The sequence below is a fragment of the Acinetobacter haemolyticus genome, assembly GCF_900406815.1.
GTDB classification, from domain to species: domain Bacteria; phylum Pseudomonadota; class Gammaproteobacteria; order Pseudomonadales; family Moraxellaceae; genus Acinetobacter; species Acinetobacter haemolyticus_A.
Genome location: NZ_OVCN01000004.1, coordinates 115,344 through 172,428 on the forward strand (window position 1 = coordinate 115,344; position 57,085 = coordinate 172,428).

60 protein-coding genes (2 of these 60 only partly in view) are annotated in these 57,085 nt (G+C 41.4%); 33 read left to right on the plus strand and 27 right to left on the minus strand.

Annotation, left to right across the window (positions count from 1 at the left end; genetic code table 11):
• Nucleotides 1-141 carry the end of a methionine aminotransferase gene (locus DK207_RS04050; protein WP_109440080.1) on the plus strand. The gene continues 1,014 nt to the left of window position 1, outside the view, so the window shows 141 of its 1,155 coding nt (coding positions 1,015-1,155); its start codon lies off the left edge, out of view; the stop codon is at nucleotides 139-141.
• A 97-nt stretch (nucleotides 142-238) separates the two neighbouring features.
• On the plus strand, nucleotides 239-1,606 hold the full coding sequence (locus DK207_RS04055; RefSeq protein ID WP_109440081.1) for an MATE family efflux transporter: 1,368 nt from the start codon (nucleotides 239-241) through the stop codon (nucleotides 1,604-1,606).
• A gap of 47 nt (nucleotides 1,607-1,653) precedes the next feature.
• Here DK207_RS04055 and DK207_RS04060 read toward each other — a convergent pair whose 3' ends face one another.
• Complete coding sequence (locus DK207_RS04060; RefSeq protein ID WP_109440082.1) at nucleotides 1,654-2,481, minus strand: SDR family NAD(P)-dependent oxidoreductase; 828 nt, start codon at nucleotides 2,479-2,481, stop codon at nucleotides 1,654-1,656.
• Nucleotides 2,482-2,736: 255 nt separating this feature from the next.
• On the opposite strand from DK207_RS04060, the gene DK207_RS04065 reads away from it, so the two are divergent.
• The 3 genes from DK207_RS04065 to phoR all read left to right on the plus strand — a co-directional run bounded on the left by DK207_RS04065 (nucleotide 2,737) and on the right by phoR (nucleotide 5,739).
• The gene (locus DK207_RS04065; protein ID WP_109440083.1) at nucleotides 2,737-3,414 is read left to right on the plus strand and encodes a TetR/AcrR family transcriptional regulator; all 678 of its coding nucleotides are present in this window, start codon (nucleotides 2,737-2,739) and stop codon (nucleotides 3,412-3,414) included.
• A 250-nt stretch (nucleotides 3,415-3,664) separates the two neighbouring features.
• A complete protein-coding gene (phoB, locus tag DK207_RS04070; RefSeq protein WP_109440084.1) occupies nucleotides 3,665-4,375 on the plus strand; it encodes a phosphate regulon transcriptional regulator PhoB in 711 nt (236 codons plus the stop codon).
• A gap of 8 nt (nucleotides 4,376-4,383) precedes the next feature.
• The gene (gene phoR, locus DK207_RS04075) at nucleotides 4,384-5,739 is read left to right on the plus strand and encodes a phosphate regulon sensor histidine kinase PhoR (RefSeq protein ID WP_100833047.1); all 1,356 of its coding nucleotides are present in this window, start codon (nucleotides 4,384-4,386) and stop codon (nucleotides 5,737-5,739) included.
• 61 nt (nucleotides 5,740-5,800) lie between these two features.
• On the opposite strand, the gene DK207_RS04080 is transcribed toward phoR, so the two are convergent.
• Nucleotides 5,801-6,253, minus strand: a complete 453-nt coding sequence (locus tag DK207_RS04080; protein ID WP_109440085.1) for a PACE efflux transporter — start codon at nucleotides 6,251-6,253, stop codon at nucleotides 5,801-5,803.
• A 94-nt stretch (nucleotides 6,254-6,347) separates the two neighbouring features.
• On the opposite strand from DK207_RS04080, the gene DK207_RS04085 reads away from it, so the two are divergent.
• Together DK207_RS04085 and DK207_RS04090 are read left to right on the plus strand one after the other, a co-directional pair.
• The gene (locus DK207_RS04085; RefSeq protein WP_109440086.1) at nucleotides 6,348-7,238 is read left to right on the plus strand and encodes a LysR family transcriptional regulator; all 891 of its coding nucleotides are present in this window, start codon (nucleotides 6,348-6,350) and stop codon (nucleotides 7,236-7,238) included.
• A 517-nt stretch (nucleotides 7,239-7,755) separates the two neighbouring features.
• Nucleotides 7,756-7,965, plus strand: a complete 210-nt coding sequence (locus tag DK207_RS04090) for a cold-shock protein (protein ID WP_004641656.1) — start codon at nucleotides 7,756-7,758, stop codon at nucleotides 7,963-7,965.
• A gap of 363 nt (nucleotides 7,966-8,328) precedes the next feature.
• Here the strand turns inward: DK207_RS04090 and DK207_RS04095 are convergent, their stop codons facing one another.
• The 3 genes from DK207_RS04095 to DK207_RS04105 are packed head-to-tail and all read right to left on the minus strand — an operon-like array spanning nucleotide 8,329 to nucleotide 9,945.
• The gene (locus tag DK207_RS04095) at nucleotides 8,329-8,712 is read right to left on the minus strand and encodes a hypothetical protein (protein ID WP_109440087.1); all 384 of its coding nucleotides are present in this window, start codon (nucleotides 8,710-8,712) and stop codon (nucleotides 8,329-8,331) included.
• A 52-nt stretch (nucleotides 8,713-8,764) separates the two neighbouring features.
• Nucleotides 8,765-9,013: a hypothetical protein gene (locus DK207_RS04100; RefSeq protein ID WP_109440088.1), complete on the minus strand. Its 249-nt coding sequence runs from the start codon at nucleotides 9,011-9,013 to the stop codon at nucleotides 8,765-8,767.
• A 17-nt stretch (nucleotides 9,014-9,030) separates the two neighbouring features.
• Nucleotides 9,031-9,945 (minus strand): hypothetical protein, encoded by a 915-nt coding sequence (locus DK207_RS04105; protein ID WP_109440089.1) that lies wholly within the window; start codon nucleotides 9,943-9,945, stop codon nucleotides 9,031-9,033.
• Nucleotides 9,946-10,098: 153 nt separating this feature from the next.
• Between DK207_RS04105 and DK207_RS04110 the strand changes: the two genes are divergently transcribed.
• Both DK207_RS04110 and DK207_RS04115 read left to right on the plus strand, forming a co-directional pair.
• Entirely contained in the window at nucleotides 10,099-10,434 is a 336-nt protein-coding gene (locus tag DK207_RS04110; RefSeq protein ID WP_076755222.1) for a helix-turn-helix domain-containing protein, read from the plus strand.
• A complete protein-coding gene (locus DK207_RS04115; protein ID WP_109440090.1) occupies nucleotides 10,427-11,287 on the plus strand; it encodes an ImmA/IrrE family metallo-endopeptidase in 861 nt (286 codons plus the stop codon). The genes DK207_RS04110 and DK207_RS04115 overlap by 8 nt, the downstream gene beginning before the upstream one ends.
• Nucleotides 11,288-11,577: 290 nt before the next feature.
• Here DK207_RS04115 and asd read toward each other — a convergent pair whose 3' ends face one another.
• The 3 genes from asd to pncB all read right to left on the minus strand — a co-directional run bounded on the left by asd (nucleotide 11,578) and on the right by pncB (nucleotide 14,582).
• Nucleotides 11,578-12,429 carry an archaetidylserine decarboxylase gene (gene asd, locus DK207_RS04120; RefSeq protein WP_109440091.1) on the minus strand — a complete coding sequence of 284 codons (852 nt, stop codon included), beginning with the start codon at nucleotides 12,427-12,429 and terminating at the stop codon, nucleotides 11,578-11,580.
• Nucleotides 12,426-13,274, minus strand: a complete 849-nt coding sequence (locus DK207_RS04125; RefSeq protein WP_109440092.1) for a sulfurtransferase — start codon at nucleotides 13,272-13,274, stop codon at nucleotides 12,426-12,428. Before DK207_RS04125 ends, asd begins: the two co-directional genes overlap by 4 nt.
• Before the next feature lie 102 nt (nucleotides 13,275-13,376).
• Nucleotides 13,377-14,582: a nicotinate phosphoribosyltransferase gene (pncB, locus tag DK207_RS04130; protein WP_109440093.1), complete on the minus strand. Its 1,206-nt coding sequence runs from the start codon at nucleotides 14,580-14,582 to the stop codon at nucleotides 13,377-13,379.
• Nucleotides 14,583-14,734: 152 nt separating this feature from the next.
• Between pncB and dtd the strand changes: the two genes are divergently transcribed.
• A complete protein-coding gene (gene dtd / locus DK207_RS04135; RefSeq protein ID WP_109440094.1) occupies nucleotides 14,735-15,175 on the plus strand; it encodes a D-aminoacyl-tRNA deacylase in 441 nt (146 codons plus the stop codon).
• Nucleotides 15,176-15,219: 44 nt separating this feature from the next.
• On the opposite strand, the gene DK207_RS04140 is transcribed toward dtd, so the two are convergent.
• From DK207_RS04140 to serB, 3 genes are all read right to left on the minus strand, one after another.
• Nucleotides 15,220-15,699 carry an SCP-2 sterol transfer family protein gene (locus tag DK207_RS04140; protein ID WP_109440095.1) on the minus strand — a complete coding sequence of 160 codons (480 nt, stop codon included), beginning with the start codon at nucleotides 15,697-15,699 and terminating at the stop codon, nucleotides 15,220-15,222.
• A 142-nt stretch (nucleotides 15,700-15,841) separates the two neighbouring features.
• Nucleotides 15,842-16,177, minus strand: a complete 336-nt coding sequence (gene aciT / locus DK207_RS04145; protein ID WP_004637201.1) for a ciprofloxacin tolerance protein AciT — start codon at nucleotides 16,175-16,177, stop codon at nucleotides 15,842-15,844.
• Nucleotides 16,178-16,587: 410 nt separating this feature from the next.
• On the minus strand, nucleotides 16,588-17,808 hold the full coding sequence (gene serB, locus DK207_RS04150) for a phosphoserine phosphatase SerB (RefSeq protein ID WP_109440140.1): 1,221 nt from the start codon (nucleotides 17,806-17,808) through the stop codon (nucleotides 16,588-16,590).
• Between the two features lie 86 nt (nucleotides 17,809-17,894).
• Between serB and DK207_RS04155 the strand changes: the two genes are divergently transcribed.
• The 8 genes from DK207_RS04155 (at nucleotide 17,895) to glmS (ending at nucleotide 26,149) form a co-directional block, all read left to right on the plus strand.
• The gene (locus DK207_RS04155) at nucleotides 17,895-19,169 is read left to right on the plus strand and encodes a hypothetical protein (protein ID WP_109440096.1); all 1,275 of its coding nucleotides are present in this window, start codon (nucleotides 17,895-17,897) and stop codon (nucleotides 19,167-19,169) included.
• A gap of 254 nt (nucleotides 19,170-19,423) precedes the next feature.
• Complete coding sequence (gene ribBA / locus DK207_RS04160) at nucleotides 19,424-20,545, plus strand: bifunctional 3,4-dihydroxy-2-butanone-4-phosphate synthase/GTP cyclohydrolase II (protein WP_109440097.1); 1,122 nt, start codon at nucleotides 19,424-19,426, stop codon at nucleotides 20,543-20,545.
• Nucleotides 20,546-20,556: 11 nt separating this feature from the next.
• Complete coding sequence (gene ribE, locus DK207_RS04165) at nucleotides 20,557-21,027, plus strand: 6,7-dimethyl-8-ribityllumazine synthase (RefSeq protein ID WP_004637206.1); 471 nt, start codon at nucleotides 20,557-20,559, stop codon at nucleotides 21,025-21,027.
• A 3-nt stretch (nucleotides 21,028-21,030) separates the two neighbouring features.
• Entirely contained in the window at nucleotides 21,031-21,480 is a 450-nt protein-coding gene (nusB, locus tag DK207_RS04170; protein WP_004679125.1) for a transcription antitermination factor NusB, read from the plus strand.
• 14 nt (nucleotides 21,481-21,494) lie between these two features.
• Nucleotides 21,495-22,412 carry a thiamine-phosphate kinase gene (gene thiL, locus DK207_RS04175; RefSeq protein ID WP_109440098.1) on the plus strand — a complete coding sequence of 306 codons (918 nt, stop codon included), beginning with the start codon at nucleotides 21,495-21,497 and terminating at the stop codon, nucleotides 22,410-22,412.
• The gene (locus DK207_RS04180) at nucleotides 22,390-22,911 is read left to right on the plus strand and encodes a phosphatidylglycerophosphatase A (RefSeq protein ID WP_109440099.1); all 522 of its coding nucleotides are present in this window, start codon (nucleotides 22,390-22,392) and stop codon (nucleotides 22,909-22,911) included. Before thiL ends, DK207_RS04180 begins: the two co-directional genes overlap by 23 nt.
• Nucleotides 22,912-22,933: 22 nt before the next feature.
• Nucleotides 22,934-24,298, plus strand: a complete 1,365-nt coding sequence (glmU, locus tag DK207_RS04185) for a bifunctional UDP-N-acetylglucosamine diphosphorylase/glucosamine-1-phosphate N-acetyltransferase GlmU (protein WP_109440100.1) — start codon at nucleotides 22,934-22,936, stop codon at nucleotides 24,296-24,298.
• Between the two features lie 12 nt (nucleotides 24,299-24,310).
• A complete protein-coding gene (gene glmS, locus DK207_RS04190; protein ID WP_109440101.1) occupies nucleotides 24,311-26,149 on the plus strand; it encodes a glutamine--fructose-6-phosphate transaminase (isomerizing) in 1,839 nt (612 codons plus the stop codon).
• Between the two features lie 58 nt (nucleotides 26,150-26,207).
• Here glmS and DK207_RS04195 read toward each other — a convergent pair whose 3' ends face one another.
• From DK207_RS04195 to pncA, 3 genes are all read right to left on the minus strand, one after another.
• Nucleotides 26,208-26,846 (minus strand): YitT family protein, encoded by a 639-nt coding sequence (locus tag DK207_RS04195; protein ID WP_109440102.1) that lies wholly within the window; start codon nucleotides 26,844-26,846, stop codon nucleotides 26,208-26,210.
• Nucleotides 26,847-27,067: 221 nt separating this feature from the next.
• Complete coding sequence (locus tag DK207_RS04200; protein ID WP_109440103.1) at nucleotides 27,068-27,532, minus strand: Lrp/AsnC family transcriptional regulator; 465 nt, start codon at nucleotides 27,530-27,532, stop codon at nucleotides 27,068-27,070.
• An 88-nt stretch (nucleotides 27,533-27,620) separates the two neighbouring features.
• Nucleotides 27,621-28,280 (minus strand): bifunctional nicotinamidase/pyrazinamidase, encoded by a 660-nt coding sequence (pncA, locus tag DK207_RS04205; RefSeq protein WP_109440104.1) that lies wholly within the window; start codon nucleotides 28,278-28,280, stop codon nucleotides 27,621-27,623.
• 272 nt (nucleotides 28,281-28,552) lie between these two features.
• On the opposite strand from pncA, the gene dapA reads away from it, so the two are divergent.
• From dapA to purC, 3 genes are read left to right on the plus strand one after another with little or no spacing between them, the layout of a single operon-like run.
• Nucleotides 28,553-29,446 carry a 4-hydroxy-tetrahydrodipicolinate synthase gene (gene dapA, locus DK207_RS04210; RefSeq protein ID WP_109440105.1) on the plus strand — a complete coding sequence of 298 codons (894 nt, stop codon included), beginning with the start codon at nucleotides 28,553-28,555 and terminating at the stop codon, nucleotides 29,444-29,446.
• A gap of 15 nt (nucleotides 29,447-29,461) precedes the next feature.
• On the plus strand, nucleotides 29,462-30,064 hold the full coding sequence (locus DK207_RS04215; RefSeq protein WP_109440141.1) for a lipoprotein-34 precursor (NlpB): 603 nt from the start codon (nucleotides 29,462-29,464) through the stop codon (nucleotides 30,062-30,064).
• Between the two features lie 35 nt (nucleotides 30,065-30,099).
• The gene (gene purC, locus DK207_RS04220; RefSeq protein WP_004637244.1) at nucleotides 30,100-30,819 is read left to right on the plus strand and encodes a phosphoribosylaminoimidazolesuccinocarboxamide synthase; all 720 of its coding nucleotides are present in this window, start codon (nucleotides 30,100-30,102) and stop codon (nucleotides 30,817-30,819) included.
• 78 nt (nucleotides 30,820-30,897) lie between these two features.
• On the opposite strand, the gene yddG is transcribed toward purC, so the two are convergent.
• The 5 genes from yddG to DK207_RS04245 all read right to left on the minus strand — a co-directional run bounded on the left by yddG (nucleotide 30,898) and on the right by DK207_RS04245 (nucleotide 36,083).
• Entirely contained in the window at nucleotides 30,898-31,785 is an 888-nt protein-coding gene (yddG, locus tag DK207_RS04225; RefSeq protein WP_109440106.1) for an aromatic amino acid DMT transporter YddG, read from the minus strand.
• Entirely contained in the window at nucleotides 31,785-33,059 is a 1,275-nt protein-coding gene (locus DK207_RS04230; protein WP_162540203.1) for a replication-associated recombination protein A, read from the minus strand. The genes yddG and DK207_RS04230 overlap by 1 nt, the downstream gene beginning before the upstream one ends.
• Before the next feature lie 83 nt (nucleotides 33,060-33,142).
• Entirely contained in the window at nucleotides 33,143-34,330 is a 1,188-nt protein-coding gene (gene ampC, locus DK207_RS04235; protein WP_109440108.1) for a class C beta-lactamase, read from the minus strand.
• 25 nt (nucleotides 34,331-34,355) lie between these two features.
• Entirely contained in the window at nucleotides 34,356-35,516 is a 1,161-nt protein-coding gene (locus DK207_RS04240) for a PQQ-dependent sugar dehydrogenase (RefSeq protein ID WP_109440109.1), read from the minus strand.
• Between the two features lie 114 nt (nucleotides 35,517-35,630).
• Entirely contained in the window at nucleotides 35,631-36,083 is a 453-nt protein-coding gene (locus tag DK207_RS04245; RefSeq protein WP_109440142.1) for a YcgN family cysteine cluster protein, read from the minus strand.
• Between the two features lie 187 nt (nucleotides 36,084-36,270).
• Between DK207_RS04245 and DK207_RS04250 the strand changes: the two genes are divergently transcribed.
• From DK207_RS04250 to ahr, 7 genes are all read left to right on the plus strand, one after another.
• Nucleotides 36,271-36,429, plus strand: a complete 159-nt coding sequence (locus tag DK207_RS04250) for a DUF1328 domain-containing protein (protein ID WP_109440110.1) — start codon at nucleotides 36,271-36,273, stop codon at nucleotides 36,427-36,429.
• A 161-nt stretch (nucleotides 36,430-36,590) separates the two neighbouring features.
• Nucleotides 36,591-37,328 carry a dienelactone hydrolase family protein gene (locus DK207_RS04255; protein WP_109440111.1) on the plus strand — a complete coding sequence of 246 codons (738 nt, stop codon included), beginning with the start codon at nucleotides 36,591-36,593 and terminating at the stop codon, nucleotides 37,326-37,328.
• A 217-nt stretch (nucleotides 37,329-37,545) separates the two neighbouring features.
• The gene (gene mutY / locus DK207_RS04260; RefSeq protein WP_109440112.1) at nucleotides 37,546-38,580 is read left to right on the plus strand and encodes an A/G-specific adenine glycosylase; all 1,035 of its coding nucleotides are present in this window, start codon (nucleotides 37,546-37,548) and stop codon (nucleotides 38,578-38,580) included.
• A 75-nt stretch (nucleotides 38,581-38,655) separates the two neighbouring features.
• A complete protein-coding gene (locus DK207_RS04265) occupies nucleotides 38,656-39,192 on the plus strand; it encodes a M23 family metallopeptidase (RefSeq protein WP_109440113.1) in 537 nt (178 codons plus the stop codon).
• Nucleotides 39,193-39,201: 9 nt separating this feature from the next.
• Entirely contained in the window at nucleotides 39,202-39,447 is a 246-nt protein-coding gene (locus DK207_RS04270; protein ID WP_109440114.1) for a hypothetical protein, read from the plus strand.
• Between the two features lie 36 nt (nucleotides 39,448-39,483).
• On the plus strand, nucleotides 39,484-40,038 hold the full coding sequence (locus DK207_RS04275; RefSeq protein WP_109440115.1) for a DNA-3-methyladenine glycosylase I: 555 nt from the start codon (nucleotides 39,484-39,486) through the stop codon (nucleotides 40,036-40,038).
• A gap of 27 nt (nucleotides 40,039-40,065) precedes the next feature.
• The gene (gene ahr, locus DK207_RS04280) at nucleotides 40,066-41,091 is read left to right on the plus strand and encodes an NADPH-dependent aldehyde reductase Ahr (protein ID WP_109440116.1); all 1,026 of its coding nucleotides are present in this window, start codon (nucleotides 40,066-40,068) and stop codon (nucleotides 41,089-41,091) included.
• On the opposite strand, the gene DK207_RS04285 is transcribed toward ahr, so the two are convergent.
• Nucleotides 41,088-42,515 (minus strand): PLP-dependent aminotransferase family protein, encoded by a 1,428-nt coding sequence (locus DK207_RS04285; protein WP_109440117.1) that lies wholly within the window; start codon nucleotides 42,513-42,515, stop codon nucleotides 41,088-41,090. The two genes, ahr and DK207_RS04285, sit on opposite strands and share 4 nt — an antisense overlap.
• A gap of 89 nt (nucleotides 42,516-42,604) precedes the next feature.
• On the opposite strand from DK207_RS04285, the gene DK207_RS04290 reads away from it, so the two are divergent.
• Entirely contained in the window at nucleotides 42,605-43,015 is a 411-nt protein-coding gene (locus DK207_RS04290) for a hypothetical protein (RefSeq protein ID WP_109440143.1), read from the plus strand.
• Here DK207_RS04290 and DK207_RS04295 read toward each other — a convergent pair.
• Nucleotides 42,963-43,865 carry a LysR family transcriptional regulator gene (locus tag DK207_RS04295; protein ID WP_109440118.1) on the minus strand — a complete coding sequence of 301 codons (903 nt, stop codon included), beginning with the start codon at nucleotides 43,863-43,865 and terminating at the stop codon, nucleotides 42,963-42,965. The genes DK207_RS04290 and DK207_RS04295 overlap by 53 nt on opposite strands.
• A gap of 129 nt (nucleotides 43,866-43,994) precedes the next feature.
• Between DK207_RS04295 and dkgB the strand changes: the two genes are divergently transcribed.
• On the plus strand, nucleotides 43,995-44,801 hold the full coding sequence (gene dkgB / locus DK207_RS04300) for a 2,5-didehydrogluconate reductase DkgB (protein WP_109440119.1): 807 nt from the start codon (nucleotides 43,995-43,997) through the stop codon (nucleotides 44,799-44,801).
• 1 nt (nucleotide 44,802) lies between these two features.
• Entirely contained in the window at nucleotides 44,803-45,990 is a 1,188-nt protein-coding gene (locus DK207_RS04305; protein WP_109440120.1) for an MFS transporter, read from the plus strand.
• 41 nt (nucleotides 45,991-46,031) lie between these two features.
• Here DK207_RS04305 and DK207_RS04310 read toward each other — a convergent pair whose 3' ends face one another.
• The 6 genes from DK207_RS04310 to DK207_RS04335 form a co-directional block, all read right to left on the minus strand.
• Entirely contained in the window at nucleotides 46,032-46,679 is a 648-nt protein-coding gene (locus DK207_RS04310) for an START domain-containing protein (RefSeq protein WP_109440121.1), read from the minus strand.
• A gap of 86 nt (nucleotides 46,680-46,765) precedes the next feature.
• A complete protein-coding gene (gene dapB / locus DK207_RS04315) occupies nucleotides 46,766-47,587 on the minus strand; it encodes a 4-hydroxy-tetrahydrodipicolinate reductase (RefSeq protein WP_017396296.1) in 822 nt (273 codons plus the stop codon).
• Between the two features lie 113 nt (nucleotides 47,588-47,700).
• A complete protein-coding gene (gene dnaJ / locus DK207_RS04320) occupies nucleotides 47,701-48,816 on the minus strand; it encodes a molecular chaperone DnaJ (RefSeq protein WP_109440122.1) in 1,116 nt (371 codons plus the stop codon).
• Nucleotides 48,817-48,962: 146 nt separating this feature from the next.
• A complete protein-coding gene (locus DK207_RS04325; protein WP_109440123.1) occupies nucleotides 48,963-49,340 on the minus strand; it encodes a hypothetical protein in 378 nt (125 codons plus the stop codon).
• Between the two features lie 132 nt (nucleotides 49,341-49,472).
• Nucleotides 49,473-52,601 (minus strand): efflux RND transporter permease subunit, encoded by a 3,129-nt coding sequence (locus DK207_RS04330; RefSeq protein WP_109440124.1) that lies wholly within the window; start codon nucleotides 52,599-52,601, stop codon nucleotides 49,473-49,475.
• 2 nt (nucleotides 52,602-52,603) lie between these two features.
• Nucleotides 52,604-53,704 (minus strand): efflux RND transporter periplasmic adaptor subunit, encoded by a 1,101-nt coding sequence (locus DK207_RS04335; protein ID WP_008942076.1) that lies wholly within the window; start codon nucleotides 53,702-53,704, stop codon nucleotides 52,604-52,606.
• Between the two features lie 162 nt (nucleotides 53,705-53,866).
• Here DK207_RS04335 and DK207_RS04340 point away from each other — a divergent pair, with 162 nt between their 5' ends.
• Both DK207_RS04340 and ppc read left to right on the plus strand, forming a co-directional pair.
• Nucleotides 53,867-54,490, plus strand: coding sequence for a TetR/AcrR family transcriptional regulator (locus tag DK207_RS04340; RefSeq protein ID WP_109440125.1), 624 nt, complete (start codon nucleotides 53,867-53,869; stop codon nucleotides 54,488-54,490).
• 84 nt (nucleotides 54,491-54,574) lie between these two features.
• On the plus strand, nucleotides 54,575-57,085 hold the 5' portion of the coding sequence (ppc, locus tag DK207_RS04345; protein WP_109440126.1) for a phosphoenolpyruvate carboxylase. Its footprint extends 171 nt past the window's final position; only the first 2,511 of its 2,682 coding nucleotides appear in the window; it begins with the start codon at nucleotides 54,575-54,577; the stop codon falls past the right edge of the window.

Below are 57,085 nucleotides of genomic sequence, written 5' to 3' on the forward strand. Positions count from 1 at the left end.
GCAGAGCAACATAAAATTGTTGCTATTCCGATTTCAGTATTTTATCGACAGCCGCCTGAATCACAGCGACTAATTCGTTTTTGTTTTGCCAAGAAAGATGAAACCCTCCAACAGGCAGGTCATATTCTAATGCAGTGTTAATCAACAAAAATCAACTGAATCCCCATAACTTGAGACTGGCTTATGCTATGTTGAAAACAAGCGGCTCCTTTTAGGGGCGAAGTACCAAGGAATTTGAATGACCCCACACCAGCCTTTGGTGATGCAACCCAATCTATGGAAAACCTTTTTTGTATTTCTGGTTCCACTGATTGCAACCAATATTTTGCAAAACTTGTCGGGAACGATTAATACCATCTTTGTAGGTCAAATGATGGGGGTAGATGCTGTTGCCGCAGTTTCGGTGTATTTTCCTGTCCTATTCTTTTTGCTGGCTTTTATTATTGGACTTTCTGCGGGAACCACGGTTTTAATCGGACAGGCATGGGGTGCACAAAATCTAGAAAAGGTGCGTAGCGTTATTGGCTCTACCCTGTTTATGACCTTGATTGGCGGCACTATTATTGCAGTTCTCGGGTTATTCTTTGCCGAACATATTCTAATCTTACTGGGTACCGATCCCAAAGTGATGCATCTGTCTTTGCCTTATGTGCAATGGATGATGGCAGGTAGTCCATTACTTTTTGTGTATATTATTTATACTTCTATCTTACGCGGCGTCGGTGATAGTGTAACGCCACTCATTGCGTTGGGATTAACCAGTTTAATCGGTTTAGCCGTCACCCCCGTATTGTTGAAAGGTTATTTTGGTTTTCCTGCCTTGGGTATTGTTGCACCTGCGATCGCCAGTATTATCGGTTATTTGGCGGTGCTGATTTTTTTAGGTTTTTATCTGAATTATAAAAAACACCCCCTACAAATAGACCGTCAACTCTTACGGCATCTGCGTCATGATGCGGAGTTAAGTAAAATTATCCTGAAGTTGGGTATCCCGACAGGCATTCAAATGGTCACCACATCATTGGCGGGTCTGGTCATTATTGGCTTAGTCAATCGTTATGGCGCAAATGCGACCGCAGCCTATGGTGCAGTCAACCAAGTCTTGAACTATATCCAATTTCCCGCTCTTTCTATCGCAATTGCAGCCTCTATTTTCGCAGCGCAAGCGATTGGTGCAGGAAAAGCAGAATTGCTTAGCCGCGTGACTCGTACTGCATTAAGCATGAACTTCCTGTTTACAGGCAGCTTAATTGCTTTGGGCTATCTATTTTCCAAGTATTTAATGGCACTGTTTATTACCGATCCTGAAGTGGTCGTTTTAGGTCAACAGCTATTATTTATCGTGTTATGGTCATTGCTGTTTTTTGGCGCAAGTGCGATTTTTGCTTCAATTATGCGTGCTAGCGGAACGGTTACTGTACCGATGTTGATTAATATCTTCACCATCCTTCTGATCGAGATTCCTTGTGCTTATTGGTTTACCACACTATGGGGACTAACAGGAATTTGGATGGCCTATGCTCTGGCTTTTGTCTGCCTATGTGTATTCCAAGCCACGTATTATCAGTTCGTTTGGAAGAAAGGGAAAATCAAAGTTTTGATTTAAAAAAAAGCCATTCGATTTAGAATGGCTTTCTTGAAGTAACGTAGCGATTACAGCATTTTGGTGGCAAAAGCCGCTATACGTTGATAGCCTGTTGGGAATAAGCGCTGGAATGAATCGACGATACGAGCATCTGTTCCAATTAATAAACGGCGTTTATCCTTCAACACCGCTTTAAGAATTTGACGAGCCGCATCTTCAGGTGGAGTACGCAAGAATTTATCAAACTGCTTAATCGATTTATTTGGATCCATACCCAAACTCTTTAAGCTGTCATTCATTTTTGCTGCTTTGGCAATATTCGTACGGATCCCACCTGGATGTACGCAAAGTGAACTTACGCCACTTTTCTCAATATCCAACTCTTGGCGAAGCGATTCAGTAAATCCACGCACCGCAAATTTGGTCGCATTATATGCAGACTGGGTTGGTTGTGACGTTAAGCCAAAAATACTAGAGATGTTGATGATGTGACCATCTTTGGTTTGTTTAATAAATGGCAGGAATTCTTTAGTGCCGTATACCACGCCCCAAAAGTTAATTCCAACGATCCATTCTAGATCTTCGTAGCTTGCGCCCTCTACTGTTGAGCCTAATGCAACACCCGCATTATTGAAGATCATATTGACTGAGCCATGATCTTGTACCGTATCTTGTGCCCACTGTTTCACCGCATCACGGTCAGAAACATCAAGAACTTTGGTGGTTACAGTAACAGGGTATTGTTTGACCAACTCAACAGTCTGTTCCAAGCCAGTCTTATTGATATCACTCAATGATAAATGGCAACCTTGTTGAGCCAACAAAAGTGCCAGTTGTTGTCCAATACCAGAGCCAGCACCTGTGATCGCTGCGACTTTATTTTTAAAGTTTTTCATTGCCTATCCTTTGTATTGCGAATGATATGCACATATTCGCTCAGATCATGTGCCGTTTAACGTGTAATCAATATAATTTTGACAATACAGGTTGTCAATATAGTACACTATGCTTTTAAGACAAATGGCAAGAACAAACATATTGCTTGTCATAAATGCTCTATCTACATTTAAAGACATATTATTTTTAAACAGTTTGCAGTCTAAGGGCTGCTCGACATACGATATATAAACTTTTTAGGGAACGGTTTTTCGATGACAACTGAGAAGCAAGCCAAGGCAAAGAAAAAAAATAGCGAAACTAAAGAACGTCAATTCAAAGGTCTTTCTTTAACTGAACGCAAAGAAGCTCGTCGGGAAAAACTGATTGAAGCGGGTATTGCAACCTACGGAACACAAGGTTTTTTTTCTGTGACCGTCAAAGACGTTTGTAACGAAGCCAAACTTACTGAACGCTATTTTTATGAGTCTTTTAAAAAAAGCGAAGAACTCTTTCAAACCGTTTTTTTACGTATGATCAGTAAAATGCAAAGCTGTTTGACCCAAGCTGTACTCATGGCTGCACCTGAACCAAAAAATATGGTCACAGCAGGTTTATCCGCGCTACTGAATACCATAAAAGATGATCCACGGATGGCACGGATTATTTATATCGATGCAATGCTCGTCCAAGACCTACACAATCAAGCGACGATCCAAGAAACCCTGACGCAATTTGACCGGATTATTCAAGGCTTTGTAATGATTACTATGCCCAATGTACCGCAAACCACAGAAGAAGTGTCACTAATGGCGACAGGTTTAAATGGCTATGTGACCCATATTATTATCCGTTGGGTATCAGAAGGCTTTAAACAGCCTTTAGAAGACGTCCTAAATGCCTGTTGTACCGTATTTTTATCATTTATTGAATACACGGCACAAAAAAATTAAAATCGTTTTACAGTTTTGTGACAAATGTAACAGCTACAAGACAATGATATTAAACAGATGAATTTATTTGTTTTAATTTCAGGCAAACTGTCATCAATTAGTCACTCCTCTGCCCCATAATTGTCACAATTTATTGCTAAATTCGACTTTATTTACTCTTTTGCAATGATATTGTCATAATTAATCTTTGTAATAAGCCTGTCATAACAACAAAACGGTTAACCGTTACAGATTTTGAGGGTATTGCGCTGTGAAAGATGACTATATTTTAATTGTCGATGATGAGCTACCGATTCGCGAAATGATCCATACCTCTTTGGATATGGCAGGCTTCCAATGTTTACAAGCTGAGGATGCTAAGCAAGCGCACCAGATTATCGTTGATCAGCGTCCTGCTCTTATTTTGCTGGATTGGATGCTACCGGGTGGAGTGAGCGGTGTAGATTTGTGCCGACGCTTGAAACGAGATGACAACTTGGCAGAGATTCCAGTGATCATGCTTACCGCTCGAGGTGAAGAAGATCATAAAGTTCAAGGTCTCGATGCTGGTGCTGACGACTACATGACTAAACCTTTTTCGACCCGCGAACTGGTTTCACGTATCAAAGCAGTTTTACGTCGTGCCAATGCGCTGAGCGGTGAAAAAGTGATTGATGCCAATGGCTTAATGCTAGATCCTGTGAGCCAGCGTGTGAGCTTTGGTGATAGCATTCTCGATATGGGCCCAACTGAATATCGTTTACTCGCTTTCTTTATGACACATCCAGAACGTGCTTATACACGTGCCCAATTACTTGACCAAGTATGGGGTGGAAACGTGTATATTGAAGACCGTACCATTGATGTGCATATTCGTCGTTTACGCAAAGTGTTAGAACCTTTTGGTGTGGATCGCTTTGTTCAAACAGTACGTGGCACAGGTTATCGTTTCTCTACACGAGCTGATTTAGCAGCAGGTTAAACCCCTTTATGTATGAACCATATCCCGTCCCTGAGCTGGCACGCGAACATCAACGTTTTCAATACAGCAGCTTATGGACGTTTGCAAAACAAGATTTAAGACTATTATTGTTTTTCTTATTGATTGCGAGCTTAATCGGATTTGGAGTTGGGTACTTTTGGAGCTGTATTTTCGTCGCTTTTGTGGTGTTTTTTATCCTACAGCTTCGCTCACTTTATCTCGTCAATGAATGGATCTCTAACCGCCCTTACGATATGCCACCCAACCTCAATGGGATTTGGGGCGCATTATTGTTCAACGTTTATCGCGCTCAACGCCAAGAACGTATTGTGCAAGCTGAAATGGTGGGTTTAATTGATCGTGCTCAATCATCATTGGTGGCGTTGGCAGAAGCGGTTGTTTTGATTGACGATCAACATCAGCTCGAATGGTGGAATCCTGCTGCAGAAAAATTATTGGGCATCAATCCAATGGACCGCGGGCGTAACTTATTGTCGATCTTGCGCCAACCGAATTTTATTGAATATTTTAATCATAGCGATCAAGCACCTGATGGTATTCGTCTACAAGCACAAATGGATGAAGAGCGTTATGTACAAGTCAAAATTACCCGCTTTGGTGGTGAAAGTCGTCTATTAGTGGCACATGACATCACCCGTATGCATAACCTTGAACAAATGCGTAAAGACTTTGTGGACAATATTTCGCATGAGTTACGTACCCCGCTGACCGTACTCAGTGGCTATATCGAAACCTTTACTGATCAGGACGATATCACCCCGCGCTGGAAACGTGCTTTTACTCAAATGCAGTCACAAACCAAACGTATGAATGCATTGGTTAATGATTTATTGCTCTTGTCCAATCTCGAAAATAATAAAAAAGTAGCGAAAAATCAGATTATTGAGATGGCAAATTTGATGAATCAATTGTTCGATGATGCCCGTGCCTACAATCTCGATTATGGTCATACCCTCAACTTAGACATTGATAGTCACTGTGACCTGATCGGCTCAGACATGGAAATTGCCAGCGCTTTCAGCAACCTCATTACCAATGCAATTAAGTACACACCTAAAGGTGGCATCATTACCATTGGATGGCATAAAGACGGTGATCAGGCCTACTTTACCGTTCAAGATAATGGTATTGGTATAAATCCTAAACATTTACCTCGCTTAACTGAACGTTTTTATCGGGTGGATAGTGCGCGTAGCCGTCAAACAGGGGGAACAGGTTTAGGACTTGCGATTGTGAAACATGTATTAATGCAACACGGGGCACATCTTGAAATCAGCTCCAAAGAAAATGAAGGCTCAACCTTTACAGCTGTTTTTCCAAAAGAACGTCTCTATATTGGATAAATGTACAGTTGAATAAATACTGACAGCCGATCCTGAAAGATCGGCTGTTTTTTTGGTTGAATTAATTATTTACCACTGAATTCAACTGCTTTGCTTCAAGTAAATGACTGGGTAAACCAAAAATATGATCAAAGAAATAGTTATACACAAAGGTATAACACGGGATAAGGACCATCAAACTAAAATCCAATAAGAATGCTTTGAGCAAACTAATCTGCATCCACCACGCAATCAATGGAATCAAGATTGTCACTAAAACAATTTGGAATCCAATCGCATGAGCGACCCTTCTTTTCACAGTACGGGTTTTAGAAGTTTGTCGTTTTTCCCACATTTCAAAAACATAGTTGTAGAAAAAATTTACGGTCACCGCAATGACTGCTATTACAACCGATAATGGTCCTGTATGGCTCATACTTGTGCCTGAAAGTACCGCCAAAATCATCGCACAGATCAAAAAGCTAAACACTTCATAGAAAAAAACATAAGTTACTCTTCTTTTCGTTCCTTGCATGATCACACCCTAAAACTAACAATGACTGGATTTTACGCCTTACATCTGATAAAAAAAGTCAATCGTTATCAGATTTACTGACAAGGAAATCGCTATGAAACTAAGCAGTGAGCAGCTTGAATTGATTCTAGAAATCATTGATCGCGGCAGTTTTTCTGCGGCGGCTCGTGCTTTAAATCGAGTTCCTTCCGCAGTAAGCATGGCGATTGCCAATCTAGAAGCTGAATTGAACTTAAAATTATTTGAACGCAGCAAAAATCATCTAGCGCCAACGGAGATTGCGCTTTCAATTGAACCCCATGCAAGACTGATTGTGACAAAGCTACGTCAGCTCGAAATGCATCTTTCTGAACTTTCAACAGGATTAGAAACTCGCATTTGTATTGGTGTCGCAGCCGATATCAATCAAAAAATCATCTTAAAGGGCATTGAACAATTAATTCAGCACTATCCTCTTTTAAATATTGAAATGGTTTGCGCACCACAGCAAGAATTAAAAGCACGCCTACAGAACAATGAAATTGATTTATATATTGCTTATAGCTCATCAAATATCGATATCAATCAACGCTTTCGACTATTAGGTGTTGAACAATTTGTCGCAGCCATTTGCCCTGAGCAAGCACAGCAACTCAAGGCACAGCATAAAAATGAGCTCACCATGTTGTCTGAATTTAGACAAATTATTGTGGCTAGTAAAAATTATCCTCTACCCGATCCTCGTATTTTGGTTTCTGACTCGTATTGGTACACCGACAATCTATCGATGGCAATACATATGGTAGAACAAGGCATGGGATGGGGAAATTTTCCGCTTTCTGTCGTGTCGGAGCATTTTGCTAAGCACAGTTTAGTGCGTTTGGAGTTTAGTGACACCACCAATGGATTGGATATGCCCATCCATGCCATTTGGTCGAGCTATAAACCTTTAAGTAAAACTATCCAATTGCTGATCGAACTGTGGGGTAAGGAAATTTTTGAATAGACATAAAAAAAGCCCGACATCCTGTCGGGCTTTTTTCGTATTTCGCACTTTAGGTATAACTCCTGTCGTACCTCACGTCCTGATGTTCAAACTTATTATTTTTGTTTTATGTTTTGGAACTTCCTGTTCCTGATGAGTTCATATTAGGTAATTTAAAGCAATATGAATATGGGACATTGACCTTAATCAACGTAAGAAATCGCTTACATTGTTCCTATGTGGGGCCAGTTATTAGATGGGTTAAATTCATATAAAAACTGATATAGAGTTTGATAATGAATCCTCAAAATATAAGAAAAATAAATATTACATATAAAAAACTTGAATATTATTCAATCGTATGTATAATTAAATTAACTAGAAAAAGTATAGTTTAGTAAATCTTCTTTAAGTATCGCAGTTTTAGTCATAATCCTCCGTTTTTTTTAGATCTTAAGCTCAATTCTTTATCCTTTTTCAAAGTTATACATAGCCTCATTAAGGGGCTGAAAATTATTAAAATTTAGTAGGATATATTATGTCTAATACAGTCACTGGTACAGTAAAGTGGTTTAACGAAACTAAAGGTTTTGGTTTCATTCAACAACAATCAGGTCCTGACGTGTTTGCTCACTTCAGCGAAATCGCAAATTCTGGTTTTAAAACGTTATATGAAGGCCAACAAGTTTCATTCAGCGTTGCTCAAGGTCAAAAAGGCCCAAATGCTGTGAACATTGTTCCTTTATAATCGCTGAATAAGCATGAAAAAAGCCCGACATCCTGTCGGGCTTTTTCGTATTTCGCACTTTAGGTATAACTCCTGTCGTACCTCACGTCCTGATGCTCAAACTTATTATTTTTGTTTTGTGTTTTGGAACTTCCTGTTCCTGATGAGTTCATATTAGGTGATTTCAATTGAGCTGGATATGGGTCATTGGCTGGAATTGATGTAGGAAATAGCGTACAGGGCTAGTTTTATGCTTAGCAACAAATTTACTCAAACCTTTGTGGATATAGCTTTGTAAATGCCTTCGAATACTAGACTAATGTTAAAACATAAAAAGTCTTAAATTTGTGAGTAGATTCTCGCATTAAATAACATGGTTTCTTTTTATGATAAAAACTGTTTAACATAAATCCAAAAGAATTCAGGAATTCCAAAAAATAAAAAACCTGAAATAATGAGTAAATAAATTTTTTTAATTTTTAGATGTACTAAAATCCAAAAAACCTGAACCATATTTAGAATATTAAGTAATAAACCAAATATCAAAAAAATAATACCCCAGAAAATACCACCATTAGGAATAATACTTGTTGAAATTTCAGGATGTTTTAAGAGATAAAATCCAGAAACCATTACAGCAGAACCTATACCATAGTTTCGAACATGATCAAAAATAAATTTAAGATCTATTTCTTTACTATCAATTTCTAATAGTCGTCTAACAAAAAACTCTACTGGTTTATGTGTAGCAAGCTTATTATTCGTCATATATTCTCTCATATTGTCATTCTTAGATAGCAGAACTTTACTCTATGTTAAATTATCTTTCTTTATTTGACTGGGAAAGAATAGAGGCTGCTAATGTCTTAGTAGTGTCGCTATATTTATCACTTTTCAAAACTTGTGATGCTTTAGACTCCATATCTGCACCAGTTTGTTTACATGAATGTGATTGAGATAAAGCCGACCCCGCTAATTCCTTCTGGATAGATGAAGATGATGGATTACGTAGAATTTTTGATGCTAAAGAGCTGACTTTATCTGAAGTCTGTTTTGAATTTTTAGACATAATTAATCTCCTATGATTTAAGTCTGATCATCTTGTTTACGAATTTTTTTGTAGCGATAGCTAGCGACTTTTTCGCGATACTCTTTGAGAGATTCCGGATAGTCTTTTATGAATCCTCCCATTCTCTTTTTACCACCTTTATATTGATCATTTTCTCGCATTTTCTTGAGATCCGCTTTATAGCCACCAGATTTTGTCGCCCGAATAAAAGAAGCACCCGCTCTTATCCCTTCTTCTACAAAAAATGGTGTAGCAATATTTGTGAAAAAGTAAGATGTACCATAAGGTGATAATCTAGCCAAAGTGTTGAGAGGCAATAAAACTATCTGCCCTTTTTCCTTTTCTTCTCCAATTGGTGCATGAGGTAATTCAAAATAATCAGATTTCCACTTATTTTCTAAGTGACAGAAATAGTTTATTTTTTTATTAGATTTTTCCATGTTAATGTTTAGTTCTTTACATTTTTCTTGGGTAAATTCAATAAAATGCTTCATTCCTAAATTAATAGTTATATCTGAGATGGTATCCAACCCTAGTCCATCAACAACTAATATTAACTCTTCTAAATCTTCAATAGCACCAGACATAACTGCTTCTGATGACATTAGTGCTTCAACTAGCTTCGATGCTTTAATTTCCCCTGCGCCACGTCCTTTATAACTTTTTTTAGTCCAACCGATACCAGTACCTTTAGGTTCTGGAAAGTGACTACATAAGTCCATTGCTAGAGTCTCATTACCCTCTTTTAATGCAGTTAGCAGCGTTTCCATGAAAGCTTTAATACATTTATGGGCATTCATACAATGAACATTATTTGTCATTGCTACACTATATGGATCTAAGAAAATCTTTGTGTCTTTCTCTAAATTTAAGTTAAGGAAATCGATTGAATGCGTTCGATCAATTTTGAAGTGTTCAAGAAAGGTAGTCATTTAGGGGAGCTCCACTGCTGTTAAAACATAATATAATTTCCGGAATACCGAACTTTAGATCATTATTTAACTAATTTTCTAAATAGTCAACCGTTTTTTTATGCTACTCCGAACTTTTTTCTAGTAGAATATATAAAAAAGGAGATATCTCAAATGGCAAACTTACTTGGCGACAAAATTAGACTTCTTCGAAAAGAGAAAAAGCTTACATTAGAGGCTTTAGCTGCAAGTGCGGGCTTAAGTAAAAGCTATTTATGGGAATTAGAGAATAGAGAGTCTCAAAAGCCATCTGCGGAAAAACTATCATCATTAGCTCAAGCATTGGGTACTGATGTAGAGTTTTTTTTAGAATCAGATGAAAGAACACCTACTGAGAAAAATATAGATAATGCTTTTTTTCGTGAATATAAGAATTTGAATTCTCATGAAAAAGAGCAAATTCGCAGTATAATGGCTGTAATTAAATCATCTGGTAATAATAATGGATGAAAAACCACATCCACCTAAAATCGCTGCACGATTACTAAATATTCTTGATGTTTTCTGTAAGACAGAATGTCGGGAAAAGTTCCCGATAGATGTTGATATGCTTTCATATGAAGCAGCCAATATCTTTCAGTGGGATGATCCAATTAATGATATTTTGGAGCTAAATGTTGGAAAATTTGAAGGTGCATTATTAAAAAAAGAAGAATCTAATCAATGGGTAATGTTGTATAACCCATCTATAGAGTCGGCAGGAAGAATCTTGTTCACTAAAGCTCATGAACTGGGACATTATGTTTTACATAGATCTTTACAAGATGAATTTCAATGTGGAAATGAGGATCTTCAATCTTATAACAATGACTCTATAGAAGCAGAAGCAAATAGATTTTCATCATACCTTTTGATGCCAATAGATGATTTTAGACAGCAAATTAATATGGTTGATCTAATGCAATCCTTATCTTTTTGTGCGCAAAGGTATGGTGTTTCTTTGACTGCTGCTATTCTGAAATGGCTTGAATTTACAGAAGAAAGTGCAGTTTTTATTTATTCTAGAGATGGTTTTATGAATTGGGCATCATCTAGTAAAGTTGCAGCAAGAAATGGGGCTTACTTTAGAACCAAGTCAATGGTCATTCCTATACCCGAGAATTCTTTAGCCGGAAATAGTTTTATTACAGAAGAAAAGTCTGGCGAAAAATTGAGAGCTAGTATTTGGTTTGAGCATGCCCACAAAGATGCACATCTTACGGAATATAAGATTTTTTCAGAAAAATATGATCATGTATTAACTCTGCTCGTATTACCTAGAAACTTAGAAGTAAGGCCTCCTAAAAATTTAGATGAGATATAAGAATTTAGAAAATAAAAAAGCTCTAATGTTTAGATATTAGAGCTTTTTAACTTGTACATTTCCATCAATTCTTAAATTTACCCTCTTAGACCATTAAATCATTTAAAGTTTTTTTGGTACCCTATTATATAGCTCAAACCTTTTGTTTTAGACACTGTTTTGCAGCTAAAAATTTTATGAAAAGATACTCGATATAAGTAGCCCACTCAAATTTAAGTTTCCTTAAAACCAACATATATAAAAAAACCTTTAAAAAATCTTAAAGGACTTTTTTTAAACGTATCTCTGAATCAAACCGAATGGCCTAACCGTTCACCCATCACCACAGTCGAGTTCGCTTTAAACTGCTCTTCCCAGACCATTTTATCTTTTTCAAATAAAACCACAGCAGTTGAGCCTAGATAGAAACGACCTAACTCTGCACCTTTATCTAACTGCATTTGATGATGTTGCAATTCAACACGGCCAGTCGGTTTTACCTTACCTGTCGCAACTGTTTCAATACCTGCAACAATCATTGCACCAACCAACACCACTGCCATACGACCAAGCTCAGTGTCAAACAAACACACCATACGTTCATTACGCGCGAATAAACCCGGAACATTTTCAGCCGTGGTTTGGTTGACTGAGAACAACTCACCCGGAATATATAAAGTTTCGGTCAATGTACCTGCCAATGGCATATGCACACGATGATAATCTTTAGGTGACAAATAAACAGTTGCAAACTGCCCATCAATAAATGGTTTTGCTAACTGTGGGTCACCAATCAATTTCTCTACAGAAAAACTTTGGCCTTTGGCTTGAAAAATATCGCCCGCTTCAATTTTACCTAGCTGAGAAATCGCGCCATCCGCAGGACAAACAATACTATCAGCACGTTCATCTACACCACGTACACCATGTTTCAAAGCACGCGTGAAAAACTCATTAAATGATTTATAGTGGTTCGGATTCGCTTGTTCAGCAATACTCATATCAATGCCATATTTTGCTTTAAATGCCTGAATAACAGCAGTTTTCACCAAAACATTTTCACTTGCGGCAACTTTGCCGACCACACGGCTAAGTTGATGTTGTGGTACTAAATTTTGTGCTTTGATAAAAAGTTGTTTTTTTAAATCTGCTGTGAAACTCAAGATGGTGACTCCCCTGTAGTAATAGGACTATCGAGGCGATTGCCCCATTCACTCCACGCACCATCGTAGGCTCTCACTTGCCAATCAAGCAATCTTGCTAAAATATAAGCTAAACCTGAACGATGATGTGACTGACAATACACCACCACAGGCTGTTGTAAATTAAAGCCTAATTGCTCTAAACGTTGTTGAGTGCGTTCAAGCGGGTGTAATTTTAGATGATTTTCACGATTAAGGGCAGTACTCCATTCAAAATGCAGTGCATTTGGGATGTGACCGCCGCGTCGCGCAGCTAGACGTAGTCCAGTATATTCGTCACTACTGCGACAATCCCACAATTGAACATTGCCTCGCTCGACTTGCGTCAATAATTCTTGATATTCAATTCGGTACTGCTGTACTGCATTCAGATCAACGTGAACCAATTCCTGAACAGGGCTAATGCGCTCAACTTCAGCACTTGTGGGAAGACTAGCGCCTAACCAAGCATGAATGCCTCCATTGATCAGACTTGTTCGTGTAAAACCCAGACAATGTAAATTCCAGATTAAACGCCCAGCCCAAGCACCACCTTCATCGTCATAGACCACGACATGATGCTGAGGAGAAATATTTAATTTTTCAATTAGAATATTTAAAGCCTCAATATCAGGTAAAACCCCATTGGCTTGTTCTTGCTGGGCAACAAGATACTTCGGTTGTAGATGAATGGCATGCGGAATATGTAATTGTTCATAAACCGAGGCACGGCTTAAATCAACGACCCGAATTAGCTCATGCCCTAAATAAGGAACTAGCTGTTCAGGCTCTATCAGTAAACCAAGTTTAAAATCAATATCAGTCATTGTTATGCGCTTGTGTCATCACATCATGTTTGATTTTAACATAGCTCACTTTTTATCTTTGCCTGATTTTTTGCATTCATTTAGCAGAAAAGAAGATATAAGCTAACTCTCTTCCTCAATCTCAAACACCTGACGCAAATACGCCAAGAAGGTATCATTATCGGTCATGGTCTTACCTGGACTATCCGAAATCTTCGCCACTGACTGACGATTACACTCGACCAACTTCAACACAATATTCAGCGGTGTTTGTCCCATATCATTGGTCAAATTGGTGCCAATCCCGAAACTCACCTGAAAACGATCTTTGAAATAATGATGTAAATGCCACGCTTTCTCTAAATTCAGCCCATCGCTAAAAGTCAACATCTTGGTTTTGCTATCGATTTTTAACTTACGATAATGTGCATAGGCCTTATCGCCCCATTCATAGGGATCACCGCTATCATGCCGTAAACCATCGAACAGTTTGGCAAAATACAGGTCGAAATCCCGTAAAAATGCATCCATACCGACGACATCAGTCAGTGCAATCCCTAAGTCACCTCGGTATTCTTGTACCCATGCTTCTAAGGCTGCCTTTTGGAAATTTCGCAATCGTACATCAAGCGCTTGAAAAGCCTGTAAAAACTCGTGTGCCATCGTCCCAATTGGGCTAATGCCCAGTTCTTTGGCTAACAATACATTACTGGTACCGCGGAATACTTTCGGCGCGGCTGCATGGAAAGCCTGAACCACATGTTTTTGCCATTCAAAACTATAACGGCGACGTGTACCAAAGTCTGAAACCAAAAACGGTGGTTCATGGTCTTGTTGTTCTTGAGCATATTGTTGCAGTTGAACCAGTTTCTGCTGGAGTCGACGTTCACCCTCCTCCAACACAGCATCCGTACGGATACGGCTGAAGTACAACTCATTGACGATGGCTAAGACAAAAATCTCAAACATCATCGCCTGCACCATCGGTCCTTCAATACGGATATCCAATCGTCCTGCATCATCGATACTTGCTTGAATAAAACGGCGTTTAAGCTGGAAGAGTTCTAAATAATCCACAAAGTCGCTTTTGATAAACCGCAATGAACGTAAGTATTGCAGTTCATCTTCTTTAAACTTTAAGTCACATAGTAGATCAAGCTGATGGTTTAACTCAGGCAAAATCTCCGATAATGGATAAAGGGTGTCGTCTAAATTTCGACAACGGAATAAATAAACGCTATGAGTTTGTGGGAACTGATGGAGCACCACCTGTAACATGGTGAATTTATACAGGTCGGTGTCCAGTAATGATCGAATAATGGCAGACATAGATGATGGTTTTAACCAATTCTTTTGCATAATAGCTTTTGTTATACAACTAAATGTGTCTTATTGAATAGTAGACTTTTGCTGCACGGCTCAATTTTGACTCATGTCTCTGTTAAACTTGGCACTTCTCATTTCATCTATTATTCAAAGTTATGCGTGCATTAATTCAACGAGTCCTCGAAGCCAAGGTGGTGGTCGACGGTCAAACAACAGGTGAGATTGAAAAAGGTTTATTGGTTTTTTTGGGCTTAGGCAAAGAAGATAGCTTGGAAACAGGCCGCAAGTTAATTGATAAGATTTTGAAATACCGTGTTTTTGACGATGAAAATGGGAAAATGGGCTGGAATGTGAGCCAAGCCAAAGGAGGAATCTTATTGGTTTCCCAATTTACCCTAATGGCTCAAACGCAAAAAGGCTTACGACCTGACTTTGGACCTGCAATGCCTCCTCATGATGCCAAAGCTCTCTATGAACAATTGGTTGAGTATGCTCAACAACAATTTGAAAATATTCAAACAGGTATCTTCGCGGCAGATATGAAAGTCCATTTAATTAATGATGGTCCTGTGACCTTTCAGCTTGAAATCGAATAAATAGCGCAAAAAAAACTCCCATTCAGGGAGTTTTTTAAATCAGTTTATTTGCCTGTTTTTTCTTTAATAAATGCGCGTGCTTGACGAATTTTTTCTTTCACTGGTTTCGGTACTTTTGGTGGAATCAATTTAGCAGCTTGGTTAAACCAAACTAACAGGCTAAAGTCACCTTCCATTTTGATACTGCCATCTTGCATTCCAGTCATAAAAGCTGTTGGATCACCTTTTAATAAAGTTTTTACACCCTGCTCGCTAGATGCAAACTGTAAAATAAAATCTGCTTGTTCTGGATTACCTGCAATTGTTTCAATCTTGCCATGATTAACAAGAATTTGGCGCGCCATACCTAAATCCGTACCAATTTGAATACGGAATTCACGGTCATGAACCAACTCAATAAACTTAGGGCTAGTACGTGCCAATTGTTTCATACGTAACGCCAAACCCGCCACCAACAAATCAAGCGGATCTGTGCTCACATCAACGATAGGTAACTTAACCACTGGTAAAGAAGAAAGCTTCATGACATTTATGCCTATAGTATTATGATGAAAATTAAGACAACAGTATCCTAGCACAATTGTATATAGGACAGCCAAAGCTTTGTCACAGAATGCAACAAAGGCATGCTGAGCATGCCTTTGTTGCGATTCGAATTATTATAAATTATCGGCTAGAACATTGTTGCTGATCATCCTTATATACAGGTGTATGTTCAATATACTGACGATTTGCCAGCTGTTTTTGTGCTTGTTTGTCTTCACGTAAAAGAATAAATGTAACCGTTACCATCGCAAGGCTTAAAGCAGTCAGATAGCTATAGGCGACTGATATATCGAAGATCGTTTGTACTCCAAAACGTACGACTTCTAACAGTCCCCAGCAGAGCATACCCGCCAACATAAAACCTAACCAACGACGATAAGGAGAAAAGAAAACAGCAATAACTGCGACAGCGATTAAGCCAAATCCAACCCACATGGTGAAATTCGCTGCTTCCATAGAAACCTCCGTCTTTAAAGGGATGGTCTGTGTCTTGCGCAGACCTCTTCATAATTGTTCTGTAAATCTCAAACAGTACTACGTATTGCATTTGCGTCTTTATGCATTATGGAGGGTTTTTTTTAGAAAAAAAGAGCTTGAAATTAGCCCTACGACACAAGCTGTCGCAATATGTTTTTGTCATTACATTTTTTAAAATTACAAAAGTCCTGAATCTCTATATAGCATCAATTGCAGCGTGTCATTACAAAAAACTATCGTTATTTTTTAGCTTAAAAAAACTTTTTTTCGAATTTTTTTATCGTTGTTTTTCTATACATTTAGACATAATTATGACCAAATCTTGACGCTGCTAAAACAAACAATGCCGCTTTAAAAAAAGCGGCATGATTGAAGCATAAAATCGTTAATTAGGCGCGATTCAAATCTTTATCATGCATTCCTAATAGATACAATACACCATCTAAACCAACACTTGAGATTGCTTGATTGGCATTTTGACGTACTAAAGGTTTGGCGCGAAATGCGACCCCTAATCCTGCTATCGACAGCATTGGCAAATCATTCGCACCATCGCCTACTGCCATTGCCTGCTCTAGCGAGATCCCCATTCTTTCGGCCAATTGGCGTAACAATTCAGCTTTACGCGCACCATCAACAATCGCGCCATGAACCTCCCCTGTCACTACCCCATTTTCAACATCCAAGTAATTGGCATGTACTTCGTCGATTCCAAGTTTGTCTTGTAAATATTCAGCAAAATACTGAAACCCACCTGATAAAATTGCAGTTCTATAACCCAGAGCTTTTAAGGTCGAAATCAAACGCTCTGCCCCTTCAGTCACGGTTAAACGTTCTGCGATTTTCGGTAAAACTGAAGCATCTAAACCTTTTAACAGTGCTACACGCGCACGGAAGCTTTGTTGAAAATCAAGTTCACCTTGCATCGCGCGTTCTGTGATTTCAGCAACTTGCTCTCCCACCCCTGCCTCTAATGCGAGCTCATCAATGACTTCTTGCTCGATCAAGGTTGAATCCATATCAAAACAGACTAAACGGCGGTTACGACGGTAGGCATTATCTTCTTGTACAGCAACATCAATATTTAACTCACCTGACAAGCTTAAACACGCCGCTCTCATCGCTTGTGCATCTAGCATTTGCCCGCTTAAACCGAATTGCACACAGGCACGACGTGGGGATGGACTTTCCTCATCTAATCCCAAACGACCTGATAGACGTGTCACAGTCTCAATATTAAAGCCTTGACTCGACACAATTCGGGTGACAGCTTGCAAGTGTTCTGCAGTCAATTCAGGTGCAAGCGCAGTCACGATATAACGTGTACGTCCACCCTCACTCACCCATTGATCATATTCTGCGTTGGAGATTGGTTTAAATCGCACAGTGAGACCAATATCATGTGCTAAAATCAAAATCTCTTTCATTGCCAATGCTGTTGCAGTCTCGTTATCTGATGCCACAACGATCCCAAGGGTCAGTTGATTATGGATAACAGCCTGACCAACATCGAGTATTTGCAAAGAATGTACGGAGAGTACCTGCATTAATCGAGTAAACTGATTCGGTTGATCTGGTCCTAGAAAGGATATAAGAATGATTTCTCGCATGAATTGACTCGTGTTTGAGCGACAACTATTTTGTGTAAGAATCATAACATAACCGAACCTAAATCTATTTACCTTGGAAGTTTAACTTGAATGCGCCTCGCCAAGGGCTATTTGCTAGCCTACTGATCGTAAGTTTTGCATTGCATACCTTTTTATTGGTGATTGCAACGACCCATCAACTCAATGAAAATCGCGCCAGCCAAGGACAGTTGATGACCAGTCAGTTGGTGACCGACAGTCTTGCTGAATTAGAACCTGCCAATACGGTTTCATTGGCCTTGGTTGCCAATCGTTATGCAACCAATCCAAGTGTTGCCTCGATTCGGATTTTAGATGCAAATAAACAAGTACTTGCAACCAGTGGTATGGCAAAAACACGTCAAGGCGAAGTGTTTGTACGTGATGCGCTGCAAAATGAAAAGAAAGTCGGAACCGTTGAAATTACGTTGATTCAGCCCAGTATCGGTGAAATCTTACGGACGCAATGGTTAGCCATTTTTGCTTCTTTATTCCTTCACTTCCTGATTTGGTTAGCATATCGGGTGATCGCACGTCCAACCCGTAGTGAATATTTGACACGCATTAACCAAGAAAATCATTTGAAACATGAGATTCAACGCTTAACTCAAGCGCTTGCTTTAGAAAAGCAAAATACTGTTACTTTGGTTGCACAAGCACAACAACCGGCAAAAGCACAAAACAAATCTCGCGTTGAGAAAAAACCAAGTGAAGCTGCTCAACTCGAGGATCACAGCTTGGCTTTAAACATCCAGTTTTATGATCCAAAACAGCTATTGAATAGCGTCAATCAATCTGTTTCTGTGCCATATTTTAAACTATGCCAATTGTTCCTCGATAAAAGTATTGATCTTTCAACCAAGCATTATCAAATTGATGCCTCACAGATTCATGTGGTACAAGAATTTTGTGCGGAGGGTGCAACCTTATCGACAACCTCCGAACAACCTGAAGCACTTGAATGTTTGATGATGGTCGGTGCCGTGTTCCAATTATTGTCAGATGTCTTATACAAACGTTATCGCGAAGACAAACGTTTTGCGCTGCAAACACGTGGAGCTGTTGCGAGCGCTGTCGATGCGATGCAATTGGATGCTGTTGAGGCTGCAAAGCGTTTAACACAACATATCCATGCCAAAGAAGCCGCCTTGCATTTGAACCATGAGCAACTCAAAACCATTCAAAATCATTATGAATTGGTGGCGATGCCAAATCCAAGTAATATCATGACCCGTCATGCCTTTATGATTAATGGCATGAATGAAGAATGTGCAACCCTAGCGCAAACTTTACGGACTGAGATTCTGATGGGTAAAAAAGCCAAAGCGGCAACCGGGTCTTAATCCGTTAGGTATTTAATTGATTAAACCATACTCGTCGCCCATGCATCACAAGCTGCTGCATGGGTTTTTTATGTGCTGCGATTAGGTATGAACCTCTTGTATTTGCAGTCGCTGTGGAATATGAAATCCATTGCTCCCAAGGCTGTCGTTTGAATTGATAAAGAAGCACAGGCGAAATTTTTTAAAATGCGTTAAACTATGCCAGATTTATCGAATACTAGTGCCTGAAAAGGCAACATCAAAGGTGAAAGCGAATGCCGCTGAGTCGTGTTGAAGAGCTTGTCGCAGATATTCGTGCAGGCAAAATGGTCATCCTGATGGATGATGAAGATCGTGAAAATGAAGGTGATTTAGTTATCGCTGCTACTCATGTACGTCCTGAAGATATTAACTTCATGATTACTCATGCACGTGGTTTGGTCTGCCTAACCCTCAGCCGTGAACGCTGCAAACAACTCAATCTTCCTTTAATGGTTGATCAAAACGGTGCACAACACGCCACCAATTTCACGCTCTCTATTGAAGCAGCAGAAGGCATTAGCACGGGTATTTCTGCGGCTGAACGTGCGCATACTATTCATGCAGCGGTTGCAGCACATGCCAAACCAAGTGATATCGTCCAGCCTGGGCATATTTTCCCATTGATGGCACAACCAGGTGGTGTATTACATCGTGCAGGACATACCGAAGCAGGCTGTGATCTTGCGCGCCTTGCAGGTCTAGAACCAGCCTCTGTCATCTGTGAAATTATCAATGATGACGGTACCATGGCACGTCGTGCGGATTTGGAAATTTTCGCTGAAAAACATGGTTTAAAGATTGGAACCATTGCAGATCTTATTCATTATCGCATGACCAACGAACAAACCGTAGAACGTTTATCTCAAGAGACCATTGAGACAGAATACGGTACATTCGAATTATATAAATATCGCGAAATTGGTGACCCTGACATTCATTTGGCATTGGTCAAGGGTGAACCAAAAGAAGGCGTGACCACCGTGCGTGTACATGGCTTCAATCCTGTACGTGACTTGTTAAAACTCAAAAAAGCAGATGGTTCATCCGCATGGAATCTTGATCTTGCCATGAAGACCATTGCAGCAAGTGAACGTGGCGTACTGGTTTGGATTGGTCAAGACCATTTAGAAGATGTGGGTCATGCGATCCATCATCTCAATCAACCAAAACCATTGAAATCAAATGCGGCTTTATCGCAGCAATATCAAACCATTGGTGTAGGTGCACAAATTTTACGTGATCTAGGTGTGGAAAAAATGAAACTGCTCAGCTCACCGCTGCGTTTCAATGCCTTATCAGGATTTAATTTAGAGGTAGTGGAATATATCACTGCCGATCAAATCACAGCAAAATAATCGAGGTTGCTATGGCAATTCGCCGAATTGAAGGTTTATTACATCTCGCAAGCGAAGGTCGTTATGCGATCTTAGTGGGTCGTTTCAACAGCTTCGTAGTTGAACATTTACTTGAAGGTGCAATCGACACCCTAAAACGTCATGGTGTTGCAGAAGATGCAATTACCGTGATTCATGCACCAGGCGCATGGGAACTTCCTATCGTTGCGAAAAAACTTGCTGCATCGAATAAATTTGATGCCATCATCGCTTTAGGCGCAGTGATTCGTGGTAGTACACCACATTTTGATTTTGTTGCAGGCGAATGTGCGAAAGGTTTGGGTGTGGTTGCACTTGAAAGCACAATGCCTGTCATCAATGGTGTCTTAACAACCGACAGTATTGAACAAGCAATCGAACGCTCTGGTACGAAAGCAGGAAACAAAGGTAGCGAAGCTGCATTGACTGCAATCGAAATGGTTAACTTATTAAAGGCAATTTAAAGCATGTCGCAAACACTTCAGGCCGCTTATGCAGCGAAACGCAAAGCACGTCGTTTTGCTGTACAAGGGATTTATGAATGGCAAATGAGTCAAAATCCTGTTCATGAAATTGAAGCACGTACCCGTGTAGAAAATGCCATGCACAAAGTTGACCTTAACTATTACCATGAATTGCTCACTCAAGTGGTTGCTCAACATGAAGCTTTAGATGAGTTACTCATTCCTGTACTTGACCGTGAGTTATCTGCACTGGATGGTGTAGAGCTTGCAACGTTACGACTAGGTGCATATGAATTAAGAGATCACCTCGAAGTTCCGTACCGAGTAGTACTTGATGAAGCAATTGAGCTAGCAAAACACTTTGGTGGTGCAGACAGTCATAAATATATCAATGGTGTATTAGACCGTCTTTCATCAAAGCTTCGTGAAGCTGAAAAACAACAAGCAAAATAATAGGCTTGTGTACTATGGCTGAGTTTTCAATTATTGACCAATACTTTAAACGCCCATCAAACGCTGATGTGAGTTTAGGAATTGGTGATGACTCAGCCATTGTTACCCCTCCTCCCGCACAACAACTGGTGATCTGTACAGACACATTAGTTGCTGGCCGACATTTCCCTTTAGATACTTCTGCCCATGCAATTGGCTGGAAAAGTGTTGCAGTCAATTTATCCGACCTCGCAGCCATGGGTGCAAAACCCCATAGTATTTTACTGGCGTTGAGCCTACCTGAAGTTGATCAGGATTGGTTAGCAGGTTTCAGTCAGGGATTGTTTGAATGCTGCGATCAGTTCGGTGTCTCTTTAATTGGTGGTGATACCACCCAAAGCACACAACTCACGATTAGTGTCACTGCGCTTGGTTGGATTGAACAAGGTCAAGCCGTTACACGGGCTGGTGCACAAGTGGGTGATTATATTTGTGTCAGTGGACAAGTGGGAGATGCTGCATTTGGATTACAGCATTTAGGGCATCCCTTACAGCAACGTTTAGACTATCCAACGCCGCGTTGTCTATTAGGGCAGCAACTCAAGGGATTGGCATCAAGTATGATTGATGTTTCAGATGGGCTTGCGCAAGATTTGGGACATATTTTAAAAGCATCGAATAAAGGTGCCATATTACAGCTGGACCAACTTCCAATAGATGAATCACTAAAATCGCTTGAAATGCAAAAAACTTGGCATTATGCGCTGGCAGGCGGTGATGATTACGAATTATGCTTTACAATATCACCGCAAAACTATGAAAAACTATTGCGACAATCTTTAGATGTTCCGCTTACAATAATCGGCGAAATTACCCAACAAACTGGATTGTTATTTAAGTACATGGGTGAAACTTACCCATTACATGTTCATGGATACCAACACTTTGCATAAACCACCCATACACTTTAATCAAATGACTTGGTTTGATCGTTTCATCGTTTTCTGCGGTGTCGGTTTTGGTTCTGGTTTAGCGCCTAAAGCACCCGGTACTTTTGGTTCTGCATTTGCTTTACTTTTTATTCCAATTTGGCTGCAACTGGGCTTCGGCGCAACTATTGTAGCTGTAATTCTTATGTCTTTGATTGGTATTTATATTTGTGGACATACCGCAAAAGTAATCAACGTGCACGATGACGGAAGAATTGTCTGGGATGAATTTGCGGGGCAATCTATCGCGCTTTTACCCTTGTTATATGTACAGCAAATGAATGGGTTATGGATCCTTGTTGGTTTTATATTATTCCGTATCTTTGATGTCTGGAAACCCTTTCCAATCAGTTGGGCCGATCAGAAAGTTTCTGGTGGTTTAGGGATCATGCTCGACGATATTATCGCTGGGCTATGGGCAGCACTTTGTATTTGGATGATTCATTTTTATTTTTTAACTTAAACAATTGATACTAGAGTTAGGCATGTCAACAACAGTTATTATTCTTGCTGCAGGGAAAGGAACGCGAATGCGTTCACAACGACCAAAAGTATTACAACCTCTCGCTGGTCGTCCCTTACTCGGCCATGTGATTCAAACTGCTAAAAAACTCAATGCACAAAATATTATTACCATTTATGGGCATGGCGGAGAGCTAGTTAAACAAAGTTTTGCTGAAGAACACATTGAATGGGTTGAACAAGCCGAACAACTGGGCACAGGTCATGCGGTTCAGATGACACTGCCTGTATTACCACAAGAGGGTATTTCTTTAATTCTGTATGGTGACGTGCCTTTAGTTCGCCAAAGTACCCTTGAACAACTGCTTGAAGTATCAACTGAATCTGGGATTGGCATGATCACACTCGATGTGGACAATCCTACAGGCTATGGTCGTATTGTGCGCCAAGCTGGCAAGATTCAGGCGATCGTTGAACATAAAGATGCCAACGAAGAGCAACGCCAAATCCATGAAATCAATACAGGTATTTACTGTGTAAGTAACACCAAATTACATGAATGGTTACCGAAACTTTCAAATAACAATGTGCAAGGTGAATATTACCTGACTGATATTGTGGCAATGGCAGTTGCTGACGGTCTAGAAATCGCGTCTATTCAACCTGAATTAGAATTTGAAGTTGAAGGCGTCAATGACCGTTTACAATTGGCGACTTTAGAGCGCCAGTTCCAACTTCAACAAGCCAAAGAGTTGATGCAACAAGGCGTACATCTCATTGACCCAAATCGTTTTGATCTTCGCGGTAGTTTAACTTGCGGTCAGGACGTTCAAATTGATGTCAACGTGATCATTGAGGGGGATTGTGAGCTGGGTGATAACGTTCAAATCGGTGCGGGTTGTATTTTAAAAAATACCCGTATTGCTGCTGGCACCAAAGTTCAAGCCTATAGCATTTTTGAAAACGCTGTGGTGGGTGAAAATACCCAGATTGGTCCTTTTGCACGCTTACGTCCAGGTGCAAACCTAGCCAACGAAGTACATATTGGTAACTTTGTTGAAGTGAAGAATTCCAATATTGGTCAAGGCTCTAAAGCTAATCATTTTACTTATTTAGGTGATGCGGACATCGGTGCAGATTGTAATATCGGTGCGGGTACCATTACCTGTAATTATGACGGTGCAAACAAGCACAGAACCATTATTGAAGATCATGTTTTTATTGGGACAAACAACTCATTGGTTGCACCGATCAAAATTGGTCACGGTGCAACAACTGGTGCGGGCTCGACGCTGACTCGCGATGTGACTGAGCATAGTTTAGCTGTCGAACGATCTAAGCAGTTTGAAAAAGCAAATTATCAACGTCCCCAAAAGCTGAAAAAATAAGAGGATAATTATATGTGTGGTATTGTTGGTGGCGTAGCAGAGCGTTGTGTAACCGATATCCTGATTGAAGGACTCAAACGACTAGAATATCGCGGCTATGATTCCGCAGGTCTAGCATTATTAAATAATCAAAAAATCCTCCGTGAGCGTCGTGTTGGTAAAGTCGCAAATTTAGATGAAGCTGTTTCAGAACAAAAGCTAACAGGTCACATCGGGATTGCACATACCCGCTGGGCGACACACGGAAAACCAACCGAAAATAATGCTCATCCTCATATCTCAGGCAATGTGGCTGTCGTTCACAATGGTATTATTGAGAACTATCAAGAACTCAAAGATGCATTACAAGCGCAAGGCTATGTATTTACGTCACAAACAGATACTGAAGTGGTCGCACACCTTGTAAATGATGCGCTCAAGAACACAGATAGCTTACTTGAGGCAGTCCAACAAGTTGTTCCACAGCTTAAAGGTGCGTATGCACTTGGTATTATTCATACTGAACATCCAGATGAGTTGATTACTGTGCGTGAGGGTTCACCTCTAGTGATTGGTGTGGGTATCGGTGAAAACTTTATTAGCTCTGATCAATTGGCATTACTTCCTGTCACGAACCGCTTCGTATATTTAGAAGAAGGTGATATTGCTCGTTTAACCCGTACCAGCATTGAAGTATTTGTGAATGGTGAACGTGTTGAACGTCCAGTGAAAGAACTGGATGCAACGGTAAGCAATGCCTCAAAAGGTGAATATAAGCATTTCATGCTTAAGGAAATCTATGAGCAACCTGAAGCAATTCAACAAACCATTTCCCAGGCGCTCAATGGCAATACGCTACGTAATGACTTCCTCAGCCATGCGGATGCTGATTTTAGTAAGATCCAGCAAGTACAAATCATTGCTTGTGGTACCAGTTATCACGCGGGCATGATTGCCAAATATTGGTTTGAACAATTAATCGGAGTTTCTTGTCAAATCGAGATTGCAAGTGAGTTCCGCTATCGCAATCCTGTGATTGTGGCCAATACACTGTATATCTGTATTTCTCAATCAGGTGAAACAGCGGATACCTTAGCTGCATTGCGTGAAGTTCAAAAACGTGCAAAAGCACAAGAGATTTACATTAGCACGATGACCATCTGTAACGTGGCAACCTCATCCATGGTGCGTGAAACAGATCATCATCTACTGACTTTGGCAGGTCCCGAAATCGGAGTTGCGTCAACCAAAGCATTTACCACGCAGTTAGCGGCATTAATGCTTTTGATTCTGAAGATCGGTCAAGTCAAACAACAAATTGCGGAAACTCAATTAACCGAGATTATCAGTGGATTGTGGCATTGCCCTAAAGTCATTTTAGATACTTTACAATGCGATACCGACATTCTACGTTTATCTACGCTATTCGTTGAGAAAAACCACTGTCTATTCTTGGGTCGTGGAACACATTTCCCAATCGCATTAGAGGGTGCCTTAAAACTTAAAGAAATTTCCTATATCCATGCGGAAGGCTATGCAGCTGGTGAATTAAAGCACGGCCCATTGGCATTGGTAGATAACGAAATGCCAGTGGTCATTTTAGCGCCTCAAGATCAGATGTTGGATAAATTGAAATCTAATATGGAAGAAGTTCAAGCACGTGGTGGTGAACTGTTTGTATTTGCAGATCAAAATAGTGGTGTGCAGGCAAAAGATCGCCAACATGTGGTTCATATTCCAACCGTTTGCGAATGGTTAGCACCAATTGTTTATAGTATTCCAGTGCAATTATTGTCTTATCATGTTGCGGTTTTACGTGGGACTGATGTTGATCAACCACGGAACCTTGCCAAGAGTGTAACTGTAGAATAATCAAATAAATAAAAGGAGGTTAAATACCTCCTTTTATTTTATCAATACTGCCCAGCTTTTAAGCCACATAGCGTGTGGTTTTATGATTCAGTAAAATAATCGAATTTAAGATCACTACACCCAAAATTGAAATTAAAATTAAATGCCATTCTACAAAAAATAAAGACGTTAATAAGATAGCAACATCTATTCCCATTTGTACCTTTCCAGCAGGCAACTGAAAGCGCTCTTGCAAATACAGCACCAACAAATTAATTCCACCTAAACTAGAACGATGTCTAAATAGAATCAAAAAACTGACACCCATCAACACATTCGCAAAAACGGTTGCATAGAGCGGATGTACAGTCGAAAGCTGCACAAAGTGAGGAATAGTTTCAGTAAAACCTGCCAGTAAAGCGACTGCGATAAAGGTCTTGACCACCAAAGCAAGTCCCATTTTTTTATAGGCAAAATAATAAAAAGGGATATTAATCAAGAAAAATAAAATACCGAACTGAACATCAGTAATGTAATGAATTAACAATGATAAACCCGCAGTTCCACCTGTCATGATTCCTGCTTGTTTTAACAAGATCATGGCAAAAGAAAGAATAAATGTGCCAATTAACATCGCAAGTGCATCTTCTATCTTGGAATGTTGCTCAACCACAGGCGTGACGGCACTTACCAAAGATATATTTTGCTCGGTATTCATACAGGAAAAACTCAATAGGAGAACAACACAGGGAGAGAAATCTTTCAAAGAAAGATGTGGCATATTTGATCATTTTTATTTAATTTGCGCAATTTATTCTTATATTTTTATCATAAATGCAATTTATTTTCATAATAATAGATTAGGTATGTACTGCCCCATTTTAATGCAATGAGGTTTGTTCCACATATCAAGTATTTCTATTTCATTTTTTTATGCCCTCATTTCGTGGCAATACCATTCTCTTTAAGTTTTTCTAAGACAATCGAGGTGTTTAAATTACTCACACCAAAGTCACTTGAAGATAGTGTCCCGATCAGTTTGACCATCTCATCCAGATTTCGAACTGCAACTTTAAGTGCGAAGTCATAACTGCCTGTTAATTTATGAATATCTTTAACTGCAGGCTCGTGTAAAAGGAAATCAACAAATCGGTCATGGGTTGCATCATTATAATTCTGCAACTTCACTTCAATAATTCCCATGATAGGTGTCGGATCGGCACTCAAAGCAACCTGAGCATAATAACCAGTAATAATTTTTTTCTGTTCAAGTTGAATACGGCGACGTGAGCATTGAGAGGTAGATAATCCCACCAATTCAGCTAACTCTTGATTAGCCAAACGTCCATTTAACTGTAAATGATGAATAATTTTTCGGTCAAATTCATCCAGCTCTTCAATCATAAAATTCTCAATTTTCAAATCTAGATAGGCATGGGGGTAAAGTGTATAGGCGATATTCAACACTTCTCAAAAGTTTAACCTTTTGAGCCTAGTTGTCACGAGTTTCCGTGAAAATCAAATTCGACTGAACCCGAATAATGCCGTTGGCTAACATTTGCTGCCATGCTTGTGATAAAGAACCATTCAAATCAATCGCCTTACAAGCATCTTCAATCACATAGGTTTTAAAGCCCAAATCCGCAGCATCAATCGCTGTCCACGCCACGCAAAAATCTGTAGCAATTCCAACAATATATACCGTATCGATCTGATGTTCTTTGAGGTAACCATTCAATCCTGTCGGTGTTTGACGATCTGCTTCCATAAATGCAGAGTAACTATCAATATGCTGATGAAAACCTTTTCGAATGATCAACTGTGCTGTTGGGATCTGAAGGTCAGAATGAAATTCAGCATCATGTGTCCCTTGAACACAATGTTTGGGCCACAACACTTGAGTCCCATAACTCAATTCAATCGTCTCAAAGGGTTGCTTGTTTTGATGATTATCTGCAAAAGAAATATGCTGATCTGGATGCCAATCTTGCGTCAGTACCACATGTTCAAACTTAGGCGCAAGTTGATTAATCAAGGGAATAATTTGATCCGCATCGGCAACCGCTAGGTTTCCGCCAGGTGTGAAGCCATTTTGGACATCTACCACAATCAATGCAGCATTTTTCAATAACGTTGATGTTTGATGACTCACCCTCAGCTCCTTACGTGAATTGTAACCCTGCTTATAGATCAGACTACACCGATCATCGCATTGATCATAACGAAATTCGTGGAAAGATGACTTAAAGTTTTCGACAGTTTCACCAAAGCATATTGTTCTTATGTCTCCGATCAGTCATAATTTGCATAATTGTCATTCAACTTCTACTCTATTGTTGAACGACGAATCAAAATACTGCATCCATCCCATATTCGTTTTTAATTATCTCAATCTCGGATGGAAAAATAGGATATTTTTTTAAAATGACTCAGCTAGCACAGAATATTCAAGGCTCAATTGTCGCACTCGTCACCCCTATGTTTGAAGATGGTCGCGTAGATTGGAAGAGCCTTGAGAAGCTCGTTGAGTGGCACATCCAACAAGGTACACATAGTATTGTTGCTGTTGGCACAACGGGCGAAGCGTCTACATTAAGCATGGAAGAACATACACAAGTCATTAAAGAAGTGATTCGTGTGGCCAATAAACGCATCCCGATTATTGCAGGTACAGGTGCAAACTCAACTCACGAAGCGATTGAACTGACAAAAGCAGCCAAAGAACTTGGCGCTGATGCAGCTTTGCTTGTGACTCCATATTATAATAAACCGACCCAAGAGGGCCTATATCAACACTATAAGGCAATTGCTGAAGCTGTTGATCTTCCACAAATTCTTTATAATGTTCCAGGTCGTACTGGCGTTGATATGCAGAACGAAACAGTGATTCGTCTTGCTGATGTAAAAAACATTGTCGGAATTAAAGATGCAACGGGTGACGTGCCACGCGGTAAAGCATTGATTGATGGCTTAAATGGTAAAATCGCCGTTTACTCTGGCGATGATGAAACTGCTTGGGAATTAATCTTGCTTGGTGCAAAAGGTAATATTTCAGTTACTGCCAATGTTGCACCTAAACAAATGAGCGACGTTTGTGAAGCAGCGCTCGCTGGCGATAAAGAAAAAGCGCAAAGTTTGAATCAACAAATTGCAAATCTACACAATATTTTGTTTTGCGAATCAAACCCAATTCCTGTGAAATGGGCATTGCATGAGATGGGATATATCGGAACGGGTGTACGCCTTCCATTAACCACTCTGGCAGAACAATATCGTGAACCTCTCCGCGCTGACTTAAAAGTTGCGGGAATTATTTAATACGAGCAATTTATGATGCAATTACGTGTTGGTATAGTCCTAGTCATTTCAGCATTGAGCTTGGCTGGTTGTGGTCGCTTTGCCTTAAATAATCACTCTTTAGATTATAAAAAAGCGGAAGCACTTGAACCACTCAAATTCCCTGAAGGAGCAGCGGTCAGACCATTTACGCCTTTGTATCCTGCCCCAACCGTGGACCCATTAGCGATCCAACATGCACCGAGTTTTGAAAATAAGACAGGCAAGCGCTATGCCTTACCACGTCCTGAGTCGATGCAAACGCCAGCAAGCAACCCAGATGATAACGTGGCGACACTCGGTCGCCCGCAACTGGTGATGGATGGAAACCGCAATCCATTACTGAAAGTTGAAGGCCCAACTGCTGCTGCATGGCAATATGCCTTTGCAACATTAAATAGCCTTAACTACAAAGTGATTTCTCAAGCCAATAATGGCTACGAAGCAACGATTCAGGTTGACAACCAAACCTATGTGTTAAAGCTCTCTGCTGTGGGTTCAAACAACACCATCGCCCTATTTAAGCCTGACGCCACCTTTGCAGACCAAGCGGTTGCAACTGAAGTGTTAGCCCAGATTTACCAAAATTGGCCAGCCTAGTCGTTTACTAGGCATATTTTTCAAAAGGTTCCCCCATGTTAAAACAAACCTTGCTCTATACTGGTAAAGCAAAATCTGTATATGAGACAGATAACGCTGATCATCTGATTTTAGTCTTTCGTGATGATGCCTCGGCATTTAATGGCGAAAAAATCGAGCAGCTAGATCGTAAAGGCAAGGTCAACAACCGTTTTAACGCCTTTATCATGGAAAAGTTGGCTGAAGCAGGAATCGAAACCCACTTCGAAAAATTACTTTCTCCTACTGAAGTGTTGGTTAAAAAGCTTCAGATGATCCCTGTTGAGTGTGTGATCCGTAACTATGCTGCTGGTTCACTTTGCCGTCGCTTGGGCGTTGAAGAAGGTAAAGAGCTTACACCTCCTACATTTGAGTTGTTCTTCAAAGATGACGCACTTGGCGATCCAATGGTCAATGAGTCACAAGCCATTGCTTTAGGCTGGGCCACTGCTGATCAACTTGAAAAAATGAAAGAACTTACTTACCAAGTAAATGATGTGCTTAAAGCATTATTCGACGCGGGTAATATGATCCTTGTTGATTTCAAACTTGAATTTGGTGTGTTCCACGATCGCATCGTACTGGGTGATGAATTCTCTCCAGACGGTTGCCGTTTATGGGATAAAGACACCAAGAAGAAATTAGATAAAGATCGTTTCCGCCAAGGTCTAGGTGGTGTGGTTGAAGCTTATGAAGAAGTTGCAGCACGTTTAGGCATTAATTTAGATGACCTTTAAACAATACTAAAATAAAAAAACCAGCATTTGCTGGTTTTTTTATGGCAGTTTAAAAGGGTTAGCCTCTTTAAACAGAACTTAATTATTTCTTGCCCTAGTCGAAAGCCAACATAAGATTGATCCGATACAGACCATAAATGCGCCATACCAAAACGATAGCCCGAGTGGCGTACTCAGTATAAGTGCCGCAAAAAATGCAGAGAGCACAGGAATAAAATAAGAAGCACCAGCCAATAAAGTTACATTGCCATGTAAAATCCCAACATTCCAAGCTGCATAACCAAAACCCATGGCTGCAGCCGCCATAATCAATGCAACAGAGGATGACCAATCGAAACTAAATCCGCCTCCACCCATCAACAGATATTTAATCCAAAGTACAACCGCGACCAGCATAAAAAACAAAGTGATGCCATTTGCTCCCTGTGCAATTCTGGCAGTCAAAGTACAATAAGCCGCCCATAAAAGCGTTCCCACAAAGGCTAAACCATAACTCAGTGGGTTGTTCTGAATATTGCCCAACATACTAGGTAAATCAAAACCTTGATCTCCCCCCAAAACCCAACCTATACCCAAGAGAGAAATTGCAAAACCAGGAATAATTAAGACATTGGCTTTCTGTTGATTAAACAAAATTGCAGCGACCATGGTAAACGTAGGCCAGAGATAATTCACCATTCCCACTTCAATCGCTTGTCTGTTATTTTGGCTATAACCAATTGAAAGTGACAAACATATTTCATAGGTAACAAATAATAGGCTGCCCCAAATTAAATAGGTTTTTGGAAAACTTTTAAGTTGAACCCAGCCCACAGAAAACAATAAAAATACTGATGCGAGTGTATAAATCAGCGCTGCGCCGCCCACCGCACCAAAGTGAGCACTGACATCTTTAATCAAGGCAACGATCAAACTCCATAGCAAGATCGCAACTAATCCAATGAGTGTGGCTTTTTTTGGGTTCATTATTGCGACTGTTGCTCTTGTTGCCAACGTCGTTGCTGCAAGCGTTCAGCTTCAACTTCACGTTTATTTAAGGCACGCTCATACAACTTCGTACCACGCAATTCAGGCGGCAGATATTCCTGTAATACAAAATGTTCAGGATAATTATGCGGATACAAATAATCCACGCCATAGCCCTGCTGCTTCATCAACTTGGTAGGCGCATTACGTAAATGTAATGGCACAGGTAAATTCGCCGTTTTTTCTGCCAGTTCAAGCGCACGATTGATCGCCAAATAAGTGCTATTACTCTTCGGACTAGTCGCTAAATAAACTGCACACTGCCCTAAGATAATACGCGCCTCAGGCATACCTACGGCTTGCACCGAGCGGAAACATTCACCTGCTAACAATAATGCATTTGGATTAGAGTTGCCGATATCTTCCGATGCCGCTATCAACATACGACGCGCGATAAATACAGGATCTTCACCACCTTTGAGCATACGTGCCATCCAGTACAACGTTGCGTCTGGATCACTACCACGGATTGATTTGATAAATGCTGAAACCAAATCATAATGCTGCTCACCCGATTTGTCATAACGGGCAATATTCTGCTGTGCCACTTTGACCACGATCGCATTGGTGACAATATTCTCAACATCTGCCTCAAAGGTGCTGGCAATTAAATCAATCAGATTGAGCGCCTTACGTGCATCTCCTGCAGCGAATTGAATCAGCGCATCATATTCCTCAATCTGAATAAAACGTTCTTTAAGAAACTTATCGCTCTGAATGGCTTTGTTGAGCAAGGTTTGAATCGCTTCAGCGTCCAAACTATTCAACGTATAAACCTGACAACGTGACAATAACGCGCTATTGACCTCAAAGGATGGATTCTCTGTGGTCGCTCCAATGAGAGTAATCTTGCCTTTCTCAACCGCATTCAATAAAGCATCCTGCTGCGATTTATTAAAGCGATGAATCTCATCAATAAACACTACAGGTGTCAGTAAATCACCGCTTTCAGCAATAATTTCACGTAACTCTTTTACCCCAGTATTGAGCGCAGATAAGCTAATAAAAGGACGATCTACAGCTTGGGCCAATAATAACGCGATGGTGGTTTTTCCTACCCCTGGCGGTCCCCAGAAAATAATCGAAGGCAAATGCCCCTGATCAATCATCTGACGTAAAGGTGCATTGTCGCCCAGCAAATGATCTTGTCCAATAATTTCTGACAAATCACGAGGGCGTAAACGTTCAGGTAAAGGAATATGCGTATCTGACATCATCACTGGCTTTATGCTGTTTTGTCCTAGTCTATTGTGTCTGACACAAATCTACAATTTGAATCTGCACTCACTGCGTCATCCTATTGCGCAGTGTTGCGCTGAGTCAGTTGCTGTATCACGTTGTAACTGGCTTTGATGCGTTCTTCATTCGGGAAATTGGTATTGGCTAACATCACAATCCCGATTTTTTGTTGTGGAATAAAAGCCGCATAGGCACCAAAACCATTGGTGGAACCTGTTTTATTAAAATAGGTTGCGGGTGATGCAAGTTTAGGATGTTTAATCGGAGTAATCGCATGGCTTTCCAGTGCCATTTTGCTTGAATTGCCTTCTAACAAGGTTTCTAATTTCACAGGATAAGCATATTGCTCCCAACCCAAACCTTGTGTCATTGCACCCACTTTAAAATATCCCACATGGGTAAGTTCAATCGCTTGACGCATCGGCTGCTTTAACTGCTGAACACTGATTTGTGCATCCAGAAACTTGAGCATATCGGCGCTGCAGCTTTTTACCCCATATGCCTCAGCATCAAACATACCCGCAGAGACACGCATCGCTTGGTCATTTTTATATCCCCAAGCATATTGTGGCATGTGCGGTTCAGGTACATTGATAAAACTTTGTGTCATTCCCAATTGAGGAAAAAGCGTTTTCTCAACCAAGTCTGCATAAGGTTTTTTCATTGCTAAAGCCGTCACATAGCCCATCAAACCAATACTCGGATTGGAGTATTGACGCGCGGCTCCGATGTTTGTTTTGGATTGCCAGCCCTGAAAATACTTAATCATATCCTCCTGTTTCACGACATGATCAGGAAATTGCAGTGGGAAGCCTCCAGCGTTATATGTGCCTAAATTCAATAATGTCGCTTGATTTACGGCTGTATTTTTTAATTCAGGAAAATACTGGGCAGGATGATCAGTCAATGAGAGTTGCCCAGTTGCTTGTGCATAAGCTGCTAAAGTAGCGTTAAAAGTTTTACTGACCGAGCCCAATTCAAATAAGGTATGCTTACTCACAGCTTGCTGACTTTGTTTAGAGGCTACCCCATAATTGACGAAATAGTGTTGACCATTCAAGGTCACTGCAACTGCCATTCCAGGGATTTTATATTGCGCCAATAAAGGTTTAAACTGCTGATCAATCATAGCTTTTACCTGTTGCTCAGTCAGGTTTTTAGCCCAGAGCGCTGAACTAAAAGATAATAGTCCAGCAACCATCAGCAATTTTTTTAAAGTTCTCGAAAAGTCATTCGGCTTAGTCATTCATCATTTCACTTTAAGTTAAGATTTAATTCGCATTGAGCTTGAGTAATTTTGCTTGTGGTCCATCTTCAATGACCCAAATCGATCCATCTTGGGCCTGATGTAAACCACGGATTCGTTGTTTCATATCTAAACGTTGCACTTCTTTAACAGGCTGTGCATTGAGGTCCACCACAACAATAGATTTCGAAGATAAACCGCCAATCAAAGCTTTTTGTTGCCATAATGGAAATTGTTTACCTGTATAAACGATCATGCTTGAAGGTGAGATTACAGGTGTCCAATCAATTTCAGGCGCTTTGAATTCGGGTCGGGTGCGATGGTCTGGAATCGGCAAACCTGAATAATGATTGCCATTTGAAACAATTGGATAACCATAATTTGCACCTTTGACAATAAGGTTCAGCTCATCCCCTCCTTCTGGTCCCATTTCAGCGACCCAAAGTTGTCCCTGAGTATCAAATGCGATACCAAGCGGATTACGATGTCCTAATGACCAAATTTCAGCACTCACGCCACCTTGTTGACTAAATGGATTACCCTCAGCAGGCGTGCCATCTTCATTTAAACGTAATACCTTACCAAGGTTGCTTTTCATATCTTGAGCAGGGTCAAACTTCTGTCTTTCCCCCGAACCCACCCACAATTTTCCATCTGCACCAAATACCATGCGATGTCCATAATGTCCCTGTCCTGACACCTTTGGAACTTGTTGCCAAATTACCTTTAGATCACTGAGTTTAGGTTGTGTGGCATTGGACAAATCGAGTTTGGCACGGGAAATAACAGCCCCATATCCGCCTTGACCTTTTACCGCATAACTCAGATAAATCCAGTGATTATTCTGAAAATCAGGATGCAGAATCACATCCCCCAAACCACCTTGTCCACCATAACTGACGGTTGGAACGCCCTCCACATTGAGACTTTGTTTGGTCGCAGGATCGAATATTTTTAACTGACCTCGACGCTCTGTAATCAACAAGCGTTGATCAGGGAGTGATGTAATTGCCCAAGGCTCATTAAATTGTGCAATATTTTCTATACGATATGTTTGCAGACTAGCTTGTGTGCTGTGTTGTGTTGTATTTTGATCGGTGGTTTTAGGAGTGCTATTGTTTGCACCGCAGGCCTGTAAAAATAAAAAACCTCCACATAAAAGTGGGGTGACGATATATTTGATCATTCCCTCTCTCCCTCTTATTTTCTCTTCTCATACTACGGGGATTTATTTAAAAAACTGCTATAAAAGTGTTGTTTTTATTATACCTAGTCATTCCGCTAAAAATGACAAACGCAATTAACGAACCCAGCGCACAATATAGTCTTCGATTTGTTCTTCATCGACGTCATTTTCAGAAATACAACGACCAGCGACTGATTTTTTCGCATTAATAACGCTTTTGCGTGACCCTGTCACCAGATAATGCCATGACGGTAAGTTTTTACCTTCATTCAAACGACGATAGGCACAACTCGATGGTAACCATGAAATATCCTGTAATTGCTCAAAGGTGAGCTGGATACAGTCAGGAACTTGTTGCTGTCGATTTGGATAGTCTGAACATTGAGCCGTTTTACAATCTAATAGCTTACAGGCCACCTTGGTATATTCAACCTCAGCGGTGTCTTCATCTTCCAATTTGATCAGGCAGCACAATCCACAACCATCACATAAGGCTTCCCATTCCGCTGGATTCAGCTGATCAAGCGGATATTGTTTCCAAAAGTTCGGGCGGAGCACAGTGGACATGATGGTATTTTTAGTTTCAAGCGAGCATGTCATTATAGCATTTTTGTGACACATTCTTTATTTAATCAACACATTTCACCTATTGAACAGTATGTGATCGAACATTCGTACCACAGAAACACAATATATGGATAAAAAATATACAGTAGTATAGTTAGAGAAATAACTAAAAATAGGAGATTACAATATGTTCCGTTGGGCTATTATTTTTGCTGTGATTGCATTAATTGCAAGTCTACTCGGCTTTGGTGGAGTGGCAGGTTTATCCAAAGACTTTGCCGTTATCTTACTTATTATTGCAGTCATCTTGGCCGTAGTAGGTTTCATATCACGTGGCAGAGTTTAGAGCTATTCAATTTAAAAAAAAAGAAGAATCGAGAGATTCTTCTTTTTTTATGCCTAAAAATTCAGTTACCAAGATACTCATTTTTGGTGTTTTACGATGCCATCGGTGAGGTGATTTTATGTTTTAATCAAAACGTTTTAAAAAAAGACTAGGATTTTAAAATGAGCTTTCAAATTATAACTCGTGAAATTGAATATACCGCTCCCGATGGTCAACGCCTAATTGGCTATTTCGCAACACCAGCTACAGATCAGCCTATTCCCGGTGTGATTGTGGCACCTGAATGGTGGGGCCGTAATGAATATACCGAACAACGTGCTCGTGAACTTGCGGAACATGGCTTTGCTGCCTTAGCAATCGATATGTACGGTGATAAAAAAGTCACTACCGCTGTACCCCAAGCTTCAGAATGGATGAATCAGACCTTTGAGCAACCGGATACCATTGTCAATCGTGCTCAAGCAGGACTGGCAACTTTAGCTGCTCAGCCAGAAGTCAATGCCGAAAAACTAGCGGCAATTGGCTTCTGCTATGGTGGTAAAGTTGTGCTTGATTTGGCTCGCGCTGGTGCAAATATCAAAGCGGTTGCGACCTTCCATGCTGTATTGGCGACCAATACCCCTGCTCAAAAAGACCAAATCAAAGCTGAAATCTTAGTTTTACATGGTGAGCTCGATAGTATGGTCACCTTAGATGATGTCGCAAGCTTCCGTCAGGAAATGCATGATGCTGAAGTCAACCATGAAGTCGTCATTTTCGAAGATGCCAAACATGGATTCAGTAATCCGCTTGCCGACGAACGCGCCAAAGCCAATAATGTTGACCTCGGTTATAATGCAGACGCAGAACGTCAAGGCCTTGAAGCCATGTATGAGTTGTTAGATAAGCATTTAAAGTGATTTAAAAAAACTATCTCTAAAAACTCCATCAATATGGAATTAAACGAATATCTCGTTTGTTTATTTCCTAGACAATTTCTACTCGTGCAAGGCGACAAGGATGTCGCCTTTGCACGAGCAAATATGAATAAGGATTTAATAACGAATTTGTGTGTATGCACCAACTCCTCTCTGCTTTTCCGCTATACTACTCCTCTGCTTTTGATTGTTCTGATTCATGTCTGATTTCTCATTTTCTGATGCACTTCTCACTTGGTACGACCAACACGGACGCCATGATCTACCTTGGCAAATTGCCGATGATCCTTATAAAGTCTGGGTGTCAGAAATCATGTTGCAGCAAACACAAGTCAAAACGGTATTGCAATATTTTGATCGCTTTATCGAACGCTTTCCGACTGTACAGGATCTAGGTAAAGCCAGTTGGGATGACGTTGCCCCTTATTGGGCAGGACTTGGGTATTACGCCAGAGCAAGAAACCTACATAAAGCAGCAGGCATCGTCAGTCAGCAAGGCAAGTTCCCTGAAACATTAGAACAATGGATTGAACTCCCCGGGATTGGGCGTTCCACAGCAGGCGCACTGATGTCACTTGGTTTACGCCAATATGGCGTCATTATGGATGGCAACGTGAAACGTGTGTTAGCACGTTTCTTTGCGATTGAAGATGATTTATCTAAACCACAACATGAACGCGCTTTATGGCAAATTGCGGAGGATCTATGTCCTCAACAACGCAATCATGACTATACGCAAGCCATCATGGATTTAGGCGCTACCATTTGCACCCCGAAAAAACCATTGTGTTTATATTGCCCAATGCAACAACACTGTCAGGCTTATCAACAGGGTTTAGAACAAGAGCTTCCATTTAAGAAAGCCAAAAAACCCGTCCCCATCAAAACAGCCCATGTTTTACTCATCCAATCTGGTGATCAATGGCTATGGCAGCAACGAGCAGCGCATGGCTTATGGGGGGGATTATATTGCCTACCCATCATTGAGCAAGCAACCGAATTACAACAGATCGAGCAACACTTCAAACTACAAGCTCAAGTATCATCATTGCGGATTAGTCATAGCTTTACCCACTTTACATGGTTGCTGGATGGGAAAGTGTTCCACGTGGAACATGACCAAAAAGAACAACTCAGTATTGAGTTGAATGGATGCTGGCTTAGCCCTGAACAAGCTATAGCCAAAGGGATTCCCACTGCAATGAAAAAGATGATCAAGGCAGCAGAAGTCTGAATAAGATCAAATCATTGTGAGTGCTAGCGCTGTGTTTAATCGTTCCAAATATCTGTAAAAATGCAAGGAGCCAGTATGCATCACTCAATTCGCTATGCCCTTCTCGGTGTATTGACGATCTTACTCTCAGCATGTGCCAGCACGCCTCAGAAACCAACACCCTTACCGAGCAATCAAGTCAACAAATTGCAAAATATGCGCCTCGATAGTCGATTACCGATACCAGTCAATGGAGTGAGTCGAGGTCAGCTCACCGATACATGGGGCGCAGCACGCAGTCAGGGTCGTCGTCATGAAGGAATAGACATCATGGCAGCACGAGGAACGAAAGTGTATAGTGCAACTAACGGGCTCGTCGCGGACTTACGCAACAATAATCTTGGTGGAAAAGTGGTCTGGATTTTGGGGCCATCAGGATCATGGCATTACTATGCGCATCTAGATCGTCATAAACGTGGGCTCAATGTGGGTGATTATGTCCGTAAAGGTGATCATATCGGGTATGTAGGAAATACAGGCAATGCACGCCATACCGCCCCACATTTACACTATGGTATTTATTTAAATGGCAAAGGGCGTGGCGCAGTCAATCCATTCCCTTATTTACGTTAGGAATACACAATGTCAGAAGCATTGATTGAACGACTGGTTGAATTTGCAGAGTCTGGGAATCAACAAAAAATCATCCTCAATGAAACCAGTTATCAAGGCTGGATCATGGAAATCACTGAAGATGCATTACTGATTAGCACAGGTTTTGCAGATAAATCAGGCAAAGACTTTTGGCTAAAGTTTAGTGATTTGGACAGTGCCGCATTATATTATTGGGACAATCACGGTGATGAATGGGTTGAATTCAAACTCTGAAGTTCACCGTATTCATGATCAACAGGAGCAACAAATATGACGATTCAACGCTGTGGTTGGTGCTCTAATGATCCCTTGTATATGGCTTACCATGACGAGGAATGGGGCAAGGCTGAATACGATGAAGCACGATTATTTGAAATGCTCTGTCTCGAAGGTCAACAAGCTGGCTTGTCATGGATTACTGTTCTAAAAAAACGTGAATGTTACCGTACCCATTTCTTTCAATATCCAGTTGCACACATCGCAGCACTCACAGATGATCAATTGGAAAATAAACTCAATGATTCAGGATTAATCCGTCATCTCGGTAAACTCAAATCCATTCGGGACAATGCAATTGCATGGCAAAAACTCAAAGATGAAGTTCAAGATGTCTCGGCCTGGATTTGGAACTTCGTCGATCATCAGACCCCAAATAACCATGTGATCAATTATCGTGATGCACCTGCTCAAACAGAAATCAGTCAAATACTTTCCAAAACACTAAAAAAGCGTGGTTTTAAATTTGTTGGACCAACCACCTGCTATGCCTTTATGCAAGCCGTAGGTATGGTCAATGACCATGAAAATCACTGTCATTTTAAATAAAACAATCCTCTCCAAAGGAGTCCTTTCATGAGCAATAATCAAATTCGCGCTTATGCAGCGATGCAAGCAGGTGAACAGCTGGTTCCTTATCAATTTGATGCAGGTGAACTACAAGCCCATCAAGTAGAAGTCAAAGTTGAATATTGTGGTTTATGCCATTCTGATCTTTCAGTCATCAACAATGATTGGCGTTCCTCAATCTATCCAGTCATTGCAGGTCACGAAATCATCGGCACAATCACGGCACTCGGCACTGAAGCAAAAAGTCTCAAACTGGGCCAACGTGTCGGGATTGGTTGGACGGCTGAAAGTTGCCAAGCATGTGATCCTTGCATTGGGGGCAATCAGGTGCTTTGTACAGGTGAAAACGTTGCGACCATCGTAGGTCACGCGGGTGGCTTTGCTGATAAAGTACGCGCAGGTTGGCAATGGGTCATTCCTCTACCCGATGATTTAGCGCCTGAAAGTGCGGGCCCACTCCTTTGTGGTGGGATTACTGTGTTTGATCCTTTACTTAAACATAAAATCCAAGCCACACATCATGTCGGTGTGATCGGTATTGGTGGCTTAGGTCATATCGCAATTAAGCTACTCAAAGCATGGGGATGTGAAATCACTGCGTTTAGTTCGAACCCAGAAAAAACGGACGAGCTTAAAGCAATGGGAGCTGATCATGTCGTGAATAGTCGTGATGCTCAAGCGATCAAATCGCAACGCGGCAAGTTTGATCTCTTATTAAGTACGGTCAATGTCACGCTCAATTGGCAGGCTTATTTGAACACCCTTGCACCAAATGGCAGCCTCCATTTCTTAGGGGTGACTTTAGAGCCTATTCCTGTTTCGGTTGGTACACTCATGAATGGTGCCAAATCAGTCACCTCCTCTCCAACGGGCTCCCCTTTGGCACTGCGTCAACTCTTAAAGTTTGCTGCACGTAAAAATATTGCACCTCAAATTGAGCTTTATACAATGTCCCAACTCAACGAAGCCATTGAACGGTTGCATTCTGGCCAAGCCCGTTACCGAATCGTTCTCAAAGCGGACTTCGATTAAGCTGAAGGCAAGTCCAAACTCTGCTTCACCCAATCCGCCAATTGCTGAATGGCTTGGCGGATTTCTTGTGTGAAGGCATGACCCGCATTTAAACGAATAAAATGCCGATAGCGCTGATCTTCCCCAAATACTTCACCCGGTACAATATTAATGCCTTTACCTTGAGCTAAATAATATAAATCAAGCCCAGTGATTGTTTCAGGTAACTGCATCCATAAAGCATAGCCTCCTTGTGACTGGCTTAATGCAATCGGAATCCCCTGAAAAGTCTCTAAAATACAGGCGCGGTACTGTCCTACCTGCTGCATCAGCTTGGGTCTCAATTGGTCTAAATGCTCTCTATAACCACGGCTATAGATGAAATCAGCCAAGCCGAGCTGTAACGGCGTATTCACACCAACGTTATTTGCCAATAATTGGGGGCGTAAGAATTCAAGTTGTTGCCCCAAACAGAACCAACCGACCCGATATGCACTTGATAAGGACTTTGAAACCGAAGCACACCAGACCACATAGCCCTGGCGATCCCAATAACGAATCGGTAAGGGACGCTCTTTCTGGAAACTACATTCTGCATAAATATCATCTTCAATAATGAAGCACTGATACTGCTGCGCCAACTCTGCAATTTTTTGCTTTTGCTGATTGCTCAGACAATATCCCAAAGGATTTTGATAATTTGCCGTCAATAAACACAGTTTCGCACTCCCTTGCTGCATAAAATGTTCTAAGCGTTCAATATCTATTCCCTGATGGTCAGCTGGAATTTCAATAATTTTCCGCTTTAAACTGGCCAGCATTTGCAACTGACCATTAAAGGTCGGGGTCGGAATCAGAATACTATCGCCCTCTTTGCTCATTTGCTGGATCAGTAGCGAAATCGCAGGCAAACAGCCATTGGTAATAAAAATATCCTCTGCCGCGATATAAATACCATCCTCACGCCAATGATCCGCAAGCGCCTGTCTCAACACGTGATGCCCTTGCTTATTGCAGTACAAAAAATCCTCAGGCTGACAATGCTTCAACGCTCGTTGCAAAGAACGGCGTAATCCATCGACAGGAATAAGATGAGGTGAAAGTTGTATAGCACCTAAAGGCGTCAAATGGCTTTGAATTGAGGCTGTTTGAATTTGATTTTGTAAATCCAAATTAGAAACCTGTCGTGGCATCGATTCAAATTGAGGACTGTCAGGAACAGGGCTTTGATACTGTCTTGAACTAACGAAATAACCCGACTTGGCTTTGACATAAATCAGTCCTTTAGCCTCTAACAATTCATAGCACTGTTGTGCCGTACTCAAACTAATCTCTTGCTGACGCGCAAACTCACGTAAAGAACTGAGTTTTTGCTGGGGTTGCAGCTCATGTTGATAAATCTTATGCGCCAACTGTTCGGCGAGACGCTGATATTGAAAAGTCATTCTGTACTGCTTTTTTAACTATTTCTGTATCTGTATTGGTTTATACAACACCTTTAAGCTATAAAAATCAACTACAGGAGGATAAGCCAATGAAAAATAAACTATTATTTATATTATATAGCGTCCTATTTACTGGCTGCCAATTTACCGACCAGCAGGTATATCAACAGCAACAGGTCTGTAAAAGACTGGCTGAGGGTTATTTGACCACTCAAAACCAACAGACGTATGAGTTTTGGAAACTTGAACAAGGCCCAACACAGGGACAGCAGCATAAGCTTAAATTGACCTATAAAAAGCCCAATGAAAATGGGCTGATTTTATCAAGCCTGCTTCTGCCAACCGTTGAGCTGGAATGTATTTTAGAACAGCAACAGATTAGAGTGTCTGTCACTCAGGCAACGGGTAAACAGATTCATGTTTTAGAAGTGCACTTACCCGATGCAACTAACGACATACCGAGAAACCTTGTTCAAGTTGCTCAGTCAAAAATTCGATAAAGAGGCGGACGCGTTTGGGTAAGTGTTCTTGTTGATAATATACCGCATGGATGCGTTGATAAGAATGTTCGATGTGATCTTCAAACAAAGCCACCAAACGGCCCTCTTCTAAATCCTTCCAGATTTCAAACTCAGATAAACGCGCAATGCCTAAGCCGCGTAAACATAATTGTCGTACCGTTTCTCCACTCGACGCCTTAATACCCGACTGCGCTAGAAAGTATTCACCATCGACTTTTATCGGCCATTTATTGATATAAAGTGGACGAGTAAAACCAATTACATCATGCGTCGCCAGTTGTTGTGGATGTTGCGGATGACCTTTCTGAGCGAGGTAGACAGGGCTAGCAACGATATATAAACGGCTTTGACATACCAATTTGGCATGCAAACTTGAATCATGCAATTCACCGAAACGAAACGCGACATCGGTTTTATGCTCCAGTAGATCAATGACTTGATCATTACTATTTAACTCAATCTCAATATTTGGGTAACGTTGGCGAAATAACTGCATTAATGGTGCAATTACATGCAAGATAAAGGGGACGGCTGAGTCTACCCGGATAATGCCAGAAGTATCCTGATCGGATCGGAGTAAGGCTTCTTCGGCTGCGTTGAGATCATTGAGAATTTTACGTGCGTGATTTAAAAACTGTTGCCCTTCCTGCGTTAATTTTAATTTCCGCGTCGTACGCTCGAGTAAAGTAACATCTAATTTTGATTCTAAACGACTGAGCGAACGACTGAGTCCGGATGCAGTTTGTCCTAACCGCTCTGCTGCAGCCACAAAAGAACCTGTGTCGACAATGCTAATAAAAGCCAGCAGTTCTTCAATACTTGATTTCATAGCGGATCATTATTGATATTGAGTCAACTATATTTTGCAAATTCATCTATTTTTTAGCAACAATAATCGTCGCAAAATCACCTCATCAACAAAATAGGCTCTATCGAGCACCATACAATGAGGTGAAACATGCATATCCCACAATTTGGTTTAGGGACTTTCCGTCTTAAAGATCAAGCGGTCATTAATTCTGTTAAAACGGCCTTGGATGTCGGTTATCGTGCGATCGATACAGCACAAATTTATGAAAATGAAGCTGCAATCGGACAAGCAATTGCTGAAAGTGGTGTGGCGCGCCAAGATTTATTCTTAACCACAAAAATTTGGGTTGATAACTTTGCAGAAGACCAATTTATTCCCAGCTTAAAAGACAGTTTACAGAAGCTTCGTACCGATGCAGTTGACCTCACCTTGATTCATTGGCCAGCTCCACAATTGGGTGTATCCATTCCAACCGTGATGCAGTTGCTTTTAGAGGCCAAACAACAAGGTTTAACCCAGCAAATAGGGATCTCGAACTTCAATATTGCCTTAACCCAGCAAGCGATTGACACAATTGGTGTCGAACACATTGCGACCAATCAAATTGAATTAAGTCCTTACCTACAAAATCTGAAGCTTGCGAACTACCTAACTCAGCGAGACATTGATGTGACTTCATATATGACGCTTGCCTATGGCAAAGTGCTGAATGATCCGACCTTGCTTGAAATCGCCGCGCAACATCAGGCAACCGCCGCGCAAGTTGCATTGGCTTGGGCTTTACAGCAGGGCTATGCCGTAATCCCCTCTTCAACTAAACGTGAAAATTTAATCAGTAACTTAAAAGCGCAAGACTTAACTTTAAGTGCAGAGGAAATGCAACTGATCGCTCAGCTAGAACGTAATGGTCGTGAGGTGAGTCCTGAACCTTTTGCGCCTGAATGGGACAAATAAAATGAGTAGTCGCATCAACCTTCCTTTGCTCGCGCTGGCCATTGGTGCATTTGCAATTGGAACCACAGAATTTTCTCCAATGGGTCTATTGCCCAATATTGCCAACGATCTGGGTGTCTCCATCCCAAGTGCAGGTCTACTCATCACAGGCTATGCATTAGGGGTGATGTTAGGTGCTCCAATCATGACGCTCTGGTTTGGGGGCTATGCGCGTCGCAATGCACTGATTCTGTTGATGGCGATTTTTACCATTGGGAATCTTATAGCTGCCTTCGCACCCAATTATATGAGTTTAATGGGTGCACGCTTAATCACAAGTCTCAACCACGGTGCATTTTTTGGGATTGGATCTGTTGTTGCAGCGAGTGTTGTACCCGCAAATAAACAAGCCAGTGCAGTTGCAAGCATGTTTATGGGGCTGACCATTGCAAATATCGGCGGTGTACCTCTAGCCACATGGGTTGGACAAAATATTGGTTGGCGCATGTCATTTCTTGCGATTTCAGCACTCGGTCTGATTACCATGCTGGCACTGTGGAAAGCCCTACCTGTCGGTTCGGTGGGACAAAAACCCAATATAAAAATGGAACTCAAAGTACTCACCCGTTTACCTGTGGTATTAGCCCTGCTCACGACTGTGTTCGGAGCTTCAGCAATGTTTACCCTCTACACTTACATTGCCCCAAGTCTGGTGGAGTTTACCCATGCCTCACCGAGCTTTATCACCCTGATGCTTGTCTTGATCGGGATTGGTTTCTCTGTTGGCAATCATTTCGGAGGAAAATTTGCAGATTTATCGATGAATAAAACGCTGATTGGTTTCTTAGGACTTCTCATTGGATTGATGGTAATTTTCCCAATCTTGGCTCAAACCCAGTTGGGGGCAGCGATTGGTCTAGTGCTTTGGGGCGCTGCTGCTTTTGCAATTGTGCCTCCACTTCAAATGCGTGTCATGTCTGTTGCACGCGAGGCTTCTGGACTAGCCTCCTCTGTCAATATCGGCGCATTTAACTTAGGGAATGCCATCGGTGCAGCAGCAGGTGGTGCGGTTTTAAGTTTAGGCTTAAATTATGCTGCGGTTTCAATGATTGGAGCAATACTGGCAGCGATTGGATTAGTATTGGTATTCATCCAAATCAAGCTCGTACCAAGAAAAACCCCGCAATATCAACCTTGTTCTCAAACTTAAATAATAAAAAGCCTGATTTCACATCAGGCTTTTTATTAGGATTATTTCAGCAAATCCGGTAAGGTCGGCTGTTTATATAAAGGATTTTGTACTTCCTTTTTCATCTTCATCAACATCTGATAAGGCTGCTGTTGTACAAACATATTCACAAAACTTAATGGAATTGCACCCGCTGGATCGGCATAGCCACGGGTTGAAACTTTAACTTTGTTTTCAGCCACTTTCTGGAAAGTCCAATCCCCTTCGTAGCGACTCAAACGGATAATATCTGCTTGCTCTGGATAATCATGCTTAATCGCATGGTTTTTGATACTAATACTACCATCCGCATTCTTATTCATTTTTCCTTTAATCACCACATCACGATCTTTTAGCGGAAATGGAAAATCCAGCACCATATAGAGGACAAATTCACCTTTTTGATCATCGCGTGATAACAATTGCACTTTGCCCACATAAGGTACCCATTGTGGTGTGCGCTCTACATCCAGCACCACAGCCACAGCACGTTCTAATGGCACATCAAAAGTGGTTTCTGCTTTGTATTGAATGACTGGATTATTTTCCGTTTGGTAGGTCCAAACCTTAATGTCATTACGGTGTAAACTGAGTTTAGGCGCTGTTGCAGCACTTGCGAGTAGACTCGCTGTACTGAGTAACGCAGCAAGAACAATATGTTTTTTTTTCATGTCATGCTCAATTCTTTTAATCATTACCAGAGCTTGTATATTAATAAATAAACGTTACAAGCTCCTTTATCATTTAATATTCGGGTTTATACCTCAATCTCGTTAAAACCCAAAACATCTTTCATATCATATTTTTGAGCTTTACGTCCAACTACCCATGCCGCAGCACGTACAGCACCTGAAGCAAAGTTCATACGATTCGTAGCTTTGTGTGTCACTTCAACACGCTCGCCCTCACCGATGAACATCACCGTATGCTCACCCACAATATCACCACCACGAATGGTTTCAAAGCCAATCGTTTGTCGATCGCGTGGTCCTGTATAACCTTCACGACCATACACTGCCACTTCTTTTAAATTACGACCTAAAGTATCTGCAATTGCCTCACCCATCATAAAGGCAGTACCCGATGGTGCATCTACTTTATGGCGGTGATGCGCTTCAATGATTTCAATATCGACCGTATCACCAAATACCTTAGCAGCCAACTCAAGTAATTTAATCGATACGTTTACACCAACCGAGTAATTTGCAGCATATACGACTGGAGTATGTGTTGCAGTTTCATCTAAAAATGCCTTTTGCTCATCCGACATGCCCGTGGTACCAATCACCATCGCCACACCTGCTTCACGACAAAGCTTTAAATGCTGTTCAGTCGCAACAGGTGCGGTAAAGTCAATCACCACATCACAGTCTTTTAGCACTTCACTCAAACTTCCCACAACTTTGACACCGATGTTGCCTATACCAGCAAGTTCGCCCGCATCAGCACCAACCAAGCTGCTTTCAGGACGCTCTACTGCTGCGGCAAGTTGATAGCCAGCCTGTTGTACTGCTTGAATCAGAATACGCCCCATGCGTCCGCCTGCACCCAAGATCCCAATGCGTGGAGAAGTTGACATAATATTTCCCAGTCTTTTATTTAAACAATCCTGCTACTATAGCAAAACTCTCACATTCCGCTAAAAAATTCCCATAAAAAAACCTGCCGAAGCAGGTTTTTTATTGATGCCGATTAATCAAATAGGCGATCAAAGAATGATTTTTTCTTTGGCGACGATGCATGACCATCTCCATCCAAAGATGCTTGTAATTCTTTTAATAACTCACGCTGACGACTGGTTAAGTTCACAGGCGTTTCAATGACGATACGACATAATAAATCACCAACCATGCTACTACGTACTGGACGGACACCTTTACCACGTAAGCGGAACAGTTTACCTGTCTGCGTACCTTCAGGAATTTTCAGGCTGACACGTCCTTCAAGCGTTGGGATTTCAATTTCTTTACCTAAAGCAGCATCAGCAATACTTACAGGCACATCCATATAAAGATCTGCACCATCACGCTGGAAGATTTCGTGTTCACGCACCACGACTTCTACGTATAAATCACCAGACTGACCATCACGAATTGCTTCACCTTTACCCGTTAAGCGTACGCGATCACCATTATCCACACCTGCTGGAATCGTGACTTCAAGTGTTTGTTGACGGTCTGCAACCCCTGAACCATGACAGGTATTACATGGGTTCTTAATGATTTTGCCTTGACCACGACAGGTGCTACAGGTTTGTTGAACTGAGAAGAAACCCTGTTGCATGCGAATTTGCCCTGTACCATGACAAGTACGACAGGTTTCAACATCATTTGGATTTTTCGAACCTTTACCATCACAAGTTTCACATGGTGCAGGCGCAGTAAAAGTAATGGTCTTTTTAACCCCTCTTACCGCTTCTTCGAGCGTAAGTTCCATCACATAGCGGAGATCTGAACCACGACGCTGGCGTTGCTGTTGGCGACCACCACCACCGAAAGCACCACCGAAGATATCACCAAACTGGCTAAAAATATCTTCTGCGCTAAAACCGCCGCCGAAGCCACCGCCACCACCAAAGCCACCTTCAAAAGCACTGTGTCCAGCACGATCGTACATACTACGCTTTTCGCTATCGGAAAGTACTTCGTATGCTTCCGATGCTTCTTTGAATTTTTCTTCTGCTTCCGCATTGTCTGGGTTTCGATCTGGATGATACTTCATCGCCAACTTACGATAGGCTTTCTTGATCTCATCATCACTTGCGGTTTTCGAAACGCCTAAAACCTCATAATAATCACGTTTAGCCATGGTTGGCGATGCTCCTCACGGAATTTATTTAAATCTAAAAAACATAAAATAGGCTCTGTTGGCATTTTATTTATAAAAGCCAACAGAGCCTTAATAAGGACGATCTCATCTATTTACAAGGGTAAATCCGATAAAAAACAATAAATTTAAAAAACTGCCTTGTTTTTAAAATACTTAGCGATGCCTTTCAGCCATGCATTGAGTAAAAATAACCATGCAATTGCACTAAACACGACCCCAGCAACCGTCAAGGCAGTCACCCAAAGTGTGCTGTCCCATGCAAAGAAGAACAATGGAATAAACCAAAGAGCAGCAAAAAAAGCCATTATGATGAATAACAGCACATTACGCATAATCCAGAGTGCGTGCGCATGAATCCATACCTCTGCATCATCCACAACAGCAACTTTTCGCGCTAATACATACGCAAAAGCCGCAAATACGATTGTAAACAATGCAAGAAACATGAACCCGTAAGAAATCGCCACGTAACGGCGATGCTGCTCAACCTTATCTTGCCCCATGCTTGATATCACCTCATTCATCACATTTTGCCAAACCGACTATGCAATGGGATTCCATTATTTTTTAATATTAAAATATAGGTGCTACTATATTGAAATTTTCAATATTTCGCACCTCTATTCGCAAAAAAATTATGTGCTAGGTGTTGTTTTATTAACCTTAAACCATGTTGCATAGAGTGCCGGAAGGAAAAATAAGGTGAGTAAAGTTGCCACGATCAAGCCACCCATGATCGCCACCGCCATCGGCCCGAAGAAAATACTGCGGGAAAGTGGAATCATCGCCAATACTGCGGCAAGTGCCGTCAACACAATTGGACGAAAACGGCGCATGGTTGCATCAATCACGGCATCCCAAGCCGCTTGTCCTGTCCGGATATCCTGTTCAATCTGATCAATCAGGATCAGTGAGTTACGCATAATCATTCCCGACAGTGCAATTGTTCCTAACATGGCCACAAAACCAAATGGTTTATTGAACAATAATAGGAATGCCACCACTCCGATTAAACCCAAAGGTGCTGTCAACAATACGATCGTTGCACGAGACATACTGCGAAGCTGGATCATTAACAGTGTCATCACCACAGCTAAAAATAATGGCATACCCGCATTGACTGAGCTTTGACCTCGTGCAGACTCTTCCACAGTTCCCCCTACCTCAAGTAGATAACCACTAGGAAGATCGTCACGTAAGGTTTGCATCTGATCTGCCAATTGTTGAACCACGGTGGCAGGTTGAAGTTGTGTTCGGATATCGGCTCTCACCGTAATCGTTGGCAAACGGTTACGATGCCAAATGAGACCTTCCTCAAAACGTGACTCAATCTGGGCAATTTGCGCTAGGGGCACCGTGGTACCTTTACTGGTTGGGACCGCTAAGCTGGCTAACGAGGCAACTTCAGCACGTTCGGCTTCATCACCACGTAAACGGATTTCAATCAATTCACGTTTCTCACGATACTGATTCATGATAGCACCAGTCACAGATGCATTGAGGAAGTTTGCCAAATCGACACTACTCACCCCCATCTGACGCGCACGATCTTGATCGATTTCAATCGCAATGATCTTACTTGGCTCACCCCAATCTAGATGCACATTGGTGGTATTTGGATCCTCACCCACCACTCGTGCTACTTTTTGTGCCCATTGACGTACGGTTGCTAAATCCTCACCTGAAACTCGATATTGCAATGGATACCCCACAGGTGGACCATTTTCTAACAACGAAACACGCGTCCGCACTTGTGGCAGTAATTGCTTAATCTGTTGCTCTAAAGAGCGACGAATTTCATCGCGATCATCCAAAGACGAAGCCAAAACGACAAATTGGGCAAAACTGGCCTGCGGGAGTTGTTGATCTAAAGGTAAATAGAAACGAGGTGAGCCTGTACCCACATAGGCCACATAATTATCAATTCCCTCTTGCTTTGCCAAGAATTGCTCGACCTTTTGTACAGCCTGTTCAGTCGCTGTTAGAGATGCCCCTTCTTCAAGTTTTAAATCCACTAAAATTTCAGCACGGTTAGAGGGTGGGAAAAATTGCTGTGGCACAAACTTAAACATCATCACCGACAGTACGAATATTCCAACCGTTGTCGCGATGACCGTCTTGCGATAGGTAATACAGATTTCTACAGCTCGACGGAAGGATTGATAAAACTTGGTTTGATAAGGATCATGATGTGCACCATGCGCCTGTACGACTGGTGCAGGCTGCTTACGTAATCGTGCCCACAAACGTAGATACCATGCTGCCTTTTGTTGCTGCTTGCTAAAATCAGGTAATAATTTTTCACCCAAGTACGGTACAAATAATACCGCTGCAATCCAAGACACCACTAAGGCAATCGTCACCACTTGGAAAATCGAACGGGTATATTCACCTGTTCCCGATTGTGCAGTTGCAATCGGTAAAAAACCTGCTGCGGTAATCAATGTCCCCGTTAGCATAGGAAAGGCGGTGGTCTGCCATGCAAAACCCGCTGCTTTGAGTCTGCTGTAGCCCTGCTCCATCTTAATCGCCATCATTTCAACGGCGATAATGGCATCATCGACCAACAAGCCAAGCGCGAGAATCAGCGCCCCTAGCGAGATCTTATGCAACCCGACATCAAATAGGCTCATGCCCGCAAATGTCATGGCCAACACCAGCGGAATTGACAACGCCACCACCAGTCCAGTGCGAAAACCCAAAGAGAAAAAGCTCACCAATAAAACGATAATCACCGCTTCGGCCAATACTTTTAAAAACTCTTGGATACTGCGTTTTACTGCGACAGGTTGATCAGAGACTTTTTGCAGTTTCATCCCGAGGGGTAAACTTTTTTGGAGGCGGGTAAATTCGGTTTCAAGGTTTTTGCCCAGAGCAATAATGTCTCCACCTTTACGCATCGAGACAGCAATACCGATCCCATTTTCACCCATAAAGCGCATACGTGGCTGAGCAGGCTCGCTAAAACCACGATATACCTCGGCGACATCACCCAATTGGATGGTTTTGTCCCCGACCAACAACGGCATTTTTCTAAGCTCATCCACACTATGTAGATGCCCACTGACACGAATCTGAATACGATCTGTGCCTGTTTCAAAGAAACCAGCACTGGCCATGTCATTTTGTTTTTGTATCGCTTCTTGTATCGCAGTAACCGGCACACCGAGTTGCACTGCCTTGGTATTTGACAGCTCAATCCAAATCTTTTGGTCTTGCAAGCCGACTAAGTTAACTTTGCTCACATCTTTGACGCGTTGCAGTTGTAATTGCAAACGATCGGCATATTCTTTCATCACCGCATAGTCAAAATCCTTGCCTGTCAGCACATAAATATTGCCAAACGTATCGCCGAACTCATCATTGAAAAATGGTCCTTGCACCCCATTTGGCAACTCAGCGCGAATATCATTAACCTTTTTACGGACGTTATACCAAACGTCAGGAATTTGTTTGGATGGCAAAGAGTCTTTTGCCACAAAGGTGACCAATGACTCTCCTGGACGTGAGTACGCCATAATGCGGTCATATTGACCTGTGGTCATCAGCTCTTTTTCGATTCGATCTGTAACTAGCGTCGAAACTTCTTGTGCGGTTGCCCCTGGCCAGAAAGTTTGTACCACCATCACTTTAAACGTGAATGGTGGATCTTCACTTTGAGAGAGTTTTGAATAAGACATTATGCCAATAATGCCCAATATCAACATGAAGTAGAGCACAATACCTTTATTGTTGAGTGCCCACTCTGAAAGGTTAAATTTCATGCTTAACCTCCCGTTTTAACAAGAACTTCACGATTTTCACGGTCGATTGGATGGATTTTTTGTTGCTCACGTAACAAATGTACCCCTCCAACGACAACCCAATCGGTTGCCTTCAAACCAGAAATAACGGGCACCCTGTCACGTGCATAAGCACCTAAAGTCACAGGAACTTTACGTAATGTTTTATCTGTATTGACCACCCAGACATAGGCCTGTTGATCTGTCGCGGTAACACTCGATAAAGGCACACTCAATACATCATTTTCATTCGATACAAAGAATACGCGAGCACTTTGACCTAACTGGATACTGGACTGACCTTCGAGCAAGGAAACTTTGACGGTGAAAGTACGGGATTGATCTGCTGCTGGTGATACTTCACGCACCTTTGCAGCAAAACGAGCATCTGGTTGTGACCATAAAGTTACCCATGCAGGTTGCCCAACTTTGATTGCACTGACCGCTTGCTCAGGCACGCCAAAGACAACTTCTCGTTCGCCATCAATTGCCAATTGATATGCTGCTTGTCCTGCAGCCACCACTTGCCCAACCTCAATTTGACGCTGAGTAATCACCCCTTTCTTATTGGAGATTAGCTGGTTATAACCGGTTTGATTTGCAGAAACTTGGTAGTTAGAGCGTGCTTGCTGCAGATTTGCTTGAGCAGATTCATATTGATTTTTCACGGCATCAAACTGTGAACGGCTCACCGCATTGACAGGTAACAATTGCTGATATCGTTGGTATTCTTCCGTAGCAATTTTGGCTGCCGCCTCAGCACTTTGTAATTGTGCCTTCGCTGCATTCATTTGCAATTGAGCATCTTTTACATCAAGTTTAGCCAAGACTTGCCCAACATTGACTCGATCACCCACCTCAACATACCGCTCCGTCACCTGTCCCCCGACACGAAACGCCAAAGCAGTTTGCTGTCTTGCTTGTACATCACCTGCATAACTTTTTTGATCTGTGTGATTACGACTCGGTTGCGTCACCATGACATAAGGAATTTCCTCGGTTTTAGGAAGCTCTTTTTGGCATGCTGATAAAGTGACACTGCTGAGTACGAGCAACCCCACAATGACATGATTTAGCAAATTCATCTTTTTTCGCTCTTATTCAAATAGATTTTTTAAGGCACAATAAGTTTATTGACAGTTACCATCATAAATTGTTTAATTTTTAATTAATATACCCGTAAGTACATTAATTAAAAATTAAATCTAGATTTATGATTTTTGGTTAAATTTAAAGAGAAAGATAACGTGCAAATTCAAAGTGGTCGTCCCAAAGATTTAGAAAAGAGAGCCAAAATCTTGCAGGCTGCAAAAGCTATTTTCTTAAAAATGGGTTATGACGCTGCCAATATGAATCAAATTGCCAAAGAAGCAGGTGTGACTAAACTGACGGTGTATAACCACTTCCAAGATAAAGCCAATTTGTTTATTTGTGCGATTGAGGAAACCTGTGAAGAATCAATTTGTGCAAAAGAATTTGTACTCACAGCAGAAACCAATTTTGAACAAGCGCTTTATCTAATGTGTCATCGTGCCCTCAGTATTATTTATTTACCTGAAGCGATTAAGTTAGACCGCGTCCTATTTGAATTAGCTGCCGAAAATAGTCCATTAACGAAACAATTTTTTGATGCATCACACACGCGTATGAGCCATGTGTGGTGTGATTTTTTTGAGCAAGCGATTAGGCTGCAATTTATTCAGGCAGATGATCCACTCAAGCAGACATCGCTCATCATATCGTTGATGCTAGGGGTACGTCATCACAGCGTTTTACTCGGGCTAGATACGGTTCCTTCAGCCGATGAATTAGATCAGGTGATCCAACAAGCAATCGAGATATTTTTGCTTAAATATCAAACTAAAAGTTAGAGAATTTTCACATTTTTTTACGTTCTGCTCTTGGATTGTTGCTCAATCACGCTATAGTCAAATGAGAACATCAGGAGAAATAGAATGATTCAGCAAATCACTGCTCCATTACGTGAAGATGTCCGCTTATTGGGCAATCTACTCGGTGAGACCCTAAAACAACATGCAGGGCAAGATTTGTTTAATCAAATCGAACAAATTCGCGCATTAGCCAAAGGCGCTCGTGACGGTCAAATCGAAGCAGAAAAGCAATTAGAACAACTTTTCCTTGGTTTAAAAGATGAAGAAATCTTGCCACTGACGCGTGCATTCTCACATTTTTTAAACTTTGCAAATATTGCCGAGCAGTACCATGTGGTACGCAATCGTCGTCAGGCTGAGTTTGACGAGCAAGTCCCCAACCCTAACCCTCTCGCACCACTATTCGAAAAGTTCAAAACACAACAAATTTCGGCACAACAACTATTCCAACAAATTTGTGACCTGAATATTGAATTGGTATTGACCGCTCATCCAACGGAGATTAGCCGTCGCACCTTGATTCAAAAATATGATGATATTACCGATTGTCTTTCTCGACTGGATCAACAAAAGTTAACGCCAAAAGAGCGTCAGCAAGCCATTGCGGTACTCAAGCAGCTTATCAGTTCTGCTTGGCAAACGGATGAGATTCGACAACACCGCCCAACCCCAGTAGATGAAGCCAAATGGGGCTTTGCAACCATTGAGCAATCGTTATGGAATGCAGTGCCTAAATTTATCCGTGAGCTGAATGAACTTACTCAGCAACATTGTCAAAAGGAGCTACCACTCGACATCGCCCCAATCCGTTTTGCATCTTGGATGGGTGGAGATCGTGATGGTAATCCAAATGTCACCCATCAAGTGACTCAAGAGGTGCTGTGGTTATCACGCTGGCAAGCGGCTGATTTATATCTCCGTGATATCGAAAATTTACGCTGGGAACTCTCCATCCAAAGTTGCTCGCAAGAATTAACAGATGCGTTGGGTTATGCCCATCCTGAGCCTTATCGAGAATATTTGCGTGACACCCGTGAACGTTTAAAAGCCACCCGAACTTGGTTAGGGCAGCGTCTTCAGGGCATTGAAGGGGATGACAGCAATATTATTCGAACCAAGGATGAACTGTTAGCGCCCTTATTGCTTTGCTACCGCTCACTGATGGACCGTAATCTCGCCGAGATTGCCAATGGGCAATTGCTGGATTTTATTTACCGTGTGAACTGCTTTGGTATTGAGCTGCTAAAACTCGATATTCGCCAAGAATCAGGGCGGCATCGCCAAGCTGTTTCAGCCATTACTGAATATTTAGGCTTAGGTAATTTTGAGTCATGGACAGAACAAGCACGACAAAACTTCTTGATTCAAGAACTTCAAAGTAAGCGCCCATTACTTCCAAAGTTTTTTAATGAGCCTGAAGGCAGCCTCATTCAGCATCCTGATGTACTGGAAGTGTTTGCTACCATGCGTACCTTAGCTGAACAACCAGCAGAGAGCTTAGGTGCTTATATTATCTCCATGGCAGAATATCCAAGCGATGTATTGGCGGTTTTATTACTACAAAAAGAAGCCGGCATTCAACATCCGCTTCGTGTAGTGCCTTTATTTGAAACTTTAAAAGATCTCGATGGCGCAGCCAAAACCATGGATACCTTGTTCAATATGCATTGGTACAAACAGCATATTCAAGCTAAACATGAAGTCATGATTGGCTATTCGGATTCTGCTAAAGATGCAGGTTTTATGTCTGCCAACTGGGCACAATATCGTGCACAAGAAGAATTGACTGCAATTGCTAAAAAACATGGCGTACAACTGACCTTATTCCATGGTCGTGGCGGCTCGATCAGTCGTGGGGGTGCTCCAACCCAACAAGCTTTATTTTCTCAGCCACCGGGGTCGATCTCAGGGGCGATTCGGGTGACTGAACAAGGTGAAATGATTCGCTTTAAGTTTGGGTTAGAAGGAATTGCCTTACAAAACTTAGAGATTTATACCGCTGCGACACTTGAAGCGACCTTGCTTCCCCCTCCTGTACCAAAGCAAGAGTGGCGCGCTTTGATGAATCAAATGACGGATTTATCGGTTCAAGTCTATCGTCAGACCGTACGTGAAAATCCAAACTTTGTGCGTTATCTTCGAACCGTTACACCAGAATTAGAGTTGCAAATGTTACCTCTCGGTTCTCGTCCAGCGAAACGTAAAGTCAGTGGTGGAATCGAATCACTTCGTGCAATTCCATGGGTATTCGCATGGACACAGATTCGCTTGATGCTTCCCGCTTGGCTCGGTACAGGCACGGCGATTAATCAAGTTCACGAACAACACAAGAAAACCTTGGATGAGATGCTGGAGCAGTGGCCTTATTTCCAAACGTTGATTGATATGTTGGAAATGGTGTTGTCCAAATCCGATGCTGATATTGCCTTGTATTACGAATCCCATCTCACACAGGATCAGGATCTCAAAGTATTGGGCGTAGAACTGCGCCAACGCTTGCAAAATGCGGTGGATACCTTATTGAGACTCAAAGGTGAATCAAAACTACTGAGCAACAATGAGGTATTGGATCAA

What these genes read in the sequence shown, in the direction of transcription:
- DK207_RS04335 (WP_008942076.1), bottom strand. Translation starts at nt 53,704, where the DNA reads ATGAATTTGCTAAATCATGTCATTGTGGGGTTGCTCGTACTCAGCAGT.
- DK207_RS04140 (WP_109440095.1), bottom strand. Translation starts at nt 15,699, where the DNA reads ATGAAGCTTTCTTCTTTACCAGTGGTTAAGTTACCTATCGTTGATGTG.
- DK207_RS04270 (WP_109440114.1), top strand. Translation starts at nt 39,202, where the DNA reads ATGTCAGAAGCATTGATTGAACGACTGGTTGAATTTGCAGAGTCTGGG.
- DK207_RS04295 (WP_109440118.1), bottom strand. Translation starts at nt 43,865, where the DNA reads ATGAAATCAAGTATTGAAGAACTGCTGGCTTTTATTAGCATTGTCGAC.
- DK207_RS04250 (WP_109440110.1), top strand. Translation starts at nt 36,271, where the DNA reads ATGTTCCGTTGGGCTATTATTTTTGCTGTGATTGCATTAATTGCAAGT.
- DK207_RS04105 (WP_109440089.1), bottom strand. Translation starts at nt 9,945, where the DNA reads ATGACTACCTTTCTTGAACACTTCAAAATTGATCGAACGCATTCAATC.
- glmU (WP_109440100.1), top strand. Translation starts at nt 22,934, where the DNA reads ATGTCAACAACAGTTATTATTCTTGCTGCAGGGAAAGGAACGCGAATG.
- DK207_RS04200 (WP_109440103.1), bottom strand. Translation starts at nt 27,532, where the DNA reads ATGATTGAAGAGCTGGATGAATTTGACCGAAAAATTATTCATCATTTA.
- DK207_RS04100 (WP_109440088.1), bottom strand. Translation starts at nt 9,013, where the DNA reads ATGTCTAAAAATTCAAAACAGACTTCAGATAAAGTCAGCTCTTTAGCA.
- DK207_RS04245 (WP_109440142.1), bottom strand. Translation starts at nt 36,083, where the DNA reads ATGTCCACTGTGCTCCGCCCGAACTTTTGGAAACAATATCCGCTTGAT.
- purC (WP_004637244.1), top strand. Translation starts at nt 30,100, where the DNA reads ATGTTAAAACAAACCTTGCTCTATACTGGTAAAGCAAAATCTGTATAT.
- DK207_RS04255 (WP_109440111.1), top strand. Translation starts at nt 36,591, where the DNA reads ATGAGCTTTCAAATTATAACTCGTGAAATTGAATATACCGCTCCCGAT.
- DK207_RS04125 (WP_109440092.1), bottom strand. Translation starts at nt 13,274, where the DNA reads ATGACTGATATTGATTTTAAACTTGGTTTACTGATAGAGCCTGAACAG.
- ampC (WP_109440108.1), bottom strand. Translation starts at nt 34,330, where the DNA reads ATGACTAAGCCGAATGACTTTTCGAGAACTTTAAAAAAATTGCTGATG.
- DK207_RS04240 (WP_109440109.1), bottom strand. Translation starts at nt 35,516, where the DNA reads ATGATCAAATATATCGTCACCCCACTTTTATGTGGAGGTTTTTTATTT.
- DK207_RS04290 (WP_109440143.1), top strand. Translation starts at nt 42,605, where the DNA reads ATGAAAAATAAACTATTATTTATATTATATAGCGTCCTATTTACTGGC.
- DK207_RS04310 (WP_109440121.1), bottom strand. Translation starts at nt 46,679, where the DNA reads ATGAAAAAAAAACATATTGTTCTTGCTGCGTTACTCAGTACAGCGAGT.
- ahr (WP_109440116.1), top strand. Translation starts at nt 40,066, where the DNA reads ATGAGCAATAATCAAATTCGCGCTTATGCAGCGATGCAAGCAGGTGAA.
- DK207_RS04275 (WP_109440115.1), top strand. Translation starts at nt 39,484, where the DNA reads ATGACGATTCAACGCTGTGGTTGGTGCTCTAATGATCCCTTGTATATG.
- DK207_RS04180 (WP_109440099.1), top strand. Translation starts at nt 22,390, where the DNA reads ATGGATACCAACACTTTGCATAAACCACCCATACACTTTAATCAAATG.
- serB (WP_109440140.1), bottom strand. Translation starts at nt 17,808, where the DNA reads ATGCGAGAAATCATTCTTATATCCTTTCTAGGACCAGATCAACCGAAT.
- dapB (WP_017396296.1), bottom strand. Translation starts at nt 47,587, where the DNA reads ATGTCAACTTCTCCACGCATTGGGATCTTGGGTGCAGGCGGACGCATG.
- dapA (WP_109440105.1), top strand. Translation starts at nt 28,553, where the DNA reads ATGACTCAGCTAGCACAGAATATTCAAGGCTCAATTGTCGCACTCGTC.
- DK207_RS04115 (WP_109440090.1), top strand. Translation starts at nt 10,427, where the DNA reads ATGGATGAAAAACCACATCCACCTAAAATCGCTGCACGATTACTAAAT.
- DK207_RS04090 (WP_004641656.1), top strand. Translation starts at nt 7,756, where the DNA reads ATGTCTAATACAGTCACTGGTACAGTAAAGTGGTTTAACGAAACTAAA.
- DK207_RS04080 (WP_109440085.1), bottom strand. Translation starts at nt 6,253, where the DNA reads ATGCAAGGAACGAAAAGAAGAGTAACTTATGTTTTTTTCTATGAAGTG.
- DK207_RS04230 (WP_162540203.1), bottom strand. Translation starts at nt 33,059, where the DNA reads ATGTCAGATACGCATATTCCTTTACCTGAACGTTTACGCCCTCGTGAT.
- DK207_RS04095 (WP_109440087.1), bottom strand. Translation starts at nt 8,712, where the DNA reads ATGACGAATAATAAGCTTGCTACACATAAACCAGTAGAGTTTTTTGTT.
- mutY (WP_109440112.1), top strand. Translation starts at nt 37,546, where the DNA reads ATGTCTGATTTCTCATTTTCTGATGCACTTCTCACTTGGTACGACCAA.
- DK207_RS04195 (WP_109440102.1), bottom strand. Translation starts at nt 26,846, where the DNA reads ATGAATACCGAGCAAAATATATCTTTGGTAAGTGCCGTCACGCCTGTG.
- glmS (WP_109440101.1), top strand. Translation starts at nt 24,311, where the DNA reads ATGTGTGGTATTGTTGGTGGCGTAGCAGAGCGTTGTGTAACCGATATC.
- DK207_RS04110 (WP_076755222.1), top strand. Translation starts at nt 10,099, where the DNA reads ATGGCAAACTTACTTGGCGACAAAATTAGACTTCTTCGAAAAGAGAAA.
- nusB (WP_004679125.1), top strand. Translation starts at nt 21,031, where the DNA reads ATGTCGCAAACACTTCAGGCCGCTTATGCAGCGAAACGCAAAGCACGT.
- pncB (WP_109440093.1), bottom strand. Translation starts at nt 14,582, where the DNA reads ATGTCTGCCATTATTCGATCATTACTGGACACCGACCTGTATAAATTC.
- ribE (WP_004637206.1), top strand. Translation starts at nt 20,557, where the DNA reads ATGGCAATTCGCCGAATTGAAGGTTTATTACATCTCGCAAGCGAAGGT.
- DK207_RS04085 (WP_109440086.1), top strand. Translation starts at nt 6,348, where the DNA reads ATGAAACTAAGCAGTGAGCAGCTTGAATTGATTCTAGAAATCATTGAT.
- dtd (WP_109440094.1), top strand. Translation starts at nt 14,735, where the DNA reads ATGCGTGCATTAATTCAACGAGTCCTCGAAGCCAAGGTGGTGGTCGAC.
- ribBA (WP_109440097.1), top strand. Translation starts at nt 19,424, where the DNA reads ATGCCGCTGAGTCGTGTTGAAGAGCTTGTCGCAGATATTCGTGCAGGC.
- dnaJ (WP_109440122.1), bottom strand. Translation starts at nt 48,816, where the DNA reads ATGGCTAAACGTGATTATTATGAGGTTTTAGGCGTTTCGAAAACCGCA.
- DK207_RS04285 (WP_109440117.1), bottom strand. Translation starts at nt 42,515, where the DNA reads ATGACTTTTCAATATCAGCGTCTCGCCGAACAGTTGGCGCATAAGATT.
- DK207_RS04325 (WP_109440123.1), bottom strand. Translation starts at nt 49,340, where the DNA reads ATGGGGCAAGATAAGGTTGAGCAGCATCGCCGTTACGTGGCGATTTCT.
- DK207_RS04265 (WP_109440113.1), top strand. Translation starts at nt 38,656, where the DNA reads ATGCATCACTCAATTCGCTATGCCCTTCTCGGTGTATTGACGATCTTA.
- DK207_RS04060 (WP_109440082.1), bottom strand. Translation starts at nt 2,481, where the DNA reads ATGAAAAACTTTAAAAATAAAGTCGCAGCGATCACAGGTGCTGGCTCT.
- DK207_RS04055 (WP_109440081.1), top strand. Translation starts at nt 239, where the DNA reads ATGACCCCACACCAGCCTTTGGTGATGCAACCCAATCTATGGAAAACC.
- yddG (WP_109440106.1), bottom strand. Translation starts at nt 31,785, where the DNA reads ATGAACCCAAAAAAAGCCACACTCATTGGATTAGTTGCGATCTTGCTA.
- thiL (WP_109440098.1), top strand. Translation starts at nt 21,495, where the DNA reads ATGGCTGAGTTTTCAATTATTGACCAATACTTTAAACGCCCATCAAAC.
- aciT (WP_004637201.1), bottom strand. Translation starts at nt 16,177, where the DNA reads ATGGAAGCAGCGAATTTCACCATGTGGGTTGGATTTGGCTTAATCGCT.
- DK207_RS04065 (WP_109440083.1), top strand. Translation starts at nt 2,737, where the DNA reads ATGACAACTGAGAAGCAAGCCAAGGCAAAGAAAAAAAATAGCGAAACT.
- DK207_RS04330 (WP_109440124.1), bottom strand. Translation starts at nt 52,601, where the DNA reads ATGAAATTTAACCTTTCAGAGTGGGCACTCAACAATAAAGGTATTGTG.
- DK207_RS04305 (WP_109440120.1), top strand. Translation starts at nt 44,803, where the DNA reads ATGAGTAGTCGCATCAACCTTCCTTTGCTCGCGCTGGCCATTGGTGCA.
- phoR (WP_100833047.1), top strand. Translation starts at nt 4,384, where the DNA reads ATGTATGAACCATATCCCGTCCCTGAGCTGGCACGCGAACATCAACGT.
- dkgB (WP_109440119.1), top strand. Translation starts at nt 43,995, where the DNA reads ATGCATATCCCACAATTTGGTTTAGGGACTTTCCGTCTTAAAGATCAA.
- DK207_RS04215 (WP_109440141.1), top strand. Translation starts at nt 29,462, where the DNA reads ATGCAATTACGTGTTGGTATAGTCCTAGTCATTTCAGCATTGAGCTTG.